Origin of the sequence: Bradyrhizobium sp. CCBAU 51745 (genome assembly GCF_028128715.1) — a bacterium.
Lineage (GTDB): Bacteria > Pseudomonadota > Alphaproteobacteria > Rhizobiales > Xanthobacteraceae > Bradyrhizobium > Bradyrhizobium manausense.
On record NZ_LBJP01000007.1, the window covers coordinates 1 to 57,671 of the forward strand.

At 63.7% G+C, this 57,671-nt stretch carries 48 protein-coding genes, 1 tRNA gene and 2 pseudogenes (1 of these 51 running past the window's edge); 24 read left to right on the forward strand and 27 right to left on the reverse strand.

Going from position 1 to position 57,671, the window contains the following annotated elements:
• Positions 1-73: 73 nt before the first annotated feature.
• Positions 74-2,644: a PAS domain S-box protein gene (locus XH98_RS07290; protein ID WP_271618241.1), complete on the reverse strand. Its 2,571-nt coding sequence runs from the start codon at positions 2,642-2,644 to the stop codon at positions 74-76.
• Between the two features lie 405 nt (positions 2,645-3,049).
• On the opposite strand from XH98_RS07290, the pseudogene XH98_RS07295 reads away from it, so the two are divergent.
• The 3 genes and pseudogenes from XH98_RS07295 to XH98_RS07305 all read left to right on the forward strand — a co-directional run bounded on the left by XH98_RS07295 (position 3,050) and on the right by XH98_RS07305 (position 6,179).
• Positions 3,050-3,545: pseudogene (locus tag XH98_RS07295) on the forward strand (hypothetical protein).
• A gap of 117 nt (positions 3,546-3,662) precedes the next feature.
• Positions 3,663-4,595 carry an alpha/beta hydrolase gene (locus XH98_RS07300; RefSeq protein WP_333931758.1) on the forward strand — a complete coding sequence of 311 codons (933 nt, stop codon included), beginning with the start codon at positions 3,663-3,665 and terminating at the stop codon, positions 4,593-4,595.
• A 348-nt stretch (positions 4,596-4,943) separates the two neighbouring features.
• A complete protein-coding gene (locus XH98_RS07305; protein ID WP_271600780.1) occupies positions 4,944-6,179 on the forward strand; it encodes an ABC transporter substrate-binding protein in 1,236 nt (411 codons plus the stop codon).
• A 156-nt stretch (positions 6,180-6,335) separates the two neighbouring features.
• On the opposite strand, the gene XH98_RS07310 is transcribed toward XH98_RS07305, so the two are convergent.
• Positions 6,336-7,898 carry an adenylate/guanylate cyclase domain-containing protein gene (locus XH98_RS07310; protein ID WP_271618242.1) on the reverse strand — a complete coding sequence of 521 codons (1,563 nt, stop codon included), beginning with the start codon at positions 7,896-7,898 and terminating at the stop codon, positions 6,336-6,338.
• 193 nt (positions 7,899-8,091) lie between these two features.
• Between XH98_RS07310 and XH98_RS07315 the strand changes: the two genes are divergently transcribed.
• Positions 8,092-9,183, forward strand: a complete 1,092-nt coding sequence (locus XH98_RS07315; protein ID WP_271618243.1) for an enolase C-terminal domain-like protein — start codon at positions 8,092-8,094, stop codon at positions 9,181-9,183.
• Positions 9,184-9,206: 23 nt separating this feature from the next.
• Here the strand turns inward: XH98_RS07315 and XH98_RS07320 are convergent, their stop codons facing one another.
• The 5 genes from XH98_RS07320 to XH98_RS07340 all read right to left on the reverse strand — a co-directional run bounded on the left by XH98_RS07320 (position 9,207) and on the right by XH98_RS07340 (position 11,696).
• Complete coding sequence (locus tag XH98_RS07320) at positions 9,207-9,452, reverse strand: hypothetical protein (RefSeq protein WP_271618244.1); 246 nt, start codon at positions 9,450-9,452, stop codon at positions 9,207-9,209.
• Entirely contained in the window at positions 9,449-9,937 is a 489-nt protein-coding gene (locus tag XH98_RS07325) for an L-2-amino-thiazoline-4-carboxylic acid hydrolase (RefSeq protein WP_271618245.1), read from the reverse strand. Before XH98_RS07325 ends, XH98_RS07320 begins: the two co-directional genes overlap by 4 nt.
• A 199-nt stretch (positions 9,938-10,136) precedes the next feature.
• Positions 10,137-10,361 carry a hypothetical protein gene (locus XH98_RS07330; protein ID WP_220002385.1) on the reverse strand — a complete coding sequence of 75 codons (225 nt, stop codon included), beginning with the start codon at positions 10,359-10,361 and terminating at the stop codon, positions 10,137-10,139.
• Between the two features lie 475 nt (positions 10,362-10,836).
• On the reverse strand, positions 10,837-11,259 hold the full coding sequence (locus tag XH98_RS07335; RefSeq protein WP_271600784.1) for a hypothetical protein: 423 nt from the start codon (positions 11,257-11,259) through the stop codon (positions 10,837-10,839).
• Positions 11,260-11,351: 92 nt separating this feature from the next.
• Positions 11,352-11,696 (reverse strand): DUF1236 domain-containing protein, encoded by a 345-nt coding sequence (locus XH98_RS07340; RefSeq protein WP_220002383.1) that lies wholly within the window; start codon positions 11,694-11,696, stop codon positions 11,352-11,354.
• Between the two features lie 156 nt (positions 11,697-11,852).
• Between XH98_RS07340 and XH98_RS07345 the strand changes: the two genes are divergently transcribed.
• Entirely contained in the window at positions 11,853-13,253 is a 1,401-nt protein-coding gene (locus XH98_RS07345; protein ID WP_271618246.1) for a TAXI family TRAP transporter solute-binding subunit, read from the forward strand.
• Between the two features lie 35 nt (positions 13,254-13,288).
• Here the strand turns inward: XH98_RS07345 and XH98_RS07350 are convergent, their stop codons facing one another.
• Together XH98_RS07350 and XH98_RS07355 are read right to left on the reverse strand one after the other, a co-directional pair.
• Positions 13,289-13,594, reverse strand: coding sequence for a hypothetical protein (locus tag XH98_RS07350; protein ID WP_271600786.1), 306 nt, complete (start codon positions 13,592-13,594; stop codon positions 13,289-13,291).
• 5 nt (positions 13,595-13,599) lie between these two features.
• Positions 13,600-14,784, reverse strand: a complete 1,185-nt coding sequence (locus XH98_RS07355) for a DNA topoisomerase IB (protein ID WP_442868558.1) — start codon at positions 14,782-14,784, stop codon at positions 13,600-13,602.
• A 293-nt stretch (positions 14,785-15,077) separates the two neighbouring features.
• On the opposite strand from XH98_RS07355, the gene XH98_RS07360 reads away from it, so the two are divergent.
• Both XH98_RS07360 and XH98_RS07365 read left to right on the forward strand, forming a co-directional pair.
• Entirely contained in the window at positions 15,078-15,593 is a 516-nt protein-coding gene (locus XH98_RS07360) for an inorganic diphosphatase (protein WP_271618247.1), read from the forward strand.
• Between the two features lie 284 nt (positions 15,594-15,877).
• The gene (locus XH98_RS07365) at positions 15,878-17,149 is read left to right on the forward strand and encodes a DUF892 family protein (protein ID WP_271600788.1); all 1,272 of its coding nucleotides are present in this window, start codon (positions 15,878-15,880) and stop codon (positions 17,147-17,149) included.
• 80 nt (positions 17,150-17,229) lie between these two features.
• Here the strand turns inward: XH98_RS07365 and XH98_RS07370 are convergent, their stop codons facing one another.
• A complete protein-coding gene (locus XH98_RS07370) occupies positions 17,230-17,847 on the reverse strand; it encodes a cell envelope biogenesis protein TolA (protein WP_271618555.1) in 618 nt (205 codons plus the stop codon).
• Between the two features lie 331 nt (positions 17,848-18,178).
• Here XH98_RS07370 and XH98_RS07375 point away from each other — a divergent pair, with 331 nt between their 5' ends.
• Complete coding sequence (locus XH98_RS07375) at positions 18,179-18,442, forward strand: DUF6894 family protein (protein WP_271618248.1); 264 nt, start codon at positions 18,179-18,181, stop codon at positions 18,440-18,442.
• 82 nt (positions 18,443-18,524) lie between these two features.
• On the opposite strand, the pseudogene XH98_RS07380 reads toward XH98_RS07375, so the two are convergent.
• Both XH98_RS07380 and XH98_RS07385 read right to left on the reverse strand, forming a co-directional pair.
• Positions 18,525-19,381 (reverse strand): annotated as a pseudogene (locus XH98_RS07380) (SDR family oxidoreductase).
• 74 nt (positions 19,382-19,455) lie between these two features.
• Positions 19,456-19,929, reverse strand: coding sequence for a metallophosphoesterase family protein (locus tag XH98_RS07385; protein ID WP_271600790.1), 474 nt, complete (start codon positions 19,927-19,929; stop codon positions 19,456-19,458).
• A 94-nt stretch (positions 19,930-20,023) separates the two neighbouring features.
• Here XH98_RS07385 and XH98_RS07390 point away from each other — a divergent pair, with 94 nt between their 5' ends.
• From XH98_RS07390 to XH98_RS07400, 3 genes are all read left to right on the forward strand, one after another.
• On the forward strand, positions 20,024-20,233 hold the full coding sequence (locus tag XH98_RS07390) for a hypothetical protein (protein ID WP_057752704.1): 210 nt from the start codon (positions 20,024-20,026) through the stop codon (positions 20,231-20,233).
• Between the two features lie 235 nt (positions 20,234-20,468).
• Positions 20,469-22,100 carry an alpha-amylase family glycosyl hydrolase gene (locus tag XH98_RS07395; protein ID WP_271618249.1) on the forward strand — a complete coding sequence of 544 codons (1,632 nt, stop codon included), beginning with the start codon at positions 20,469-20,471 and terminating at the stop codon, positions 22,098-22,100.
• A 7-nt stretch (positions 22,101-22,107) separates the two neighbouring features.
• Complete coding sequence (locus XH98_RS07400) at positions 22,108-22,992, forward strand: NAD(P)/FAD-dependent oxidoreductase (protein WP_271618250.1); 885 nt, start codon at positions 22,108-22,110, stop codon at positions 22,990-22,992.
• 463 nt (positions 22,993-23,455) lie between these two features.
• Here XH98_RS07400 and XH98_RS07405 read toward each other — a convergent pair.
• Positions 23,456-23,530 (reverse strand) — tRNA-Val (locus XH98_RS07405).
• Between the two features lie 77 nt (positions 23,531-23,607).
• A complete protein-coding gene (gene cpdR / locus XH98_RS07410; RefSeq protein ID WP_007597092.1) occupies positions 23,608-23,967 on the reverse strand; it encodes a cell cycle two-component system response regulator CpdR in 360 nt (119 codons plus the stop codon).
• Between the two features lie 328 nt (positions 23,968-24,295).
• Here cpdR and XH98_RS07415 point away from each other — a divergent pair, with 328 nt between their 5' ends.
• From XH98_RS07415 to XH98_RS07425, 3 genes are all read left to right on the forward strand, one after another.
• A complete protein-coding gene (locus XH98_RS07415) occupies positions 24,296-25,186 on the forward strand; it encodes an N-formylglutamate amidohydrolase (protein ID WP_271618251.1) in 891 nt (296 codons plus the stop codon).
• Positions 25,187-25,733: 547 nt separating this feature from the next.
• A complete protein-coding gene (hisN, locus tag XH98_RS07420; RefSeq protein WP_057752773.1) occupies positions 25,734-26,516 on the forward strand; it encodes a histidinol-phosphatase in 783 nt (260 codons plus the stop codon).
• Between the two features lie 17 nt (positions 26,517-26,533).
• Positions 26,534-27,499, forward strand: a complete 966-nt coding sequence (locus tag XH98_RS07425; RefSeq protein WP_271600794.1) for a Bug family tripartite tricarboxylate transporter substrate binding protein — start codon at positions 26,534-26,536, stop codon at positions 27,497-27,499.
• 120 nt (positions 27,500-27,619) lie between these two features.
• Here XH98_RS07425 and XH98_RS07430 read toward each other — a convergent pair whose 3' ends face one another.
• A complete protein-coding gene (locus XH98_RS07430) occupies positions 27,620-28,510 on the reverse strand; it encodes a LysR substrate-binding domain-containing protein (RefSeq protein WP_271618252.1) in 891 nt (296 codons plus the stop codon).
• A 96-nt stretch (positions 28,511-28,606) separates the two neighbouring features.
• Between XH98_RS07430 and XH98_RS07435 the strand changes: the two genes are divergently transcribed.
• The gene (locus tag XH98_RS07435; protein WP_271618253.1) at positions 28,607-29,359 is read left to right on the forward strand and encodes a sulfite exporter TauE/SafE family protein; all 753 of its coding nucleotides are present in this window, start codon (positions 28,607-28,609) and stop codon (positions 29,357-29,359) included.
• Positions 29,360-29,518: 159 nt separating this feature from the next.
• Here XH98_RS07435 and XH98_RS07440 read toward each other — a convergent pair whose 3' ends face one another.
• The gene (locus XH98_RS07440; protein WP_271600797.1) at positions 29,519-30,151 is read right to left on the reverse strand and encodes a LysE family translocator; all 633 of its coding nucleotides are present in this window, start codon (positions 30,149-30,151) and stop codon (positions 29,519-29,521) included.
• A 246-nt stretch (positions 30,152-30,397) separates the two neighbouring features.
• Between XH98_RS07440 and XH98_RS07445 the strand changes: the two genes are divergently transcribed.
• Complete coding sequence (locus XH98_RS07445; RefSeq protein WP_271618254.1) at positions 30,398-32,194, forward strand: adenylate/guanylate cyclase domain-containing protein; 1,797 nt, start codon at positions 30,398-30,400, stop codon at positions 32,192-32,194.
• 165 nt (positions 32,195-32,359) lie between these two features.
• Positions 32,360-35,167 carry a di-heme-cytochrome C peroxidase gene (locus XH98_RS07450; protein WP_271618255.1) on the forward strand — a complete coding sequence of 936 codons (2,808 nt, stop codon included), beginning with the start codon at positions 32,360-32,362 and terminating at the stop codon, positions 35,165-35,167.
• 174 nt (positions 35,168-35,341) lie between these two features.
• Here the strand turns inward: XH98_RS07450 and XH98_RS07455 are convergent, their stop codons facing one another.
• The gene (locus tag XH98_RS07455) at positions 35,342-36,289 is read right to left on the reverse strand and encodes an alpha/beta fold hydrolase (protein WP_271618256.1); all 948 of its coding nucleotides are present in this window, start codon (positions 36,287-36,289) and stop codon (positions 35,342-35,344) included.
• A gap of 231 nt (positions 36,290-36,520) precedes the next feature.
• On the opposite strand from XH98_RS07455, the gene XH98_RS07460 reads away from it, so the two are divergent.
• Both XH98_RS07460 and XH98_RS07465 read left to right on the forward strand, forming a co-directional pair.
• Positions 36,521-36,982, forward strand: coding sequence for an Hsp20 family protein (locus XH98_RS07460; protein WP_057752931.1), 462 nt, complete (start codon positions 36,521-36,523; stop codon positions 36,980-36,982).
• Positions 36,983-37,225: 243 nt separating this feature from the next.
• Positions 37,226-37,996, forward strand: a complete 771-nt coding sequence (locus XH98_RS07465; protein ID WP_271600800.1) for an alpha/beta fold hydrolase — start codon at positions 37,226-37,228, stop codon at positions 37,994-37,996.
• Positions 37,997-38,139: 143 nt separating this feature from the next.
• On the opposite strand, the gene XH98_RS07470 is transcribed toward XH98_RS07465, so the two are convergent.
• On the reverse strand, positions 38,140-38,874 hold the full coding sequence (locus XH98_RS07470; RefSeq protein ID WP_271598947.1) for a hypothetical protein: 735 nt from the start codon (positions 38,872-38,874) through the stop codon (positions 38,140-38,142).
• Positions 38,875-39,362: 488 nt separating this feature from the next.
• Here XH98_RS07470 and gltB point away from each other — a divergent pair, with 488 nt between their 5' ends.
• Positions 39,363-44,096, forward strand: coding sequence for a glutamate synthase large subunit (gene gltB / locus XH98_RS07475; RefSeq protein ID WP_271598948.1), 4,734 nt, complete (start codon positions 39,363-39,365; stop codon positions 44,094-44,096).
• A gap of 176 nt (positions 44,097-44,272) precedes the next feature.
• The gene (locus tag XH98_RS07480) at positions 44,273-45,724 is read left to right on the forward strand and encodes a glutamate synthase subunit beta (RefSeq protein WP_271598949.1); all 1,452 of its coding nucleotides are present in this window, start codon (positions 44,273-44,275) and stop codon (positions 45,722-45,724) included.
• A gap of 149 nt (positions 45,725-45,873) precedes the next feature.
• Here the strand turns inward: XH98_RS07480 and XH98_RS07485 are convergent, their stop codons facing one another.
• Positions 45,874-47,619: an outer membrane beta-barrel protein gene (locus tag XH98_RS07485; protein WP_271618257.1), complete on the reverse strand. Its 1,746-nt coding sequence runs from the start codon at positions 47,617-47,619 to the stop codon at positions 45,874-45,876.
• Between the two features lie 194 nt (positions 47,620-47,813).
• Here XH98_RS07485 and XH98_RS07490 point away from each other — a divergent pair, with 194 nt between their 5' ends.
• Positions 47,814-48,821, forward strand: a complete 1,008-nt coding sequence (locus XH98_RS07490; RefSeq protein ID WP_271598951.1) for a KpsF/GutQ family sugar-phosphate isomerase — start codon at positions 47,814-47,816, stop codon at positions 48,819-48,821.
• A gap of 128 nt (positions 48,822-48,949) precedes the next feature.
• Here the strand turns inward: XH98_RS07490 and XH98_RS07495 are convergent, their stop codons facing one another.
• Positions 48,950-49,501 (reverse strand): carboxymuconolactone decarboxylase family protein, encoded by a 552-nt coding sequence (locus XH98_RS07495; RefSeq protein WP_271618258.1) that lies wholly within the window; start codon positions 49,499-49,501, stop codon positions 48,950-48,952.
• 70 nt (positions 49,502-49,571) lie between these two features.
• On the opposite strand from XH98_RS07495, the gene XH98_RS07500 reads away from it, so the two are divergent.
• A complete protein-coding gene (locus XH98_RS07500) occupies positions 49,572-49,910 on the forward strand; it encodes a winged helix-turn-helix transcriptional regulator (protein ID WP_271598953.1) in 339 nt (112 codons plus the stop codon).
• Positions 49,911-50,019: 109 nt separating this feature from the next.
• On the opposite strand, the gene XH98_RS07505 is transcribed toward XH98_RS07500, so the two are convergent.
• From XH98_RS07505 to hemH, 4 genes are all read right to left on the reverse strand, one after another.
• Positions 50,020-50,463, reverse strand: a complete 444-nt coding sequence (locus XH98_RS07505) for an NfeD family protein (protein WP_271598954.1) — start codon at positions 50,461-50,463, stop codon at positions 50,020-50,022.
• Between the two features lie 25 nt (positions 50,464-50,488).
• On the reverse strand, positions 50,489-51,490 hold the full coding sequence (locus XH98_RS07510; RefSeq protein ID WP_057752809.1) for an SPFH domain-containing protein: 1,002 nt from the start codon (positions 51,488-51,490) through the stop codon (positions 50,489-50,491).
• A gap of 221 nt (positions 51,491-51,711) precedes the next feature.
• A complete protein-coding gene (locus XH98_RS07515; protein ID WP_271618259.1) occupies positions 51,712-52,680 on the reverse strand; it encodes an ABC transporter substrate-binding protein in 969 nt (322 codons plus the stop codon).
• 25 nt (positions 52,681-52,705) lie between these two features.
• Entirely contained in the window at positions 52,706-53,743 is a 1,038-nt protein-coding gene (gene hemH / locus XH98_RS07520) for a ferrochelatase (protein WP_271618260.1), read from the reverse strand.
• Between the two features lie 82 nt (positions 53,744-53,825).
• Between hemH and XH98_RS07525 the strand changes: the two genes are divergently transcribed.
• Positions 53,826-54,224: an MAPEG family protein gene (locus tag XH98_RS07525; protein WP_271598957.1), complete on the forward strand. Its 399-nt coding sequence runs from the start codon at positions 53,826-53,828 to the stop codon at positions 54,222-54,224.
• 199 nt (positions 54,225-54,423) lie between these two features.
• On the opposite strand, the gene XH98_RS07530 is transcribed toward XH98_RS07525, so the two are convergent.
• The 3 genes in view from XH98_RS07530 to XH98_RS07540 are tightly spaced (each overlapping or abutting the next) and all read right to left on the reverse strand, a layout consistent with a single transcriptional unit that may run on beyond the window.
• On the reverse strand, positions 54,424-55,521 hold the full coding sequence (locus XH98_RS07530; protein ID WP_271598958.1) for a nickel/cobalt transporter: 1,098 nt from the start codon (positions 55,519-55,521) through the stop codon (positions 54,424-54,426).
• On the reverse strand, positions 55,518-56,156 hold the full coding sequence (locus XH98_RS07535) for a DUF1007 family protein (RefSeq protein WP_271618556.1): 639 nt from the start codon (positions 56,154-56,156) through the stop codon (positions 55,518-55,520). The genes XH98_RS07530 and XH98_RS07535 overlap by 4 nt, the downstream gene beginning before the upstream one ends.
• Positions 56,156-57,671, reverse strand: partial view of a M3 family metallopeptidase gene (locus XH98_RS07540; RefSeq protein WP_271598959.1) — the 3' portion only. It continues 563 nt past the right edge of the window; only the last 1,516 of its 2,079 coding nucleotides appear in the window; its start codon lies beyond the right edge, outside the window — the gene reads right to left on this strand; the stop codon is at positions 56,156-56,158. The genes XH98_RS07535 and XH98_RS07540 overlap by 1 nt, the downstream gene beginning before the upstream one ends.

Here is a 57,671-nt window from a genome sequence, read left to right on the forward strand (position 1 = left end):
TTGCGGACCTCGTCAGACCGCCCAGGCAGATCCGCTAGGTGCCACAGGCGGGAGTCGAACTACGCAGATCACCCTAGGTTAGGGCCGTTAGAATCGCCTTCATCAGTCCGTTTTCATCATAAGGCTTCTGAAGTACTTGCGCTTCTCGAAACTGCTCTAAAGTCTCGCGATCTCCATAACCGGTGACGAGGATCACGGGCAAGTTGGGAGCGGTCGCGCAGATCGCTTTCGCGAGCTCGGCTCCCGTCATTTCCGGCATGGCGAAATCCGCAAGAACAAGCTCCATCTTCAGACCGTTTGCAATCAGCTCAAGGGCTTCTTGTCCACTCGCAGCGGGCACCGCCGCGTATCCGAGGGCCTCAAGTACTCTAACGGTTGACCTGAGAACTGCCCGATCATCATCAACGACTAGAATACAGGGCTTTAGCTCCACTGTTGATATTTGCTCGGCACCAGATTCTCTTTCGCGCACTCGTGGGACCACTTCGGCACAAGGTAAGAACACCGTCACTGAGGTGCCTTCGCCGACGTGCGTCTTAAGCGCGATGCCTCCACCGGACTGCTTGGCGAAACCAAAAACTTGCGCGAGTCCGAGACCCGATCCTTTTCCTGGTCCTTTCGTAGTGAAGAAAGGCTCGAAGACGCGGGGGAGCACATCGTCGGGGATGCCCATACCTGTATCTCGGATGGTCAGTCCCACATACCTCCCCGGAGCCGGCGCTGCCGGGCCGGAGAGCTCTTTATCGGTGATGGCATTGAAAGTCTCCAGGGTCAGAGTCCCCCCTGACCGCATGGCGTCTCTCGCGTTGATAACCAGATTGAGGATCACCGACTGAATTTGAGTTAGATCTACCAAGGCTGGGCAAAGGTCCGCGGCGAGGTTCGTGCGGAGTTGGATCGCTCCACGAAGCGAGGCATTGAGCAGGCCACCCATGTTCACGATGGTGCTGTTGAGATCGACCACTTGAGGCTCAAGCCGCTGTTGGCGCGAGAACGCGAGCAGTTGCGAGGTGAGATTCGCACCCCGTTCCGCCGCCTCGAGAATCAGTTCGATACCTTCCTGATCACCGGGATCATCCCGCAGATTGCGCGACAACATGCGCGCGTTAGTGAGCACGACGCTCAAAACATTGTTGAAGTCGTGCGCGACGCCTGACGTAATCTGTCCTATCGCGTCGAGGCGTTGCAGTTGCTGGGACTCGGCCTCGGCGATTTCCCGTTGCTCCATTTGAACATGTAGCTGCTGGTTGCTCTCCTGCAGTTCGCGCGTCCGCTCTTCAACGCGGCGCTCGAGCCTTCTTTCAATACGTTTGCGATCCGTGATCTCCAGGGCGACTCCGAAAAACGAAGCCGGCACGTCATTCTCGAAGTTGGTCTGACCGCGGGTCGCGATCCAGCGTTCCACGCCGTCCGTTTTTCCGATGACCCGGTACTCGATATTGTAGACTCCATCGCTCCGCGGATCGGTGCTCCGCTGGATAGCGGCCTCGGCACGCGCAAGATCGTCTGGATGAACGCAGGACCGCCACACTTCGTAATCGATGACCGCGCCCGCCGGCAGACCCCACATGGCCCTGACTGTATCATCCCATTGCAACTTGTTGGATTGTGAATTCCAGGCATAGCAGCCGAGCCTCACGAGCTCGACGGCCGCCTGCAGCCTCGACTGGCTTTCGCGCAGTGCCCGTTCTGCATTAATTCGCCCGGTGATGTTTTGCGCGATTTTTGACGCGCCGATGACCCTGCCCTCCGTATCCTCCAAGGGCGACACTGTGAGTGAAATATCTACTGGACTTCCGTCTTTGCGGCGGCGAACGGTTTCGTAAGGACCAATACTTTCGCCTCTGCGGAGGCGATCAAGAATTGCGGTTTCTTCGTTGTGGCGATCCGGGGGAATCAAAATCGTAATCGGCTTGCCGACGACTTCCTCGGCTAGATAGCCAAACATGCGCTGCGCGCCGCCGTTCCAACTCCTTATCGTGCCATCGAGATCCTTGCTGACGATTGCGTCGTGACTGGACTCGACGATGGAAGCGACTCGCTGCACCGCCTTCAGGTTGAGCCAGGTCTGATAGGCGGTTGCTGCGAAGACGCCCAAGCTGGTCATCACGCGCAAGTCTTCCGCATCGAAGCGGCGACTGACGTCATGCGCGACGACCCAGATTGTGCCGACTGCTTCAGCCTTGATGTAAAAGGGAATCAGGAGCGCTTCCTCAAGAACAGGCTTAACGGGCTCCCAATAGGGGAAATCGACTTCGGGATGTGAGCATATCATGGCGACGCCTTGGTCAAGGACCGTGCCGCATGGACCAAAGTTGCGCGGTGTTCCACCATTTAAGTGAGGAGCCCACTGCCCGGCGATTGCGCGCCAATGAAAATTACTCTTCCCGTCCCCTTCCTCCAGGAGGCTGAGCCCGGCGGAGTGCGCGCGACATAGACCTAACGCGGTATCGGCGAGCTTCTGCAAGATGCCTTCGGGCGAGCTCGCTAATTCCTGCACCAAAGCGATCAGAGCTTGGTTCTCTGCCGCGTAATCGGCCGGGCGCGACGGACGCCGTCGCAACTCCTCCGTCGAGAGCATGGAACGCATGGCACGGACGTTAGGTTTGAGCTTGCAGCCAGTAGCCGTGGTGTGCTGCTTCACCGAAGGCTTCGCTTGCTCGGCTTACACTTCAACAACCTAACTTGCGCGGGGGCACGAGCAGTAAGGTATATCGCGGGCGGTGCGTCTATCTTAACTTAAGATGATACATCTGTCATTTGCTATTGCGTCGAATGCGATTCGAGTGCGGAACAAGTCGATCGGAGCCTGCATCGGGATGCACACCAGATCCCTGCGGAAGCACCCGCCCACTGCACGTCTGCTGTGGGTCAAACGGCGAAGAACTCAGGTTGAACAAATTTAGTCCGCTTTGTCCCAGTGAGCGGACGTCGCGCACTCTCCCCGGACTGTAACCATAGCCCTCCCCCGGATGGGAAATCTGTCATAGTCTCCTTCCGTCCGGCAGCAAAGCCGCGACGGAAGAGGAGATCGCCAATGAAGATTGCAATGCCGGTCTATGCCGTCCTTGTCCTTGGCGCCGCCCAAATCGCCGTCGCCAACGCCGCCGTCGCCAAGGACGCCGGCGCTTCGCCCGCCAAGATCTCCGGCTCCACGGCGCTGGCCCTCGCCGGCGTGATCGCGCCGCTGTCGCCGACGCTGTCAGGCGCCGAGAAGAAGGCAGTGGCGATGCTGTTCGCCGCCAATGCCGACATTCCCTACAAGAAGCCCGTTGTCGTGACCGCGGACAAGATCGTCTGCCGCACCGGCAATGCCGACATCACGTTGCGCAATTGCGAGGACCTTCGGCAAGAAGGTCAGGACCGTGAACGGTCCCACCGCCAACGAGATCTTCGCGACCGAGGCGCTGGCCGGCATTCCGCCTGATGGCGCGGCGGGATCGAATTTCGAGAGCCTGAGCAAGCTGAGCTGCACCATCGATCCCAACGCCATCAGGCAGAAGGACGGCAGCGGGGCGGATTGCACGTTCCAGCCGGGGAATTGAACCGGGGGCGATGGTGCCGTGAAATCGCCGCAAGAAAGACCAACAAGATAAGGCGAATTGAAAAGACAGGCTAAAGCGACCCCCCAATATGGGGCGTGGAAGGCCGGCCCCCTGATGATGAAGAATTGTCTCGCATTTTTGCTCCTCCTGACCATGACCGCGGCCTCCGCACATGGTCCGCTCCCGGCGCGACCGGCCGCACCATCCGATCTGGTTCGGACCGGCCTCACCGATAGCGACACCACCGCCGGCGGCCTCGCGCGGCTGTGCGAGCAGGTCACCTTCTCGCGCGGCCTGCGCTATGGCGGCAGCGAGGCCAACGTGCTCGACGTCGCGACCAGCGACACCACCAAGGCGGAGACGCCGCGCCCCGTGCTGCTGATCGTCGCCGGTGACACCTTCACCGGCGACCGCGGCGCGCCGGAGCCGTCCCGCGACATGCAGGACGCCGCGATGTGCTTTGCGGCGCGCAACGGCATGATCGGGGTGCGCGTCAACTACCGCCTCGCGCCCGCCGCCACCTGGCCGATGGGCGCGACCGACGTGGCGGCGGCGCTGTCCTGGGTCCACGGCAATATCGACCTGTTCAACGGCGATGCCCGCGAGATCGTCGCGGTCGGCTACGGCGCCGGCGCCTTCCATGTCGCGAGCCTGCTCGCGCATCCCGAGCTCCAGGCCGACCGCGCCGATGTCGCCGCCGTGGTGCTGGTCTCAGGCATCTATCGCGCCGGCAAGGACGCCAGTGACAGCGAGAAGGCCTATTTCGGCAATGACGCCGCTCAATATGACAAGCGCTCGGTCTATCCCGGCGTCCTCAATGTCGACGAGCCGATCCTGCTGGCCTGGGCCGCCAACGATCCCGCCGATATCGTGGCGCAGGGCGAGACCCTGAAGAAGACGCTCTGCGGCGCCGGCCATTGCCCGCGCGCGACCCTGCTGCGCGGCCACGACGGCATCGCGGCGGCGTTCGGGCTGGATGGTTCCGGCGACAGTCTCGCCGAGCCGACCCTGCTGCTGGTGCATCAGCTCGAGGCGCGCGGGCTGCCGTAGGGTTTGCGGGCTGCCCAGCGTCTTGGTCGGGCTCTACGAACCCGGCCGCGACGGTCAGGCTCTCACCGTCACCCTGAGGTGGCCGCTTCCTCAGCGGCCCTCGAAGGGCGACGGCCCGGCTCTCTCCGCTCGGCAGCAGCGGGGCCGTTCATCCTTCGAGGCTCCGCCCGCGATGCGCTGCATCGCGGGCTTCGCACCTCAGGACGACGGTTCGCGAACAGCCCGTCAGCACGCCTGCCGCTTTCATCGTGCTCCCAGCCACACGATTGCCAAACGCTTGAGATAGATCAACGCACCCGGATGCAGGGTGAGCCGAGTTCGTTGGGGGCCAACGACAAGGTGTCGAGCATGCGCGTCACCGGCAGACTGCTGTTCGTTTTGATCGCGGCGCTCGCCTCGCTCGGGGCCATGTCGCAACAGCGTTCGGATCAACCCAATTCCGACCCCGGCTCCGACAAGGAAATCCGCATCGGCAACATCGTGCCCTATTCGGGGCCGCTCTCGGAATTCGGCGCGATCGGCAAGGCGGAAGCGGCCTATTTCGACATGATCAACGATCGCGGCGGCATCAACGGTCGCAAGATCCGCTTCATCAGCCGCGACGACAATTCCGATCCTGCCACCGCGCTGCAGCTGACGCGCGATCTCGTCGAGAAGGACGACGTGCATCTGATGTTCGGCTCGTTCGGCACGCCGGGCAATGTCGCCACGCGCTGGTACCTGAACGAGAAGAAGATCCCGCAACTGTTCGTCGCCTCCGGCGACGAGGAGCTGAGCCAGGCCAGGGCGTTTCCCTGGACCATGGGCTGGCAGCCGCCGTTCCGCTCGGAGGGGCGCATCTACGCCAACTACATCCAGGCCTATTATCCCCGCAAGAAGATCGTCGTACTCTGGCAGAACGACCAGTTCGGCCGCATGCTCTACAAGGGCATCCAGGAAGGTCTCGGCGATCTGAACCGACACGTCCTGGTCGACGTCGCCTTCGACATCAATGACGAGCATCTCGAAGGCCACGTCGCGATCCTCAAGCGCGCGGACGCCGACATCTTCGTGTTTCTCGGCGTGCCGTCGACGGCGGCCAAGGTGATCGGGCTCGCGGCGTCGCTGAAATGGCACCCTGTCTTCATCGTCAACGATGCCTCCGCCTCGATCGCCAACGCGATGGCGCCGGCGGGGCTGGAGAATTCGGCCGGCGTGATCTCGGCGGCGTTCCTGAAGGATCCCAGCGATCCCGCCTGGAAGGACGATCCGGCCATGAAGGACTGGTTCGCCTTCATGGACAGGTACCACAAGGACGAAAGCACCAATAACAGCGCCGCGCTCTATGGCTACGCGGCGGCGGAGGCGCTGACCAAGGTGCTGAAGCAATGCGGCGACGACCTCTCGCGCGACAACATCATGCGCCAGGCGGCGTCGCTGCGGGACTACCATCCCTCCGTCGCGCTGCCCAATATCAGGATGAACACGTCGCCGGAGAACTATCTGCCGATCAGGCAGATGCGCCTGGTGCAGTTCGACGGGCGGTCGTGGCAGCCGTTCGGGGCGGTGATCGAGACGGCGTTTACCGAAGGCGCGGCGCGGTGAGGTGAGTCGTGCGCAAACTTGGACCATCGCATCCGGATTAACAGGTGGTCGTCATGCCCGGGCTTGTCCCGGGCATCCACGTTCTTCGATCTGCAAGAGAAGGTCGTGGATGGCCGGGACAAGCCCGGCCATGACGCCGCGGAAGCTTTTGAGCCCTCACGCAGGCTTCAGCGACGCCAGCGCGCTTTCCAGCAGCGAGCGCACGCGTGCGGCATCGCCTGATTTCACCACGGCCGGATCGAGGTACAGCTCCAGCCCCGGCGCGCGTTCGGTGATGACGCCGCTCTTCTCGGCTGCCGCATCGCTCAGCGCATCGACCGCATAGGGAATGACCTCGCGGCTGATGCCCTTCATCGTGATCGCGGGCAGCGCATGGGCACGGACGATGTCGCTGACCAGCGCGAAGGTTTCGTAGCTCAGCACGATGCCGCCGGGCTCGGCAATTGACTGCAGGCGGGCGGCGAGGTTCGCCTCGGCACCGATGATGGTGTAGTCCATACGATCGCTGCTGCCGAAATTGCCGACATTGCAATAGCCGGAATTGATGCCCATGCGCGAGCGGAACGGCTGCTCGATGCCGGCGGCGCGCCATTTCGCATTGAGCTCGGTGAGGCGCTGCTGCATGCGCCAGGCCATCTGCAGGCAGGCCTGCGCGTCAGCGCGGTCGCCCTTGGTCTCGGGATCGCCGAAGAAGATCAGCATGGCGTCGCCGATGAACTTGTCGACGGTGCCGCCATGCTCATGCGCGATCGCCGACATCTCGGTGAAATATTCGTTGAGCAGCTGGGTCAGCAATTCCGGCTGCAGCCGCTCGGTGGTCGCGGTGAAATTCTGGATGTCAGAGAAGAAGATCGTGAGCTTCTTGCGCTCGGTATGGATGGTGACGTCCTTCTGGCCGGAGAAGATGCTCTTGTAGACCTGCGGCGGGATGTAACGCGAGATCTTCATCGACAGCGAGGCGAGGAAGTCGTTGGCGGATTCGAGCTCCCGGTTCATGCCCTTGATGCGGCTGGCCTGTCGGCGCTGGAGCGAGAGAAAGGAAAGCCCGCAGCCGGCCGCGATCAGGAAATAGGCCAGCAGGAACTTGAACGAGAAGATATTGGCGGCGATCGGCTGGGCGATGATCACCTCCTGGATGCCTCTGACATCGCCGACCTTCCAGTCTTTCTTCGGGCTCTCGGGGTGGCTGTTGTGGCAGCTTACGCAGGCCGGGCCCATGGTGACAGGCGCAATCAAGCGGACCTTGTCGGAGAACAGCGAGGTGTCGGTGTCGAGGATCTTCTGCTCGGGATCGGCGCGCAGCGCGGCGAGCGCATCCTTCTCGAACTTGTCGAGCTGATGCGGGGCGCGGTTCTGGAACGGGAAGTCGGAGACGAACCGGTAAGTGATGTTCTCCTGTTGCGCGCCGATGACGCGGCCAAGCTCCAGCGACAGCGTCGCCGGGATCGGGATCGCGCCGGGGACGGATTCGTAGTTGTGAACGACCTTGGTCGTGCCGTTGGGATTGGCCAGGATTCGCCCGACCACATTGGACGCATAATAGCTGCGCACGCTCGTGATGACTGAATTGAGATCTGCGGTCTGCCGGCGGAGCGCGGACTTGTTCAGTTCGGTCAGGTCCAGCCAGACCGCCAGCGGCAGGGCCAGCAGGAGAAAGGCAATCACGGCCCCGATCAGGATGCCGCTCTTGTGCTGCTCTTCGGCGATCGCTTGTTTCACTCTGTGGCTCCGTGATGTGCGTTTTTGCCGCAAGAACGGGATTTGCGGCGCGACATGCCGGCTTGCACAGAGCCAACAAACGCGGCGCGGCGCAACCCCATTTTATGGTGGGTCGCAGCAGGCGCCTTTTCGTTTCATGACGAATGTTTAAGATCAGGATCAACCTGCATTGATAAATCCGGAACCACCGCCCATGACCGAGACAATCCGCATCATCAGCTTCAATGCGCGCCCCGTGATCGTGCCGATGAACTTGCCGCTGCAGACCTCGACCGGCGCGGTTGCCAAGGCGCCGCTGGTGCTGATCGACTGCGAGACCGACCAGGGCGTAACAGGGCATGCCTATCTGTTTGCGATCACGCCGTCGGCCCTCAAGCCGCTGACCGCGATGGTCGCGGAGATGTCGGAGCTGCTCAAAGGCGACGAGCTGCTGCCGTTCGAGATCGAGCGCAAGCTGACCCAGCGTTTCACGCTGCTCGGCCTCGCCGGCCTGCAACGGCTGGCGCAATCCGGCATCGACATGGCGGCATGGGATGCGCTGGCGCGCGTCCGCGGCCTGCCGCTGGCCCGCCTGCTCGGCGGCGCGCCGAAGCCGGTGAAGGCCTATAATTCGAAGGGCCTCGGCATCATGCCTGCGGGCGCCGCGGTGGAGGAAGTCCACAAGCTGCTGGCCGAGGGCTTTCGCGCCGCAAAAATCCGCGTTGGGCGGCCGGAGGCGCGGGACGATCTCGCCGTGGTGCGCGCGGTGCGCAAGGCGGTCGGCGACGAGGTGACGCTGATGTGCGACTACAATCAGGCGCTGACGGTCACCGAGGCGATCCGCCGTGGCGAGATGCTCGACGACGAAGGCTTGAGCTGGATCGAGGAGCCGATCCGCCACGACGACTATGCGGGCTGCGCCCGCATCGCCGACGCGCTGCGCACGCCGGTGCAGATCGGCGAGAATTTCGACAGCGCGTTTGCGATGCAGGCGGCGCTAGCGGCGGAGGCCTGCGACTACGTGATGCCCGACGTGCAGCGCATCGGCGGCGTCACCGGCTGGCTCCGCGCCGCGTCACTGGCGCACGCTGCCGGCATCGAGATGTCGACGCATCTGTTCTCGGAGGTCAGCGCGCATCTGCTCTGCGTCACGCCGACGGCGCACTGGCTGGAATATGTCGACTGGGCCGACGCGGTGCTGGCGAACCGGCTGAGGATCAAGGACGGCTTTGCGCTGCCGGGCGAGGAGCCGGGGAACGGGATTGAATGGGACGAGGCGGCGGTGAGGAAATATCTGGTGGAGTGAGCAGGAGGGACTGACAGTCGCCGCTACCACGTCTCCGCGCCGGGGACTTTCTTGCGCACCGCCATGCGCTGAATCCAGATGCAGCGACGGACGGATCGATTGGAGCGGCCGACGGCAGAAATGCCCTCGCCGGCCTGAAGCAGCGGCGCCACGCTCGCGCGCAGGTCGCGGCAGCGCTGGAGCTCGGCCTGCCAGTCGATGATTGCGGCATTCGCGCTCGATGCCGTCAGCGCCGTCACCGCGACGGCAAGCCAAGTCGTCCGCATCATTCACCAGCCCTTCCCTTTGACACGTCCGCAATGCGCCGGTAGCGGAAGTCGCAATGATCGGCGCCCTGAATGATGGTCTGTGTGCGCGTCAGCTTGATGTCCGGACCGAAGCCGTCCGCGGTCGCAAAGTCGGCGGTGCAGACCATGAGGAAGCCGAGCTCCGGCTCACCCAGCGCCTTGTAGAACTCGGCATAGGCGCATCGCTTCACGTCGAAGGCGAACGCATCCCGCGTCTGTTCGATCACGTCGTAGCTGAGAGCATCGTCGCGCGCGTAAGTCGCGAAGGCGGAGCCGACGGCCTTGCCGAGATCGCTCTCGTTCTTGGCTTTCCAAAACGCCTCGCCGAAGCCGCGATAGAGTTCGCCAAGCGCCTTGCGTACGATGGCGTTGGCACGCGCCTCGCCGAGCTCGGCCTGGAGCGCCTTGACCAGCGGCACCAGCACCTGTGCCTGGATTTTGGCCTGTTCGATGACGGAAACGCTCATGGGCATGCTCGCGTCGCGGAGGGAAGGCGCGGCTCGAATGAAGCCAGCGAGAATTCAAACCAGCAGCCGCGAGACTATATCCCCGTATTGCGCTTCAAGGCAGGGCATGGCGCGAGCCGTCCTCGAGCCCGACGATGTGACTTTCCGAATAGGGGCGAATCTTCATCCGACGCGCCCCTGACACCCCGGCCGGCGGCCGCTACTTCTGGCCCGACGGCGCTTGGGCATTCGAATCGTTCGGGTTCTTTTGCTTGTTGGCCTCATGATGCCCGATCACGCATCCTGCGGCCGCGCCGAGCTTGCCGTGTCCTGCCATATGGCCGGCGACACCGCCGACGATGGCGCCCTTGATGCACCCCTTGGCCTCTGCCGGCGAAATCGATGCCAGGGTCAGCAGACACGCGGCGGCAAGGATCGGTTTCATGATCGTCTCCTCTCAGGTTGACCTCTGGGCCATCAATTCCCCCAGACGAGACACGTTCCGGAGAGCCGCAACGCCGGCGACCCATCCCGTCACGCAGCGTCGCGACCACGACCGCCGGGATGCGGCCCCGCAGCATGACGCAGACGACCGACTTCCTCGCTGCCACAGCGCGCGCAGCGGAAGGAAACCTCAGGCTGCGCAACCATGCTTCTCCGAGCGCTCACGGCCATCGGCCAGGCACCGCACCGGGGACACTTCACCAGCAGATCGTTCGTTTCCAGCATCGCGACGACTCCTCGACCCTGCCCATGATCCGACAACGGCGCGAAAATGGCGGCGTTCCGTATCTTCACGCAGGCCGGCCTTAGGTGTCCGGAATAGTCTCCGACCAGACGAGGCGAGCTTTCACCAAAACCGTTCCGCGCTGGGTCGCCGGGCGGCCTTTTCATTTTCAGCATCGCGCGCCAGCATTCCGTCACCACCATCCGCCGGCAAATGGGCCGGGCCGCTCGAAGGCGAGACGTCGGTCGGGTGTCCTTTTCTGTAGTTTTGCCCAGCGCTTCGGATGCGGACGGGGGCCTGAGGAGACGCGGGCGGGCGCCTCTTTCTTGACCTCGACGGCAGGCGCTGCAGGCATTGCGGCCAGGGCTTCCCGCACTTGCTGCTTGGGTTCTTCGGAGAGCGGATCGGCCTGCGCCATTGTCGGCAAATCGGCGCGCGGACGCGTGTCGAACACGATCTTCTCCGGGAGGCTCCTCGCCGAGGCGATCCGGATGATGCTCCTGTCCGGATCGGATGGGCCCGCGCGCTCGGCGGGGGCCGGCAGGTACCATTCAGCAGCGAAGAGCAGCGCCAGCAGCAGCCCGCCGACGAAAACGAAATAACGAATGATCGGCATGAACGGCCGCTCGCAAATGGGACATCAGGTATCGGCAGGGGCCGGATTGGAGTGGCGGGTCGCCTGGTTGGGCGACCCCGCCACTGGTGGGATTAGTCGATCTCCTGGACGACCGTGCGGGTCGACGGATCGACCAGCATCACGCGCTCGCCCGAATAGACATAGCGGTACTTGGTGAGCGAGGGACCCCAGTCGGCGGGCACCGCCTCGAGTTCGACTTCGCGCGGCACTGGCTGGCCGACGACGATCTTCTCGCGGGTCTCCACTGGACGAACCTTGTGCTCGGTGACGTAGGTGCGGATCTTCGTGCGATATTCGGGCTCGATCTGTACGGCGGCGGCATGTCCCGTGCCGGTGGTGGTGACGACGGTGGACTGCGCCATCGCGCCCGTCGAGATCATCACTGCCATCGCAGCGCTCAGCAGAAGCTTGTTCATCTTTCTCTCCTCGCCGCCATATGCGGCATGCGAGAACCCACGAATGATGCCAAGGTTCCCGCTCGTCCGCAGAGGTCCTTCGCATACGATGGAACATTCAGGTCGGGCGACGGTTCGCTCCAAGCTCCCAGGCGCTTGCTTACGGAGAGCCCGCTGATGCCGCCGTCCGATTCAGTCAGGAGAGCCCCCGATCGACGCCAGCGAAGGCTCCTGATCCTGTTGGCGTTAGGATTCGTCGTCTTCGGCACCGCTGCCGCGGCGCTCTTCTACGTCCTGCAGCCCGAGACTCTTCGGATCGCCGTCGGCCCCTCGGGCAGCGAAGACCACCAGGTGGTCCAAGCAATGGCGGAGGCCTTCGAAGAGGAAAGCAGGACGGTCAGACTATTCCCTATCGCCACCGCCGGAGCGGCCGAATCCCTTGCCCTCCTGGGTGCCGGCAAAACTGACCTGGCAATCGGTCGCGGCGACCTCGCCATGCCGGCTGATGCGCAGACACTGGCCGTCCTGCGCAAGAACTATGTCGTCATATGGTCGCAGTCTGGACGCGCTGGCAAGGGCTCCAAGAAGAAGGCCGCCGCGAAGATCGGAGAGATCGCCGATCTTGCGGGGCATAAGGTCGGCATCATCGGAAAGACCGACGCCAACGTCGCGGTCCTGCGGACAATTCTAGAAGGCTCAGGCGTGCAGCCCGACAAGGTTGCCACGGCTCAATTCGGGACCGACGAAATCGAAAAGCTCGCGCAGGACGCCACTCTCGACGCCTATCTTGCGGTCGGTCCGCTCGACAGCAAGATCACCGCCGCCGCGATCGCCGCGACTTCGCGGTCGCGCGGAGCTCCGAAGTTTCTTGCCGTCGAAGCGTCCGAGGCGATTGCCCTGCGGCATCCCCGCTACGAAGCCGAGGAGATCCCCGGCAGCGTCTTCAACGCGAACCCTGCCTGGCCCGAGGACAAGATCGACACCATCAGCGTCAACCATCTCATCCTGGCCCGAAAAGAACTGTCGGAAGCCAAGGCGGCGGCCTTCTACCGGCAGCTTTTCGCGGTGCGCGACACGATCACGCAACGTGTCGCCGGCGCGACGCACATCACGAAACCGGATACGGAGAAGGAAACGCAGCCCTCCGTGCACAGGGGCGCCGCGGCGGTCATCAACGGGACCGAGCGGACCTTTCTGGACAAGTACAGCGACTACTTCTGGTTCGCCCTGCTGCTCCTGTCCGGGATCGGTTCGGCCGCCGCATGGCTGCGTCGCTATCTGAACCGGGACGAGCGGGACGACAACACCGGCTATCGCAACCGTATTCTTGCCGTGGTGTCGGAGGTTCGCGGTGCCGAGTCCGAACAGGACCTGCTGGCATCGCAACGGGAGGTCGATGCGATCATCGGCGAGACCCTCAAGTGCTACGACGAGGGAGCCATCGAGCAGGAGGACATGGCCGCATTCGGCCTCGTCCTCGAGCTGTTCAATCATGCGGTCGCAGAAAGGCGGGCGGCGCTGCAGGGCGGCGCGATCGAGGCAAAGGCTCCCGGTCCAAGCCTTGCCTCTCGCCGATAGGCGCGCCGGCAGACCAGACCTTCATCGCTTCACGACTAAAGCTTTTCAATTTCGCTGGCGCGGATAAGGATCTCGTCCTGATCGAGCATCTCTTCGAGCTGTTTGCGGCGGTCCGCCCACCATGCACGATCGAGCTCTTCGGTCATAACCTCAAGGATGATGATCTCATCCCGGACGACCTGTGACCCTTCTTTGTTCTCGCCCGAGGCCGGCGCGCGTTTGAAAGCGGTGACTCCGCCAAAGCGTTCGGTCAGTTCGTGTTCCAGGGAGTGATAGAGCTTCGAATCAAACCGCTTGCCGTGGTTGTTGCTGAGAGGCAGGAAGATTTCGATCAAATGCATGAGGATCACGCCGCGAGCTTGGCGCTCTCCCCCGCCTTGCGCGTCGCCTTCAGCCGCTTCTTCAGGAACGCCAGGACCATCACTTCGTCCGCGCTCAATTTGCTATACTGACGCTTGAACCTCTCCGCGATCTTGTCCTCGATCATTTTTGCCAGGTCGCCAGACATATAGGCGCCCAGAATTTCCGGATGCACGTAGCATTTGCGGCAAATGGCTGGCGTGTTGCCAAGTTGTCTGGCGACTTTATCGATGGCGGCCACGACGTTCCGTTTTGCTTCAGCCTGAGAGTCATACTCCTTGAACTCGGCCAATGCGAGCGCAGCCAGCACGGTACCGGCCCAGGTTCGGAAATCCTTGGCCGTAAAATCCTGCCGGGTGATTTCCTTGATGTAGGCATTCACGTCGCCGGAATCGATCGTACGTGGTTCGCCGTTGTCGTCGAGATATTTGAAGAGCTCATGCCCCGGCAAGTCGGCGCAGTGCTTGACGATCGCCGCAATGCGCCTGTCCTCTACCGAAAGCTTCCATTGCTTGCCGGACTTCCCGGTAAACTCGAACTTCAAGGTCGAACCTTTGACCGCCACATGCCTGCGGCGCATGGTCGTCAGTCCGTAGGAGTTGTTTGTATTGGCATATTCGGCATTGCCGACACGAATGAGGGTCTTCTCGAGAAGGCTGACGACGGTCGCGAGAATCTTTTCCCGAGGCAAGCCTTCGCGCTTCATGTCGGCGGCGACACGGAACCGCAGTGCTGGAAGCGCAGCGGCGAACTGCATGATGTGCTCGTATTTGTTCTGATCACGCAATTCACGCCATTTGGCGTGATAGCGATATTGCTTGCGCCCGCGTGCATCATAGCCCGTGGCCTGGATATGGCCGTTGGCAGCGGGACAGATCCAGACCCGCTCATAGGCCGGCGGAATGCCAATCGACTTGATACGGCGGACGATGTCCTTGTTCGTGATGCGGGCGCCGCTCTGGTCGTAGTAGGAGAAGGTGGTGCCGGAGCGCTTGCGGGTGTAGCCCGGCTTTGCGTCACTGACGTATCGCAAGCCTTCTTCCGCGATGATCGCCGCCACTTCAGCGGTCCTCTCGGCAATTCTCTCGTCGACCTTCGTTTCGCGGAACATGGCAGCGTCATTTTTTGACAGCGCTTGTGAACGCACTTCGCTGCTGTCCCGATACGTCAAGAAGATCTACAGGATATTGTTCCTCTCCAACGTCAACCGGGCAGTCGCTGGGGGATCAGGCCGATCCCAGCGACTCGCGGTTACCATCGCGGGTACGTCGCCGCTCGCTGGAGCGGCATGTGGAAATACAAGCCTGGCGTGACGACCAGAGGATCAGTCGTGCGCAGGAACTATCATTGCCTGGCCCTCGTTCTGAAGAGTGCGCGAAGATCGCGCAGAGCGATGACGCGTGATCCCTCGGCGCCTACGGCGCGCGAAGATTGATACTGTAGGTGCAGCACAGGGTGCGTGAGATGAGCAACCTCCTCAAACTGCCGACATGGGCCGACGACGGACAAGTTTTCGCGGTTGTCGAGACGCCGCGCGGGAGCTCCTGCAAACTGGATTTCGATCCCGAGCTCGGAGTCTTTACGCTGGCAAAGCCACTGATGGCAGGGCTGAGCCATCCCTATGACTGGGGCTTCATTCCTTCCACCAAGGCTCCCGATGGCGATCCCCTCGACGTGCTGATCATCCATGATGCGAAGACATATCCCGGCGTCGTGCTCAAATGCAGGCCGGTCGGCGTTCTCGAAGTCGAGCAGAAGAGCGGGAGCAAGAGAGAGCGGAACGATCGCGTGTTCGCGGTGCCGGACCGATCGCCCCTCGAGACTGATCTCAAGGATATACGGCACCTCCCCTCGCGCGCGTGCGACGAGCTGGAGGAGTTCTTCCGCGCGACCAACGCGCTTGAGAACAAGGAGCTCAAATTTCTGGGATGGCGCGGGCCCAACCACGCGGCCAAGACCATCAAGCGGCTCTCCAAGTAGGATATGCCGACATCGCGGCCGGGTTGATCGGCTGGAATACGCCGTCAAGAGATGCCCGAGTGACCGTCATTCCGGGGCGCGCGCAGCGCGAGCCCGGAATCTATCGTGCTCAGATGACGTCGTGGCTGAGGGGATTCCGGGTTCTCGCTGCGCGCGCCCCGGAATGACAAGACGGGCGCGATGCAAAAGTTCATTGCGGTAAAAGGCGCCGCGGAGCTTGCGTTAGGAACTAACGTCGGTGCCCGCCGGTTCGTGGAGCGTCTCTCTCACGTCAAGGGCAATCCATGTACCACCACGTCAAGAAACTGATGTTCACCGTCCGCGTCGACGAGCCTGATCCCAGGTTCGGCAATATGCTTCTCGAGCAGTTCGGCGGCGCCAACGGCGAGCTTGCCGCCGCCATGCAATATTCGATACAGGGGCTCAACTGCGAAGATCCGGATCGCAAGGATCTTCTCATGGATATCGGCACCGAGGAACTCAGCCATCTCGAGGTGGTCGGCACTCTCGCCCGCATGCATCTGAAGCCGTCGAAATTCGATCGCCAAGCCGCCGAGGCGGACCCCCTGATTGCGATTGCAGGCGGCGGCGGCGTGAACCTGTTCAACTCCCAAGGCAACGCCTGGACCGCGGATTACCTCAAGATCACCGGCGAGCTCGACGTCGACCTGCGCAGCAACATCGCCGCCGAGGCGAGAGCCAAGATCGTCTACGAGCGGCTGATCAATTTCTCTGACGACGCGGGCACAAAAGACGCGCTTCAATTCCTGATGACCCGCGAGATCACGCATATGAAGGCGTTCGCGCTGGCTCTCGAAAGCATGGCCAAGCCGGCCTTCAGCATCGGCCGGATTGCCCCCACGCCCGGTCTCGTCGACCAGTTCTTCAACGATTCGACCGGAACCGGCGACCACGGCGAGATCGACACCCGCGGCCCCTGGAACGAGGGCGGCGAGTGGGTCTTTACGGAGTCCCCGGCTATCCAGGCCGGCGACCCTGGTCCGGCGACGGCGCTTGTCACCGAGAGTTCTCCGCCGGTCGACGAGGCCGGTCTCGGCGATCTCCTGATCAACGAGCTTCGCGACATCCTGCATGCCGAAAAGCAGCTGACAAAAGCCCTGCCGAAAATGGCGCAGGCGGCGCGTTTCGATCAGCTGCGCGAGCTGTTCGAGCAGCACCTGAACGAAACCGAGGCCCAGATCGAGCGCATCAATGAGTGCTTCGAGATGCTCGGCAAGACCGCGCGGGCCAAGGCCTGCAAGGGGATGATGGGTCTGATCGAGGAGGGGCAGGAAATCATCGCCGAAGGCGAAGAGAAGGAGGATGCCGCAGCCGATCTGGCGCTGATCGGAGCAGCCCAGCGGGTCGAGCATTACGAGATCGCCGGATACACCACCGCACGCAATCTCGCCCAGCAACTGCGCCATAGCGCCGTCGTCAGTCTGCTCTCGAAATCCCTTGCCGAAGAAGAGAATGCCGATCAGCTTCTCAACCAGGTAGCCCGCTCGCTGATGTCGGTGGCAAAGATGCCTGCGGCGGTCGAACAGACCGAATGAACCGGCCGTCCTCATTTGCGTGGCTGAAGGGTTTGTCAAAGACAAACCCTTCAGCTGGCCTTTGCTAGATCATCTGCTGGTCACTCGCTATTCCGCGCGCGGCGCAGCGCCGCCGTCAGCTTGGCCTTTTGCCCGGCCCACCGCTCATCCTCCGCAGCCGCCCGCGCGTTCACTGCGGCCCGCTCGGCTTCAATAGCTTCAAGCCTGGCTCCATGCTCCTGCTCGGCTTCTTCCAGCGCGGCCTGCGCTTTTGCGATAGCCCGCTCCTGGCGCTCCCTGACCTTCGCTCGGGCGGCTTCTTCGCGCCGGCTTTGCGCCTCGCGCCGCCGCTGCTCTTTCTCGTAGTTTGCAGCCGCTTGTCGCGCGGCCTTGCTGCTGACTTGGGACGGTTGCCGCCTGTGCGGCTTCGATTGCCGCGTCTCCGGCTGCCTGTGCGCACGATCCGCGGCCGCTTGCGAAGGTATGTCTGATTGTTCGGAAAATCGTCCGCTCGAGCCGGCCGCCCGTCTGAGGACGACTCCGGGCTTCGCCATGGTGGCGGCGACGACCTCGGGATCATCGGTTTCCTTGGCTAACCCCTGGTGAAAGAGGTTGCTTCCGGCGCCCCACGCCTCGAGCGCGGCCTTCATCGACGGCGCTGCGATCGCGAGATCGTGGAAGCCAAGGGACGTCTGATATGTCTTGAGCTTGCGCGCCATCCCCTCTGGATAGCGCCGATCTTCGCCGTCGGCTATCCCGTCTAGCGTCGCCGCCCGGTCAGCACGTCGATGACGAGCGCTGCCGCGAGTGACCGGAGGGGGGGCGGCCATGGTGATCTTCCGTAGCTGATCGGCAAGGTGCGCCGCCGACGCCTGCGAGGACGACCGAAATCGCGATGATTGCGCATTGCTGGTTCCCGATTCGGCTGCGGACATTGCCTTTGCTGTCTATGTCATCATGCTCTGAGGGGCTGCGTGGGGCGGCCGGGTCCGGCCATTGCGCGGCCGCATGCAGCCGGAACATTGCAGCGAGATCGGACGTTCTGGCGAGATGCCACGCTACTATTTCAACATTCACAACGGTCATCCCTTCGAGGATCTGGTCGGCGAGGATTTGCCCGACGAGGCCGCGGCATGGAAAAACGCGCTCCTGCTCAGCCGCGACATCGAAGATGTGCTCGCGCCCGGCGGTGTCTGGAAGCTGGAGGTTCTGAAGCCAGATAGAAGCCCGTTGTTTCGCATCGAGGTCAAGACGGAACGTCTCAAGGCAATGCCATCAACGTCTGGTCGGCAGGACGGCAGCGAACTCGGCTGATGTCATGACACCCGGTCTGCATCATGCATTCCGGCAGGCTGGGCGGGCGCAAGCCGTGAGCGTAGAGGCTAATGGACCGGTTTCAAATGAAGGGCTTTCCGCCGGTGACGGCCAGTGTCGCTCCCGAGGTGTAGCTCGACAGCGGATCGGCAAGCATGACGTAGGCTGTCGCGAGTTCGGCCGGCTGCCCTGCGCGCTGCATCGGCACTTGCTTGCCAAAATTCTTGACCGTTTCCTCCGGCATGGTCGATGGGATAAGCGGCGTCCAGATCGGGCCAGGCGCAACCGCATTGACCCGAATGCCCTTGGACGCCAACATCTGCGCGAGCCCGCCGGTAAAATTCTGAATGGCGCCCTTGGTCGTTGCGTAGGCGAGCAGGCTCGGATTCGGCATGTCGGAGTTGACCGAGGCCGTATTCACGATCGCAGCACCGGGCCGCATATGCGGCACGGCCGCCTTGGTCAAATAGAACATCGCATGGATGTTCACCTCGAACGTGCGCTGCCACTCGTCATCGCTGATATCGCCGATGTCCTTGAACGTGGCCTGATGGGCGGCGTTGTTGACCAGGATGTCCAGTCCGCCGAGCTCCTCGACGGCGCGCCGCACGATCGCGCGGCAATGGCCGGGGTCGCGGATGTCTCCTGCAATCAGGATGGCCTTCCGTCCCTCCCGCTCCACCAGCGCTTTGACTTCCGCGGCATCCTCATCCTCATTCAAATAGGCGATAGCGAGGTCTGCGCCTTCGCGGGCATATGCAATCGCGACCGCACGGCCGATGCCGCTGTCTCCGCCGGTAATGATGGCCTTTTTGCCGGCCAGGCGACCGGCGCCCTTATAACTCTCTTCGCCGTGGTCGGGCCGCGGGTTCATCGCGCGGGTCGCGCCAGGCATGGACTGATGCTGGGGGGATATGGCGGCTTCGGATATTCGGTCATGGAGCGCCTCCGAGATTCGCTGCGCTAACACAACCCGAGCGAAAGTGTTCCTAGCTTCCCATCAGGCGGCCGAGCTATCGAGAACATTCATCAAGGGTGCGTACGTTCACCCGAACTTCGCCATGCTCGTCGATGTCGATCGTTGCCAGCGTGATCGGCAGCTTGAATCGCCGCGGCCCGGCGCTTCCCGGGTTGAGATAGGTGATACCATCCGTGGTCCTGAGGCTTGCCCGATGCGAATGGCCAGAGATCACGGCGTCGACATCCGCGGGGGCGGGCCTGCTCTTCAGGTCGTTGATATCATGCAAGACATAGAAGGCTCGCCCGGCGAGATGAACGGTCGTCGTCTCGGGATAGAAGCGGGCCCAATCGCCGACATCGACATTGCCCCGGATCGCAGTGACAGGGGCAATCCGGCGTAGCCCTTCCATGACATGCTCGGCACCGATATCGCCGGCGTGAATGATGTGCGCGGTCCCGCGGAAGCATTGTTCCACTTCCGGCCGCAGCAGACCGTGGGTGTCCGAGATGATGCCGATCCTGAACATTGCCTCGCATCTCCCCATAACAGCTGCCTTGACCCGCGTTTAGGAACGACAATGCCGCGCTCGAATTGCCCGCCTATCTAACGGGAGCACAGACATGGGCAACACCGGCGTAGGAATGCTTCTTGGAGACCTCTCTGTCAAAACGGTTTGGTTGCTGTGTCTTGGCGTTTTGGTCCTTGGCGGAGCGATCTGGTACGGCGTCTGGCGCTCGGGGCATCTGCGCCGCAGCGAGCGCGCCCAGCTCGATCGGAACACCGAAGCAGCGCAACGCCGGGACGATCCGCAAAAGCCTGTCACACGATAGCTCACGCAATCGATTGATGGATCCGTCATATGCTCGAGGATTTGCGCGCAAGTTTGGGACTAAGTTGATGACGCCCAATCACTGACTCGCCGCCTCGTTCCAATGCGCGAATTTCCGGAAAAACGACAACTTACGACAGCATTAGCAACCTTCGTTCCCGCCACGACTTAGATGCCAACCAGGTCAGCCAGAAAACGAACATCGGCACGATTCCAGAGCCGAGGATGTGGAAGCCTTGAAAGCAGAACGAGACGATGACTGCTCGGCGCGTGACGGAAGCCCATGGTGGCAATCCGCGGTCATCTACGAAATTGCCCTGATCTCGTTCCAGGACTCCGATGCCGACGGCAAGGGCGATTTGACCGGCCTGATGTCCCGGATCGACTATCTGAAATGGCTGGGCGTCGATGCAATCTGGTTGACGCCGATCTACAAGAGTCCGTTCCGCGATCTCGGCTACGACATCTCCGACTACCGCGCGATCGACCCGGCCTTCGGCAGCCTTGATGAGTTCGACAAGCTTCTCGCCGCCCTGCATCAGGCCGGAATACGCCTTATCCTGGATCTCGTGCCCAATCACACCGCGGATGATCACGAATGGTTCGTGGAGAGCCGTAGTTCACCCAGCAGCGCGAAAGCAGATTGGTACATCTGGGCGGACGCCGCGGAGAACGGTGGTCCGCCCAACAACTGGCTCAGCCGTTTCGGCGGCAGCGCATGGGAGTGGTGTGAAGCGCGGCGGCAATACTATTATCATTCCTTTCTGGTTGAGCAGCCCGACCTCAACTGGCGCAACCCGCAGGTACGCTCCGCCATCGCCGATGTGATGCGCTTCTGGCTTGACCGAGGCGTCGACGGTTTCCGCGTCGACGCCAGTGCGGTTCTGATCAAGGACGCGCATCTGCGTGACAACCCAGCGAATCCCGATGCCCAAGGCAAGCCGCCACCGCAGCGACAAACACCTGTCTTCACGGACGACCGACCGGAGACGATGCAATGCATCGAATTCATCCGTAGCGTGATTGACGAATATCCCGAGCGGCTGTTGTGCGGCGAAGTTCAAGGCAAAACCGATCGCATCGGCCACTTCTACGGCACGGAGCGCCCGCGGCTGCATTTGCCGCTCAACTTCGCGCTGCTTGACGCGCCTTGGAATGCATTATCGTTGCAAGCCGCGATCGATGCCTATTTCAATGCCCTGCCCGACGGCGCCTGGCCAGTGTGGGTGATCGGCGGCCATGACAAGCCGCGGATCGCGAGCAAGATCGGCGAGGCGCAACTACGTGTCCTGGCAATGCTCCTGATGACCCTGAGAGGAACTCCCTTTTTCTACATGGGTGACGAGATCGGTCGTAAGCGCGTCCCTATTCCGCCCGATCAGGTTCAGGACCCATTCGAAAGGCTCGTTCCCGGCTACGGCCATTGCCGTGATCCCGAACGCGCTCCGATGCGATGGGACGATACAGCAAATGGTGGGTTCTCGGACGGACGCCCATGGCTGCCGCTCGATCCGGCGGGATCGACCAATGTGACAGCTCAGCAGAACGACGACAGTTCGATCCTGATGCTGTTTCGCACGCTGCTGAGGTTGCGGCGCGAGCATGCATGTCTTCGTGAAGGCGACTACCACCCGCTGCGCTCGCAGAACGACATTGTTGCGTTCGAACGGGTCTATGAAGGACACCACATGCTGATAGTACTCAACATCGCAGACGAACCACGGAAGTGGCCCAGCCAGGTTTCCGGCCGTGTCCTGCTATCAACCCATCTGGACCGGGCATCCGAGGCTTTAGCGGCGGCCTCAGTCCTGCTTCGAGGCAACGAGGGCGTGATTCTTTCCCGCAGCATCCCTGGGTCGTTCGTATGAGGATGCGATGTCCCTCGATTGCGTGATCGTCGGCGGCGGGCCCGCGGGACTGATGACTGCCATCTACCTGGCCCGCTTCCGCCGCAGCGTTTGCGTGATTGATGCCGGGGCAAGTCGGGCCGCCCTTATCCCCCGCAGCCACAATCTACCGGGTTTTGCCGGCGGGTTACCCGGAACGGAGCTTCTGGCGCGCATGACCGCCCAACTCGCGGAGCTAAAGGTGCCGCTGGTCCGAGCCGAGGTCACGTCGCTCGAAAAGGCACAGGATGGATTTCAGGTAACCTGGACCGGTGGAGCCGCCGATGCCGCGACCGTCGTGCTCGCTTGCGGGATAGTCGACATCCATCCGACATGTGAACAATGGCGCCTTGCGGTCGCTGAGGGACTGTTGCGGTATTGCCCCGTATGTGATGCCTATGAAGCGACGGGCCGTCGTGTCGCGGTGGTGGGGCCGCTGGACCAAGCGACGCCCAAGGCACTATTTCTGCGCGGCTTCTCTACCGACGTGACCGTGCTCGCGACCCGCATGAATGGGGACGATTTGGCATCCGTGCTTGCCGAAACCGATATTTCCCTCATCCATGCGCCAGACGTGAGCTTAAGACGCTCCGGTGACAAGCTAGAGGCCGTGCTTGCCGACGCGGCGGTCGAGTTCGATGTCATATACCCGGCCATGGGCGCCGAGGTTCGCTCGCAACTCGCACTATCGCTTGGCGCAGCGCATACCGATGGAGGCTATCTCACGGTCGACGATCACCAACGGACCTCGATCGCCGGTCTCTACGGTGTTGGAGATCTTGTCGTCGATCTGCACCAAATCTCTGTCGCCTTTGGCCACGCCGCAGTAGCGGCCTGCACCATTCATAACAGTCTACCTCGACGACTTGCCTAGCCGGCAAAATCAAGAGCGTCCGAGAACTTGTCTTTAGGAACTGATCTCCCGAGCGGGCATTCATTCTGCGGGCAGATCACGCATCTCCTCATAGCGGGGCAAGCCCGCTTCGCCTCCGTCGCGGGGTTTTCTCCGAGGAACTAGAACATGAGGGATGACCGCACAGGCAACGAGCCGTCGCCCCTCGTACTGTTCGGCGTGGCACTTATCCCGATATTTGCCGTGCTGGCATGGTTCGCGTTCGGATGAGTCTCGCCAGACGAGTGATTGATCACCGGCCCCACCGGAAAGCGAGGTTATGCTTCGGCATCCTTCTCCAGGGGTCTGGAAACCAAGCGACCGCCTTGGGGCGGCCGGCTTTATCTGGGCGGGCCGGCCCGCGCGAAAATGGGCCTTCGTGGAAATTTCGTGGAAACCACCCCTTCAGGCCTCGGGCGCCGAACGCCTAAATCATTGAAGAGGATGGTGGGCACGACAGGGATCGAACCTGTGACCCCTACCATGTCAAGGTAGTGCTCTCCCGCTGAGCTACGTGCCCTAATTAGTCCGGATAGGTCGGGTGGGGGTCCCTATAACGGCTCAGGGGAGCCGGCGCAAGGACGGAACGCGGCCGATTTAGGCCGCCAGCATCTTGTTCACTTCGCTCACCAATTCTCTGAGGTGAACGGGCTTCGACAGCACCTTGGCGTTCTTGGGGGCGTCCGAATCCGAGTTCAGGGCGACTGCGGCAAAGCCGGTGATGAACATGATCTTGATGTCGGGGTCGAGTTCCGAGGCCCGGCGGGCGAGCTCGATGCCGTCCATCTCCGGCATCACGATGTCGGTCAGCAGCATCTCGAACGGCTCTTCCCGCAAGCGCTGATAGGCGGCCATGCCGTTGTCATGGGACGAGACCTGAAAACCGGCGTTTTCCAGCGCCTTGACCAGGAAACGGCGCATGTCGTTGTCGTCTTCGGCGAGCAGGATTTTTGGCATGGGCGGAACGTCGATCCCCAGAGGATATGCAGAGGTTACTAAGCCCGACAGAGGGTAAATTTGGGGTGAAAATCTTAACCCTCTGGGCTCGCACTACGAGGGGTGTTGTGAACCGGAACGGGCGACGAATCAATTCCGGTGCGCCCACGCATCCACGCCTGCCCGCCCACACGGTTAAGACATGTTCCAGCGCGGATCACGCTTTTTCGCTTGGCAGAATGGTTGCGATTCCGGACAATGGCGACACATAAGAGCCGCTCGATCGGCCGAATCACCCGATCTGGACCCATGCTGGATCGTGCGGCGTGAAGGGACGAAGCCTGAGAAGATGACCCGGTTTGACGGCGCGGAGTCGCCAGCCTTCGAGATCGTGGAGCCCGCCGAGTGGCGCGCGCCTGTTATCTTCAACTCGCCCCATTCCGGCTCGACCTACCCGGACGAATTCCTGAACGCATCCCGGATCGACCTGCCGACGCTGCGGCGCTCGGAAGACTCCTTCATGGACGAGCTGATCGGCCATTTGAGCGCACGCGGCTTTCCGACCGTGCGGGTCAACTTTCCCCGCTCCTATGTCGACGTCAACAGAGAGCCCTATGAGCTCGATCCCCGCATGTTCACCGGCCGCCTGCCGAGCTTCGCCAACACTCGCTCGATGCGGGTCGCCGGCGGATTAGGCACGATTCCGCGCGTGGTCGGCGACGGCCAGGAGATCTATCGCGACCGCATCGCGGTCGACGACGCGCTGGCGCGGATCGAGACGCTGTACAAGCCCTACCACCGCGCGCTGCGCCGGCTGATCAACAAGGTGCACCAGATGTTCGGCACCGTGGTGCTGGTCGACTGCCACTCGATGCCCTCGGTCGGCGTCAGCAGGGACGAGCCGCGCCGACCCGACGTCGTGATCGGCGACCGCTACGGCACGAGCTGCACGCCGCTGCTGCCCGACCGCGTCGAGGAGACCATGACGGGGCTCGGCTATTCGATCGGCCGTAACAAGCCCTATGCCGGCGGGTTCATCACCGAGCACTACGGCAACCCTGCAAGCGGCCTGCATGCCGTGCAGCTCGAGTTCAACCGCGCGATCTACATGGATGAGCGCCGCCGCGAGCGCAGCCCGCGCTTTGCGCAAGTGGCGAGCGATTTCGGCGTTCTCGCCGAGGTGCTGGCGACCACGATCCCGTTCGGCGATCTCGGCCCGTTCCAGGCCGCGGCGGAATAGCCGCGCCGGCTCGAACGATCACCTTGCCTGCGATTGACGCGAAGGCGTTTGCGTTTGGCTCGGGATCGCGCGCCAAACTGAAAACAGACAGACAAGAAAAAAGGGCCGCTCGCGAATGACGCAAGCGGCCCAAGTCTAGGGAGGAAACGCCCAAGGAGGGCAGCGGTAACGCGAGAAGCGCTACCGCACCGCAACAATATGCGGCCGCGCCGCACAAAGTGCAAGGGCTTTTGAGCCGTTTCCCATGCAAAAACACATGGCTCAGTTGCTCCCAGAGAAACCCAGATTCAGTTTCTTTGATAAGGAAATTCAATGGGTTGATAGTCATTTGCATACGAACAAGGCATGTTCGGAACTAAGTTTTCAACTCAATGATCGATATTTGGCCAGCAGATGGCTCGCCAATCGTCTGACTATTTAGCTTGCTGGGCCAACCGGTCGCCGGACCCAAAATACCAGGGTGCAAATCAAGACAGCGCTGCACGCAAGCGGCGAATTGAGCTAGGCAGATGCGAGCTTCAGCCAACTTTCGTTTTGAGGATGCGCCGTGACGGTGATCGATTTCTCAGCCTTCATCGGACGGCTCGCCACTGCCTCCGGCGAGACCATCCTGCCGTTCTTCCGCACCTCGCTGTCGATCGACGACAAGAGCAAGACCAAGGATTTCGATCCGGTGACCGAGGCCGATCGCGCCGCCGAGGCGGTGATGCGACGGCTGATCAAGGCGAGCTTCCCCCAGCACGGCATCGTCGGCGAGGAATTCGGCAATGAGCGCGAGGACGCCGACTATGTCTGGGTGCTCGACCCTATCGACGGCACCAAGTCCTTCATCGGCGGCTTTCCGATCTGGGGCACGCTGATCGCGCTTCTGCACAAGGGCACGCCGGTTTACGGCATGATGCACCAGCCCTTCATCGGCGAGCGCTTTTCCGGCGACAACGGCTCGGCCAATTACAAAGGCCCCACCAGTGAACGCCGGCTGCAGGTCCGCCGCTGCGCCTCGCTGTCGGAGGCGACGACCTACACCACCTCTCCCTTGCTGATGAACGAGCGCGACCGCGCCATTTTCGGCCGCATCGAGCAGGGTGCGCGGCTGTCGCGTTATGGCGGCGATTGCTATTCCTATTGCATGCTGGCCGCCGGCCATGTCGATCTCGTGGTCGAGACCGAGCTGAAGCCTTATGACATCGCAGCGCTGATCCCGATCGTGACCGGCGCCGGCGGCGTCGTCACCACCTGGGAAGGCAAGCCGGCCCAAGGCGGCGGCCGCATCGTCGCGGCGGGCGATGCAAGAGTTCACGAAGAAGCACTGAAGTTGCTCAATGCGTAGGCGAGCGAGGGGCTTGCATGACAAATTGGCGTAAGCTCCTCCTCTCGATCCTGCTTCTGTTTCCGACCCTCGCCTCCGCCCAGAATTTTCCGGCGAAACCGATCAAGCTGATCGTGCCGTTCCCGGCCGGCGGCCCCAACGACATCATCGCCCGCGTGATCGGCCAGCGCATGTCGGAACTCTCAGGCCAGCCGGTGCTGATCGACAATCGCGGCGGCCAGGGCGGCGTGCTCGGGACCGATGCGGTGGCCAAGGCCGCGCCCGACGGCTACACCATCGCAATCACCAGCGCCGGCGCGCTCGCGATCAGCCCGAGCATGGAGAAGGTCGCCTACGACACGCTCACCGATCTTACGCCGATAACCCTGGTTGCGACCGTGCCGGAAATGCTCGTCGTCGCCAGCAACGTGCCGGCAAAGGACCTCGGCGAATTGATTGCGCTCGCGAAAGCGCAGCCCGGAAAACTCAACTTCGCCTCGACCGGACCCGGCAGCCTGCCACACCTCGCCGGCGAATTGTTCAAGCTGACGGCCAGGATCGACATCGTGCACGTGCCCTATCGCGGCGCCGCGCCGGCGGTGAACGATCTCTTGGGCCAGCAGGTGCAGATGACATTCCTCGATCTCCCGGCGCTGCTGCCGCAGGTCAAGGCCGGCGCGCTGCGGCCGATGGCGGTCGGCTCCGCCGAGCGCACACCCACGGCGCCGGAGGTGCCGACCACGAAGGAAGCCGGCTTTCCCGATCTGCGCATCGAGAACTGGTACGGAATGGTGGCGCCCAAGGGCACGCCGAAAGAGATCGTCGCCGCGCTGCATGACCTCGCGACCAAGGCGATGGCGGATCCCGCAGTGAAGGAGAAGCTCGCCCAGCAGGGCGCAACGCTTGTTGGCGACGAGCCGGAGCATTTTCGCGCCTTCATCGCGGATGAGACCAAGAAGTGGGCGAAGGTGATCAAGGACGCAGGCGTGGAGACGGCGAAGTAGGCCGCGCCGTTGCTACACCGTCATGGCCGGGCTTGTCCCGGCCATCCATGTCTTTCCAAGCCGCACTAAAAAACGTGGATGCCCGGGACAAGCCCGGGCATGACGATCTCTCGAGCCACCTCACACCGCCTCGCCCCTTAAATGCTCCACCAGCATCTTGGCCGGGCGCGGCAGCGCCTTGAAGCTGCGCGCGCAGATCACGAGCTTGCGGTTGGCGAAGGCGTCGCGCAGGCGGACTATGGCGAGCGGCATCAGCTTGGCACAGCGGCGGGCGGCGGCTTCGGGCACCACGGCGACGCCGACATCGGCCGAGACCAGCCGGCAGATCGCGTCGAAGTCACGCAGGCGCGCGCGGAAATGCGGGCGCATACCGAGCCGCGCGGCGTGCTTTGAAATGTGCATCTGCAGCGCGGTGGCACTGGTAAGGCCGACGAACTCGCAAGAGCCCGCCTCCTGGAAATCGATCTGGCGGCGGCCGGCGAACGGGCCGCGTTTCGACGTCACCAGCGTCAGGCGGTCCTCGCTGAACACGAAGCGCTCGATATGATCGGGCAGCGCGTGCTCCGCGGCAAAGCCGAGATCGGCAGCGCCGGCGGTGATCGCGGCCGCGATGTCGGTGCTCTCGCGCTCCTCGATGTCGATCGCGACATCACGATGCTCGCGCAGGAAGCCGGCGAGCGCCTTCGGCAGATGCTCCGAGAGACCTGAGGTGTTGGCGAGGAAGTGCACGCTGGCGCGCACGCCGCTGGCAAAGCCGGCGAGATCGCCGCGCATGGCGTCGACCTGGTGGATCACGAGCCTGGCATGATCGAGCAGGCTTTCGCCCGCCGCGGTCAGCTCCACGCCGCGCCGTCCGCGCTTGAGCAGCGCGACGCCGAGCGCGTCCTCGAGCCCTTTTATGCGCGCGCTGGCGGATGCTAGCGCCAGATGCGACCGTTCGGCGCCGCGAGTGATGCTGCGCTGGTCGGCGACCGCGATGAAGAGCTGGAGGTCGACGAGGTCGAAACGCACGGGTCCTTTCCTCCAAAATCAGCCTTCGCTCCTAGCGAAGGCTATCTCCATAACCTCCAGATTGTGCCCACGCGCCGCTTCGGTCAATGTGGCCCCATGATTGACCCACTCCTCATTCTCATCGCCGCCGTCTTCCTGGTTGCCGGATTCGTCAAGGGCGTCGTCGGGCTCGGCCTGCCGACGGTGTCGATGGGCCTGCTTGCGGTGAACATGGCGCCGAGTCGCGCGATCGCAATCGTGATCGTGCCCGCCATCGTCACCAACATCTGGCAGACCTTTGTCGGCCCGTATTTGCGCGACATCCTCAGGCGCCTGTGGCCGCTGATGATCGGCACCGTGATCGGATGCTGGCTCAACGCCGGCGCGCTGACCGGCCCCCATGCGCGCTACGGCACCGTGGTGCTCGGCGTCCTGCTGGTGATCTATGCCCTTATTGGCCTCAGCAAATTCAAGTTCCACATCGCCCCGCGGAACGAGAAATGGGTCGGCGGCGTGGTCGGCGTCGTCACCGGCGTGATCTCGGCCTCGACGGGTGTGCAGGTGATCCCCTCGATGCCGTTCATGCAGGCGATCGGGATGGAGAAGGACGAGCTGGTGCAGGCCCTCGGCGTGTTCTTCACCACCGCGACGCTGGCGCTCGCCTTCAACCTCACCGCGGGCGGATTGCTGACGCCAGCCAATGCCGTGCCGGGCACTGTGGCCATGACGATGGCCTTTGCCGGCATGTATGTCGGCCAGTCAGTGCGGCAGCGGATGCCGGCGGAGGCATTTCGCCGCTGGTTTTTGGTCGCGATGATCCTGCTCGGCGTTTACCTCGCCGGCAGCGCGCTGCTGAAGGAATTGGCGTAAGGCACAAATCCGTAGGGTGGGCAAAGCTTTCGCCGCAGCTCGAAGAGCGAAGGCGGAAGCGTGCCCACGCATTTTTCGCGATCGAGGGCGATGGTGGGCACGGCGCTGGCACGCCTTTGCCCACCCTACAGGGTCCGTGCTGGTCGTTGGCAGCGAAAGCTACCGCGTCTCCAGCATGGCGACGCGGATGCCGAGATAGATGAAGAGGCCGCCGAGTGCACGGTTGACCCAGGCGATCACACCCTCGGACCGCCGCAGCCGGTGAGCGGCCTTCGCCGCGAACGCCGCCAGCACCAGGCACCATAGCGTGCCCGTGAAGATGAAGATCAGGCCGAGCGTCAGGAAAGCGAGCGGCTTGTGCGGCGCGTCGGCTGCGACGAATTGAGGCAGGAAGGCCAGGAAGAACAGCGCGACCTTGGGATTGAGCGCGTTGGTGAAGACGCCCTGGAGGAAGACCCGCCGCAGCGAGCTGCGCTCCGCCTCGTCCTTGACCGCCAAAAGCCGCGGCCGCGACCACAGCATCTGAAGACCAGTCAGAACCAGATAGGCCGCGCCGACCAGCTTCAGCACCCCGAACGCGGTCGATGAGGCCATCAAAAGCGCGGAAAGGCCGATCGCCGCGCCCACGACATGGAAAAAGCAGCCGCAACTGATGCCGAAGGCGGCGGCCGCGCCGCCGCGCCAGCCCATCTGCATGCTGCGGCCGATCACATAGACCGTATCGGGCCCCGGCGTGATGTTGAGCAGCACGCCCGACAGGACAAAGAGCCAGATTTCGTGAATGCCCAGCATCAAAAGGTCCTCGCCGCCCGGCAGGTCCGTCCCAAGGGACTGGCCTTAGTCCGTTCGCACCCCGCCGTCCACCATCGGAAATGGTCAGGATTTGCATCAATTTGCAATGCGGATCATACTTTCGCTGGGCATCATCTGCTTTATCTGGGCATCATCTGCTCTATAAAGGCCCAGTTCTTGAAATGCGGGATTCGCGGGCTGCCGCCGCGCAAGTGGCTGGGCCCTTTCCCTTGGAGCTCCGAGGATATGGAAAGACGTCTGGCCGCCATCGTCTGCGCCGATGTCGCCGGCTATTCCCGGATGATGGGCAGTGACGAGGCCGGTACCCATGCCGCCTTCAAGGCCCATCGCAACGCGATCCATCCCATCATTCTCAACCACGGCGGCCGTGTCGTGAAAAACACCGGCGACGGCTTCCTGCTGGAATTCCCCTCCATCGTCGGCGCCACCGAGGCTGCGATCGCGATGCAGCTGCTGATGGCGGAGCGCAACCGTCATCTGCCTGCCGACCGCGCCATGCAGTTCCGGCTTGGCATCCACATGGGTGACGTCATCGCCGACGAGGACGAGGTGTTCGGCGACGACGTCAACATCGCCGTCCGCCTCGAATCGGTGGCGAGCCCCGGCGGGTTCGCGATCTCGGCCAAGGCCTACAGCGAGGCCAGCAAGCATCTCACCGTGCCGCTGGTCGATGGCGGCAACCACCGCTTCAAGAACATCAAGGATCCGGTCGGGGTCTGGACCTGGACGCCTGACGGCGCCGCCGCGCTCGCGCCGGAGCTGAAGGAAGGCTCGACGCTGTCGCAAGCCTACCGCACCGCCATCGTCGGCGTGCTGCCGTTTGCCAATCTCAGCGACTCCCAGGACGAATATTTCTCCGACGGCCTGACCGAGGACCTGATCCACGCGCTGTCGCTGCAGTCCTTCTACCGCGTGCTGAGCCGCAACTCGACGTTCGCCTTCAAAGGCAAGAACGCGAGCACCCGCGTGATCGCGCGCGAGATCGATGCCACCTATCTGATCCAGGGCTCGGTGCGGCGCGCCGGCGCCAAGATCCGCGTCACCGCCGAGCTGATCGCGCCGGAGACCGGCGAGCAGCTCTGGACCGGCCGCTACGACCGCGACATCGGCGACCTCTTCGCCATGCAGGACGAGATCACGACCAATCTGTCCGCAGCCATCGCCACCGAGATCGTCCGCGCCGAGGCCTCCGCGCCGGCGCGCCCGACCAACGACGTCACGGCCTGGGATCGCTTCCTGAAAGGGCTGTCGCATTACTACCGGCAGACCAAGGAAGACCTGGCCACCGCGGTCGCGCTATTCAGGGAAGCGATCGCGCTCGATCCCAAGCTGTCGATCGCGCATGCCTATCTCGCCACGATCCAGATCCAGAGCATCCAGTTCGGCTGGGTCAAGGGCACGCGCGAGATGTGGGCCGAGGCGATGAACCTCGCCGAAACCAGCGTGCGGCTCGACCCGCGCTCCTCGTTCGCGTTCTCGATCCTGTCCTGGGCGCATGCGATGGAGGGGCATCACGAGGCAGCGATGGACGCCGCCAAGCGCGCGGTCGCGCTCAACCCCTACGACATGGGCGCGCGCGGCGTGCTCGGCATCTGCCATTTCATGGTCGGCGAGCACCGCCAGGCGATCGAGCTGTTCTCGATGGCCGCCCAGCGCGACAACAGCGACCCGCGCTATCAATGGGCGGCGCTGAACGCCTTCAGCCATTATCTCCTCCGCCAGTATGACGCGACCCTGTCCTGGGCCCGCGAGCAGCTCTACATCAACCCGAACCATATGCAGGCTCTGGCGATCAGCGCCGCGGCGCTGGCGCAGATGGGCCGGACCGCTGATGCGAGCGAGGCGACAGGCGTATTGATGCGCAATTACCCGACGCTGAATGTCGACCGCCATTTGCGGAATTTTCACTGGAAGCGGCCCGAGGACGTCGCGCACTACCGCGACGGGCTCTTGAAGGCGGGCGTACCGGCCAGCAAGCTGACGCTGGTCCAGAGCGACGTCAGACGCGCCGCCGAATCCTGAGGCCGAGCTGCGATCGCGCCTCCGGCTTTTTTGACATGACAGTGAATTCGGCCACACTTCCCCACACGTTGAAGTAGTATAGGTTGCTGTCGGTTTGTTAGGACTTTTCCGCGCTGTATCGGCGCGTCCCTATTTCGCGATTCGCTGTTTTCAGGATCTTGGGCCATGAACGACCCCGTCTCGAAGCCCCCCTTCGACCCCTCGATTCAGGTCTCGCCGAACAATCCCTGCCCTTTCCTGCGTGGCCTCGTCGGCGAAGGCTTTGTCGACGGCGGCACCGTGCCGCTGCGGACGCTGTCGCAGACCATCGCAAATGCAAGCGGCGAGACCGGGCTGAAGAAGACCTCGGCCCGCATCCAGGTCCGCGGCGTCGCGCTGATCGCCAACGGCGCCTGTCACATCCTGCAAAGCCTCTTCTGGGGCGCGCAACTCAACCGCTTGCGCGGCGGCCCGCTCGACAAGCTCGGTGCCGGCTCGCGCATCCTCGGCGTCGACGGGACGGTCAACGAGGACCAGATCGCGCGGCTCGCCGGGTTCGGCAGCACCTATGCCGATCCCGCTGGCGGCAGCGAGACCGGCCTCAACGCCTCGCAGATCCGGACCTTCATGAACGACAATCTCAAGCGCGCCGGCAATCAGGCACGCTGGTACTACCCGCTCCTGATGAAGTTCGAATGGCCGATCCTGCTCAGGATCATGGGCAAGGGTCAGGGTGACGACCGCTATCTCAGCGTGGCCGAGGTAAGGACATTGTTCAACGAGCGCAAATTCCCTGAGAGGGTCACCCAGCGGATGGTCAGCCAGCCGGTCCGCCCGCCTTCACTGATCTTGCGTGCCGTCGGCGGCCTCGTTGCCGCTCTCCTCGTCTTTGGCATCGTGGCGCTGCGCTTTCCCGATCAATTCCAGCCGATGCTGCCCGGCATCCTCGGCAATCTGGTGGCGCCGCCATTACCCCGGCACGTCGAACCCCGCGCCGCGTACTGGCTCGAGCAAAACTGGGCGCTGGAGGACCGGCACTGGTTTCATCACGCCAGCCAGGGCACCGCGACCTTCCCGGTGCCCTATAGCTGGTTCATGGCGCTGGAGCAGCCGCGGCTGCATTTCTTCGCAAAGCCCGGCATGCTGCACGACAGCGGCCATCTGCAGCGCTTCGGCTTCATCCCGAGCCCGCAGACGCTCAACACCGATGAGGCGACGCTGCGCCGCTTCGGCTATGCCAATGTCTATGACAAGACCAAGCCGGCGCCGGCGCGGCTGTGGGATCCGCCGGTCAATTGGGGCAAGCAGGCCGAAAACGTCGACGGCCTGCCCGTCGGCTTTGCGCGCATGACCGGCGTGCCTGATCCTGCGACCGGCAAGATCGGCGAGGACCGGATCGGCCTCACCTGCGCCGCCTGCCACACCGGACAGATCCACTACAAGGGCATCGACATCCGCTTCGACGGCGGCCCGGCGATGACCGACCTCAGGAAGCTCGAGGTCACGACCGGCCTGTCGATCGCCTACACGCTCTATGTGCCGGGTCGCTTCAGGCGCTTTGCCGATCGCGTGCTCGGCCCCTCCGCCAGCGATGCGGACCGCGATGCGCTGAAGCAGAAGCTGAGCGCGATCGGCACCTTCCTGGTCGACTGGGAGAAGACCTACGCCAAAACCATCGAAGGCAAGACCAGGTTCAACGAGAAGACGAGGCGGGACGAGCCACAGCAGGACACCGAGGAAGGATATGGCCGCCTCGATGCGCTCAATCGCATCGGCAATCAGGTCTTCTCCCAGGACATGACGCTCAGCGGCCTCAGCGGCTTTGAGAAGAATCTGCACGCCAGGGACGCACCGGTGAGCTTCCCGCCGATCTGGACCGTGCCTTGGCTCAAATATGCCCAGTATGACGCCTCCATCGAGCAGCCGCTGATCCGCAACGCCGGCGAAGCACTGGGCGTGACCGCGCTGTTGAATCTCTCCGACGCCACGCCCAAGGACGCGCTGTTCCGCTCGTCGATCGACATCAAGAATCTGAACTGGATCGAGGATCTGCTGAAAGGATCGGCGCCCTATCCGAAGAAGCAGCTCTCCGGACTGACATCGCCGAAATGGCCCTCGGACATCTTCGGCGACGATGCCTGGAAGATCGATGGCGACCGAGTCAAACGCGGCCGCAAGCTCTATGCGGACATCTGCGTCGAATGCCATCTCGGTCCGGTCAACGATCCCGTGTTCGACACCGAATTTCCGCAACAGAGCATCTGGTCCTCGGACCGCTGGCAGAGCATCGGCGACGACAAATTCCTGAACGAGGTGCAGAAGAGCGCCAAAGGCATGGGGACCGATCCGTCTCAGGCCAGCGTGTTGGCAACCCGCACGGTTCAGGTGCCGGGCTTTCTCAAGCTCGATCCCACGCAGAATCTCAATGGCTGGTGGAACTGCAATCTGCCGGATGTCTCCTCGACCGACATGCCGTACGCGCTTGGCCTGATGGTGCTCGTCGACATCGTCAGCCGCAAGGCAATGGACGACGCCAAGATCGCCCCGAAGGTCCAGAATATCTGGTGGGGTGCGCGAAAGAATTGCCCCAATCCCGGTCCGCAGCCTGCCGAGAAGAACGAGCCGGGGCCGTGGTATCGCGCGCGACCGCTCAACGGCGTGTGGGCCACCGCGCCTTACCTGCACAACGGATCGGTGCCGTCGCTCTACTGGATGCTGAGCCCCGCAGCCGAACGTCCCAAGTCGTTCTGCATGGGCGGTGGCCGCGACTACGATCCGAAGCAGGTCGGCTTCGCCGTCACCGACGGCGAGAGCTGCAAGACCGGGCAGTCGCGCTTCTCGACGCGAGCTGCCGACGGCACCGACCTGGTCGGCAACAGCAATGCCGGCCACTCGTTCGATGGCACGCCGGGTCCCGGCAAGGACGGCACCATCGGCCGCGTGCTCAAGGAACAAGAGCGCTACGATCTGATCGAGTATCTGAAGACGCTGTGAGTGTCTCACCTCTCCCCGCTCTTGTCCGCCGAAGCTTCAGCGAAGGCGGCTGCGGGGAGAGGCAAAATGCCTCCACACCGTCATTGCGAGCGCAGCGAAGCATCCAGAGTCTCTCCGAGGAGGCAGTCTGGATTGCTTCGTCGCAAGGGCTCCTCGCAATGACGGAGAATACGGCTACTTGAACAGCGGCGTGCCCGGCACGAAGGCGTCGAACGCGGCCCAGAACTGGGAGCGGTAGCGGTCCTGCTCCTGGAGGATCTCGTGCTTGGATCCGGCGATCACCAGATGCGAGCCGGCGCGCAAATGGTAGGCGAACTCCTCGATCGCGGCGGTCGAGACCACGGCGTCATTGGAGGCCGCCAACATCAGGATCGGCTGGCGGATCTCGGAAGGGTAGTTGATGCCCTTGAAGGTGTGCATGGCGCGGAAGGCGGTATCGGCCCAGGCGACCGTCGGTGACGCCAGGCCCAGCGTCGGATCCTCCTCGAGGATCGCGGCATTGCGCGCATAGCGCACGGGATCGCTGGTCAGCGGATTGTTGATGAAAGGCGACAGCCCGGTGAGGTGATCGCTGCCGCCGGGAACGTAGGCGCCGCCGCGGCCCATCATCCGCATCGTCTTCAAAAGCATCCGCACCGGCAGTGAGGTAGCGCGACCGGGCAGGTCGATCATCGGCGCGGTCAGCACCATACGATCGAACCAGCGCTTGCCCGCATGCGCCAGCCGCAGCAGCACCGCGCCGCCCATGGAATGGGCCAGCGCGAAGAACGGCGGCGGACAGTCCGGCAGCACCACCTGCTGCACGAAGGCTTCGACGTCGATCTCGTAGTCGGAGAAGTTGCGCACATAGCCCTTGCGCGGATCGCGCAGACGCCGCGCGGAATGCCCCTGCCCGCGCCAGTCGATCATCGCCACCGCAAAACCGCGGTCGCGCAGATCGCGCACGGTCTCGAAATATTTCTCGATCTGCTCGCTGCGCCCGGTGAAGACGCAGACCGTGCCCTTGCGGTTCGCCGGCGGCGCCCAGCGCGCAAAGCGCAGCTCGACGCCATCCGAGGTCTTGATGGTGCCGCTGACGACGTCTTCGGGAACGGGGTTGGACGGAATCGAAACCAGCGTCATGATCGGGAGTGCGTGGGCGCCAAGTGCTGTCCTCAAGTGCTTGAGATCAAGGGGCGGGAGCGTCGAAAAGGCGCTGATTCCGCCCTCTTGAACGCCGTCTGGACCCACCCATATCATTTCAGTGCAGGCCGCTACCAGTGTTTCGGAACCGGAACATCAGGCTGCACACAGACTAAGCCCGGCCCGAATGGCGGGCGGGTTACCAACAGTCGCTCAATGGAGGACTTGACCATGCGTAGCTACGATCTCACCCCGTTCTATCGTTCCACCGTCGGCTTCGACCGCCTCTTCAACCTGCTCGACCAGGCAGGCACTGACGGCAGCCCCGGTTATCCCCCCTACAACATCGAGCGCACCGGCGAGAACGCCTACCGCATCAGCGTTGCGGTCTCGGGCTTCTCCAAGGATGAGCTCTCCATCGTCGCGAAGGAAAACACGCTGACGATCAAGGGCGAGAAAGTCGCCAACGAGAACTCGAAGTCCGAGGTGCTCTATCGCGGCATCGCCGCCCGCGCCTTCGAGCGCGCCTTCCAGCTTGCCGACTTCGTGCAGGTGAAGGACGCCTCGCTCGAGAACGGCCTGCTTCACGTCGACCTCGTGCGCGAGATCCCCGAAGCCAAGAAGCCGCGCCAGATCGCGATCAACACCGGCGCTGCCAAGGCGCAGGTGATCGAGAGCTCGGTCGCCGCGTAACGCGCACGTGCGATCTCCAAGTTGCGAAAACGCCCCGGTGCCCCCGGGGCGTTTTTTGCGCTTTACGCACAGCATCTCCTCAGCGTCGTCCTGGCGAAAAGCAGGACGACATCGATTGCTGGGCTGCCGTCTCCCATCTGATGACGGTATTGCACCGCATCACAGGCAGGTGAGCAGCGTAACACCCCCGCCTCTCGCTCCGTCCTTTGGACATCGCTACCCAAAACAAGACGGAGAATGATCATGACTTTCTGGCGCAGCCTTTTCGTCGCCGCGAGCCTGCTGGCGGCCCCCATCAGCCTTGCTCATGCGCAGACGCCACAGACCGTGAAAGCCAGCAACGTCGTGCTGGTGCACGGCGCCTGGGCCGACGGTTCGAGCTGGTCGGAGGTGATCCCGATCCTCCAGGCCGCCGGCCTTCACGTGACGGCCGTGCAGAATCCGCTGTCTTCGCTTGCGGACTCCGTCGAGGCCACCAGGCGTGTGCTGGCCGAGCAGGATGGCCCGACCGTGCTGGTTGCGCATTCCTGGGGCGGCACCGTGATCAGCCAGGTCGGCACCGATCCAAAGGTCACCGGCCTCGTCTACATCGCCGCGCGCGCCCCCGATGCCGCCGAGGACTTTGTCGCGCTGTCGAAGCAGTTTCCGACGGGACCGGCACGCGCCGGCATCGTCGAGCGCGACGGCTTCACGAAACTCTCGGAAGACGCCTTCCTGAAATATTTCGCCAATGGCGTGAAGCCGGAGCAAGCCAAGGAGCTCTTCGCCGTGCAATGGCCGACAGCCGCCTCGATCTTCGCCGGCCGCACCACGGAAGCCGCCTGGCACACGAAGCCGAGCTGGTATGCGGTGTCGAAGAACGACGGCACCATCAATCCCGATTTCGAACGCTTCCTCGCCAAGCGCATGAACGCCACCACGATCGAGCTCGACGCCGGCCACCTCTCGCTGGTGTCGCATCCGAAGGAGGTGGCAAATTTGATCCTGGAGGCGGCGGGGTACCCGCGGAGCTGAGCGGCGATGGCGGAAATGCAAAAGGCGCCTGAGTGCTCAGGCGCCTTTCGTTTTGCCAACCTCCCTCCACGATGTCGCCCCGGCCTAGTGCGCAATTGCGCACTAGGCCGGGACGACACCGATGGTGTGATGCGCAGCCTCGCCTAATCCAATCCTTGCACCGCCGGCATCTCCTGGGTCGGCAGGATCGTCGGAGCCGGCTTGGCCTGGCCCACGGTCGGCGCCGCCTCCGCGGGTTTTGCTTGCACGGTCGCGGTCTGCTGTGCGGGTTGGACCTGCGTCGCCTGCTCTGCAGGCTTGGCTGCCGCAACCGGCGTCTCGGCACGCTGCGGAGCCGCCTTCGGCAGCGGCACGGCGCGGCTGGCGACATGCGGGATCGAGGCAGGCGGGCGCGGCGGGCCGCCACGGACCATGGTCGGCGGCGGCAGTGCGCTTTGCGGCCGGTAAGGTGCCACCTGCGGCTCCTCATAGGCCGGCGCCATGCCATAGGCGTCAGCGGCCGGCATGAAGCGGATGATCCGGCCATCGCGGGCGTCGATCACGAGCCGGCCGTCGTCGCCGCGGCGGTCGATCACCGCGATGGTGTAGACCGCGCCGCGCAGGTGGGGGATGCCTGTTGGCGAGAAGCCGTTGTCGCGCAGCACGGCATAGACCTCCGTGGCCGGCAGCAGCGCCGGGCCCTCGCCGCGCTCCTCATAGCCATAGCCATAGCCGTAACGCGGTGGTGGCGCGGCCACCGGCGGCGCGTAGGGTCCGTCGAAATCCGAGACCGCGATATAGGCCCCGCCCGCGGCTCCCTTCGCCGATACCTGGGCCTCCGCGGCATTTGCCACCAGCGCCAGCGCGGCGGCGGCCACACATCCTGTGAAAAACTTCATGGTCGGCACGCTCCTGTCAGGCCCCCGAATGGTCAGCGCTCTTTCGCTTCTTGCGGCGTGGCGCGCCTTTCGAAGGGCTGAGGTGAAGCTTCATTGGGGATTTCGGCGCCGCTTGGGCCGGATCGGGGCGCGTTTGCTTCAAAACGGGGGCCGCGCAACTTTTGGAAAGCGATCGATTGACTTATGAGGAATCGGGACTTCCGCGCGCTTGTGTGATAGACAAAAATTTGGCAAGGTGATGTTTAGGACAGGAAGACTGTCTCAATTTTGCTTGCGGTCCCGGCACAGGGATTGCAACGAAAGTCGGTGCTTCCGAGCACCATAGGCAACAGGAAAAGCCGTTCTCGGGGACGAAGAACGCCTTGGCCTGAATTTAAGAAAATGCGGCTCGCAGCGGACGAGCGGTGACCCAGGCGGGTGCCGCGGAACGCCGAAGGTGCGCCGAAGATGGCGGTGAGGCAGCTTGCCGCATGGAGAGGATTGGAACAATGAACGGGTCGCAATTCGAGCGCGGAAACATCGTGGCAGAAGAGCTGTCGGCGACGGTCGCCTCGAAAACGACCGATCCGATTCAGGAGCACAATTCACGGCCCAAAGCCGAAGGCCTGTACGATCCGAGCCTGGAGAAGGACTCCTGCGGCGTCGGCTTCATCGCCAACATCAAGGGCAAGAAGTCGCACGAGATCGTCTCGGACGCGCTGAGCATCCTCTGCAACCTCGAGCACCGCGGCGCGGTCGGCGCCGACCCGCGCGCCGGTGACGGCGCCGGCATCCTGGTGCAGATCCCGCATGCCTTCTTCAGCCGCAAGGCCAAGGAGAACAAGTTCGAGCTGCCGGCGCCCGGTGAATACGCCATCGGTGCGCTGTTCATGCCGCGCGACACCGCCTGGCGCAACGTCATCAAGAGCATCATCGCCGACCAGATCAAGGCGGAAGGCCTGACCCTGCTCGGCTGGCGCGACGTGCCGACCGACAATTCCTCGCTCGGCGTCACCGTGAAGCCGACCGAGCCCGCCTGCATGCAGGTGTTCATCGGCCGCAACGGCGTCGCCAAGACCGAGGACGAGTTCGAGCGCCGGCTCTACATCCTGCGCAAGTCGATCTCGCAGGCGATCTACCAGCGCCGCGACCGCGGCCTCGCCGGCTATTACCCCTGCTCCATGTCCTGCCGCACCGTGATCTACAAGGGCATGTTCCTCGCCGACCAGCTCGGCAAGTACTATCCCGATTTGCACGAGAAGGATTTCGAGAGCGCGCTCGCGCTGGTTCACCAGCGCTTCTCGACCAACACCTTCCCGGCGTGGTCGCTGGCGCATCCCTATCGCATGATCGCGCATAACGGCGAGATCAACACGCTGCGCGGCAACACCAACTGGATGGCGGCGCGCCAGGCCTCGGTCAGCTCCGAGCTCTACGGCAAGGACATCAACCGGCTCTGGCCGATCTCTTACGAAGGCCAGTCGGACACCGCCTGCTTCGACAACGCGCTCGAATTCCTGGTGCAGGGCGGCTACTCGCTGCCGCATGCCGTCATGATGATGATCCCGGAGGCGTGGGCCGGCAATCCCTTGATGGATGAGAAGCGCCGCGCCTTCTACGAATATCACGCTGCCCTGATGGAGCCGTGGGACGGCCCCGCCGCGATCGCCTTCACCGACGGCCGCCAGATCGGCGCCACGCTCGACCGCAACGGCCTGCGGCCGGCGCGCTATCTCGTCACCAAGGACGACCGCATCGTGATGGCGTCCGAAATGGGCGTGCTGACGATCCCCGAGGACCAGATCATCACCAAGTGGCGCCTGCAGCCCGGCAAGATGCTGCTGGTCGACCTCGAGCAGGGTCGTCTCATTCCTGACGACGAGATCAAGGCCGAGCTCGCCAAGAGCCATCCCTACAAGGAGTGGCTGGAACGGACCCAGATCGTGCTGGAAGACCTGCCGAAGGTGCCGACCACAGGCGTGCGCTCGAACCTGTCGCTGCTCGATCGCCAGCAGGCGTTCGGCTACAGCCAGGAAGACATTTCCATCCTGATGACGCCGATGGCAGCCACCGGCGAGGAAGCCGCGGGCTCGATGGGCAACGACACGCCGATCTCGGCGCTGTCGGACAAGGCCAAGCCGCTATTCACCTATTTCAAGCAGAATTTTGCGCAGGTCACCAACCCGCCGATCGACCCGATCCGCGAGGAGCTGGTGATGAGCCTCGTCTCCATCATCGGACCGCGGCCGAACCTGTTCGATCTGCAGGGCCTTGCCACCACCAAGCGCCTGGAAGCGCGCCAGCCGATTCTGACCGACGCGGATCTCGAAAAGATCCGCTCGATCTCCGACGTGGCCGACACGCACTTCAAGTCGCGCACGCTGGATACCACCTTCCATGCCGGTCTCGGCGCGGCCGGGATGGACCAGGTGCTCGATGAGCTCTGCGCGCGCGCCGAGGCCGCCGTGCGCGAGGGCGTCAATATCATCATCCTGTCCGACCGCATGGTCGGCACGGACCGGGTTCCGATCCCGTCGCTGCTGGCCTGCGCCTCCGTGCATCATCATTTGATCCGCACGGGCCTGCGCACCTCGGTCGGTCTGGTCGTCGAATCCGGCGAGCCGCGCGAGGTGCATCACTTCGCGTGCCTTGCCGGCTACGGCGCCGAAGCGATCAATCCTTACCTCGCGTTCGAAACCATCATCGCGATGAAGGACCGCCTGCCCGGCTCGCTCGACGACTACGAGATCGTCAAGCGCTACATCAAGTCGATCGGCAAGGGCCTGCTGAAGGTGATGTCCAAGATGGGCATCTCGACCTACCAGTCCTATTGCGGCGCGCAGATTTTTGACGCGGTCGGCCTCAAGGCCGATTTCGTCGGAAAATTCTTCGCCGGCACGCATACCCGCGTCGAAGGCGTCGGCCTTGCCGAGATTGCCGAGGAAGCCGTGCGCCGTCATGCCGACGCCTTCGGCGAGGCGCTGGTCTACAAGAACGCGCTCGATGTCGGCGGCGAATACGCCTACCGCAGCCGCGGCGAGGACCATGCCTGGACCGCCGAGTCGGTCTCGCTGCTCCAGCACGCCGCGCGCGGCAATTCGCAGGAGCGCTATCGTGCCTTCGCCAAGATCCTGAACGAGCAGTCCGAGCGCCTGCTGACGCTGCGCGGCCTGTTCCGGATCAAGAACGCGGAGGAAGAGAAGCGCAAGCCGATCCCGATCGAGCAGGTCGAGCCGGCCAAGGACATCGTCAGGCGCTTCGCCACCGGTGCGATGAGCTTCGGCTCGATCTCGCGCGAGGCGCACACGACGCTCGCGATCGCCATGAACCGGATCGGCGGCAAGTCGAACACCGGTGAAGGCGGCGAGGAAGCCGACCGTTTCAAGCCGATGCCGAACGGCGATTCCATGCGTTCGGCGATCAAGCAGGTCGCCTCGGGCCGCTTCGGCGTCACCACGGAGTATCTCGTCAACTCCGACATGATGCAGATCAAGATGGCGCAGGGTGCCAAGCCCGGCGAAGGCGGCCAGCTGCCCGGCCACAAGGTCGACGCGACCATCGCCAAAGTGCGTCACTCGACCCCGGGCGTCGGCCTGATCTCGCCGCCGCCGCACCACGACATCTATTCGATCGAGGATCTGGCGCAGCTGATCTATGACCTCAAGAACGTCAACCCGACGGGTGACGTTTCGGTCAAGCTGGTCTCCGAGATCGGCGTCGGCACCGTGGCCGCAGGCGTTGCCAAGGCGCGCGCCGACCATGTCACCATCGCGGGCTTCGAGGGCGGCACCGGCGCATCGCCGCTGACCTCGATCAAGCACGCCGGCAGTCCCTGGGAAATCGGCCTTGCCGAAACCCACCAGACGCTGGTGCGCGAGCAGCTGCGCAGCCGCATCGTGGTCCAGGTCGACGGCGGCTTTCGCACCGGGCGTGACGTCGTGATCGGCGCGCTGCTCGGCGCGGACGAGTTCGGCTTCGCCACCGCGCCCTTGATCGCGGCCGGCTGCATCATGATGCGCAAGTGCCATCTCAACACCTGCCCGGTCGGCGTCGCGACGCAGGATCCCGTCCTGCGCAAGCGCTTCACCGGCCAGCCCGAGCACGTGATCAACTACTTCTTCTTCGTCGCGGAGGAAGTCCGCGAGATCATGGCCTCGCTCGGCTTCCGCACCTTCAACGAGATGGTCGGCCAGGTTCAGCTGCTCGACCAGACCAGGCTGGTGGCGCACTGGAAGGCCAAGGGCCTCGATTTCTCCAAGCTGTTCGTCAAGCAGAAGGAAGAGAAGGGCCAGAAGATCTATCACTCCGAGCGCCAGAACCATCATCTGGAGGCGGTGCTCGACCGCTCGCTGATCGCGCAGGCGCAGCCTTCGCTCGACCGCGGCGCGCCGGTCAGAATCGAGGCTGCGATCAACAGCACCAACCGCTCCGCGGGCGCGATGCTGTCGGGCGCGGTCGCCAAGATCTACGGCCATGCCGGCCTGCCGCATGACACCATCCATGTCAGCCTCAAGGGCACCGCCGGCCAGGCGTTCGGGGCGTGGCTCGCTCATGGCGTCACCTTCGAGCTCGAAGGCGAAGCCAACGACTATGTCGGCAAGGGCCTGTCGGGCGGCAAGATCATCGTCAAGCCGCCGAAGAACTCCGCCATCGTGCCGGAAGAGAGCATCATCGTCGGCAACACCGTGATGTACGGCGCGATCGAGGGTGAGTGCTACTTCCGCGGCGTCGCCGGCGAGCGCTTTGCCGTGCGCAACTCGGGCGCGGTCGCCGTGGTCGAAGGAGCCGGCGATCATTGCTGCGAATACATGACCGGCGGCATCGTGGTCGTGCTCGGCAAGACCGGGCGCAACTTTGCGGCGGGCATGTCCGGCGGCATCGCCTACGTGCTCGACGAGACCGGCGAGTTCGACAAGCTGTGCAATCTCAGCATGGTCGAGCTCGAGCCGGTGTTGTCCGAAGAGCTGATCAACGCCGGCACCTATCACCATGCCGGGGACCTCGAAGCACACGGCCGGGTCGACGTGTTCCAGAACCTGCTCGCCTCCGACGTCGAGAGGCTGCACGTCCTGATCACGCGCCATGCCAAGGCGACCGGCTCCGAGCGCGCGGCCGATATCCTTGCCAATTGGAAGGAATGGCTGCCGAAATTCCGCAAGGTGATGCCGGTCGAGTACCGGCGCGCGCTGCGCGAAATGGCGGCCAACGCGGACGCCGAGCCGAAAATCGCGATCGGGGCGTAAGGCATCACACCCCATCATTGCGAGCGCAGCGAAGCAATCCAGAAACTCTCCGCGGAAACAGACTGGATTGCTTCGTCGCTACAGTGCAAAATTGCCTAGCAATTTTGTCACGACCTCCTCGCAATGACGACGAGCAAGAAACAGAACGAATTTAAGCGGCAGGGACTTCGGGTTTAATGGGCAAGATCACGGGTTTTCTCGAAATCGAACGGCACGATCGCAAGTACACCCCGGTCGTCGAGCGCGTGAAGCATTACAAAGAATTCGTCGTTCCCTTGACCGAAAGGGAAACGCGCGACCAGGCCGCGCGCTGCATGAATTGCGGCATTCCCTATTGCCACGGCACCGGCTCGGTCGCGCCGGGCACGCCCGGCTGTCCGGTCAACAACCAGATCCCTGACTTCAACGACCTCGTCTATCAGGGCAACTGGGAAGAAGCCTCGCGCAACCTGCACTCGACCAACAATTTTCCGGAGTTCACCGGCCGCATTTGTCCTGCGCCGTGCGAAGCGTCCTGCACGCTCAACATCGACGACAACCCTGTCACCATCAAGACCATCGAATGCGCGATCGTCGACCGCGCCTGGGACAATGGCTGGCTGAAGCCTGAGATCGCTGCGGTCAAGACCGGCAAGAAGGTCGCGGTGATCGGCTCCGGCCCGGCCGGCATGGCCTGCGCCCAGCAGCTCGCGCGCGCCGGCCACGACGTGCATGTCTACGAGAAGTACGCCAAGGCCGGCGGGCTGCTGCGCTATGGCATCCCCGACTTCAAGATGGAGAAGGGCATCATCGACCGTCGCGTCAAGCAGATGGAAGCCGAAGGCGTCACCTTCCACTACAACAGCCATGTCGGCGCGGCCGGCAATGTCGATCCGCGCGAGATGCTCAACGAGTATGACGCGGTGGCGCTGACCGGCGGTGCCGAAGCTCCGCGCGATCTGCCGATTCCCGACCGCGAGCTCGACGGCATCCACTACGCGATGGACTTCCTGCCGCAGCAGAACCGCCGCGTCTCCGAGGAGCCGCTGAACGGCGTCAAGGAGATCTTGGCCGGCGGCAAGCATGTCGTCGTCATCGGCGGCGGCGACACCGGCAGCGACTGCATCGGCACCTCGCTGCGCCAGGGCGCGCTGTCGGTGACCCAGCTCGAGATCATGCCCGCCCCGCCCGAGCGCGAGAACAAGGCCCTGACCTGGCCGAACTGGCCGCTGAAGATGCGCACGTCCTCGAGCCAGGCCGAAGGCGCGATCCGCGAATACGCCGTGCTGACGCAGAAATTTTCCGGCGAGAACGGCAAGGTCAAGAAGCTGCACTGCGTCCGCGTCGACGACAAGTTCAAGCCGATCGAAGGCACCGAGTTCGAACTCGACGCCGAGCTGGTGCTGCTCGCGATGGGCTTCGTCCATCCCGTGCACGAGGGCCTCTTGAAGCAGCTCGCAGTCGATCTCGACCCGCGCGGCAACGTCAAGGCCAACACGCTCGACTACCAGACCTCGCGCCCGAACGTGTTCTCCGCCGGCGACATGCGCCGTGGGCAATCGCTGGTGGTGTGGGCGATCCGCGAAGGCCGGCTGTGTGCCAGGTCGATCGATACGTTCCTGATGGGGAAGACGGACCTGCCGCGGTAGGCTTTGTCATTCCGGGGCGCGCCACTTGGCGCGAGCCCGGAATCCATTGGACCTCAGAGTTGGTAGATGAATGGATTCCGGGCTCGCGCTTCGCGCGCCCCGGAATGACGAGCTGAGAGAGCTGCGCGCTCGCGCCTCATCGCGCGCCGCTAATTCTGCAGCCTCACGCCCAGCATCACCACCGTCCCCTGCGAGCTCGAGCCCGGCTGGTTCGAATCCAGGATGTCGTGGCGCAGCGTGCCCTTGATCCAGATGTTGCGGTTGAGCTTGTAGATCAAATTGCCTTCGAGCGAGTAGGTCTTGTCGTTGCGATTCTGGCCCTGGTAGTCGTAGGTGCCGTAGGTGAACTTGCCGATCGCGGTGAGCCAGCGGCGGAAATCGTGGTCGACTTCGGCGGCATAGGTGTGCACCAGCACGCCGGAGGAACCGGGGATGGTGGTTTCCGCGATCTGCGTGTCGGTGTTGAACTTCACCGTCGTCAGCCCGCTGGCGTTCCAGATCAGCGAGCCCGAGGTGAGGAAGCCCGAGAGCTGGCTCAGGCGCGGGTCGACATAGTTGCGCGCGGAATAGCCGACCGAGACTTCGCCGGTGAGGATACGCGAGAACTCGAAGGACGAGCCGATCTTGGCGTAGCCGCCGTTTGAATCGCGCAAGTAACCGTTGCGGTCGGCCGCCTGGTCGTGGACGCGGTTGTCGCCCTCGATCTCGACGAAGGGTTTCAGGCCCGGCTTGAGCTCGTAGGAGAAGCGGCCGACGCCGCCATACTGGTTGAAGTCGCGGTCGTCATTGCTGAAGGTCGAGCCGTCGGTGAGCTTTGAATCGGTGTAGGCGGTGCGATCGATCGTGGCGCCGGCGGCGACCTGGAAGCGATTGAAGGCCTGGTCGAAGCCGAAGGTGCCGCCATAGGTGGCGTAGACAGGATATTTCTGCAGGCCCGCCTGCACGTTCGGGCTGCCGGGATTGTCGGTGGCGAGCCGCAGCCGCAGCTGCGAGGTCAGCTTGAGATCGCGGTCGACGTCGTAGCGGCCGTCGACATGGCCGATGAAATCGGGGCGGTTGATCTCGACCGGCGAGGGCGAGGGAAGCCCGTCGATCGTCGCCGGCATATTGTTGGTGTAGCCGGAGAACGAGCCGCGCAAATCGGCGACCAGCGCGTGGCGCTCCCAGTCGGATATGACAAGAAGATCAGGCGCCACGACGTAAACAGGCGAGCCGACCGGCTTGCTGAGACGCGCGGGATTGGTGTCATAGCCGGTGGAGAGCTCGAGCCCGCCCTTGATCAGAAAACTGCCGGCGTAGTCGCCGACCGCGCCGAACGCATCGTCGTCGACCTTGAGGCGGCGGCGCAGCGGCTGGCCGGGCACGACACCGGCCATCGCCGGCGGCAGCGGCGTCTTGTGCGCGGTCTCCGACGGCGGCGGCGCAATGCGCGGCGGTCCCAGCGTGGAGACCGCCGGCGTTGCAGCTGGCACCGGCGAGCCGGGGCCGGCGGGCTTCTTCGGCTTCAGCTGGCCCGGATAGAGTTTTGGTTGCTGGCGCTTGCGATTGAGCGAGTCGTAGCCCGAGCTGCTCGCGCCGTTCGCGGCGGGCAGCCCGTAGCTGGGCACCTGACCGACGCGCGACGTCGCCGGCGCATCGCTTTTCTTGCGCGGATCGCCGTTGGGATCCGGCGGCTGCGGGACCGCGTCCGACGGCGCCTGCAAGACGCCCGCCGTGCGGCGCATCGGCAGCGCGTCAGGCGCCACGAAGCCGCCGCGGCTGGGATTGAAAAGATCGGGCGTGAGGCTCTGGGCCGCCACTGGTGAGCTTTCCAGCGCTGATAGCAGCAGGCACGGCAAGGCAGCGCGGAAAGCGCACGCGCTGCGGCTCCGGCCCCTGCCTGGAGGCGACCCCACGATAAAATAACTCCAACAAAATCAAATACTTCAACGACGGCTTTCCGCCGGTGCGGGGGAACCATCGTTAATGGAGTTAAAACAATTATGGTTAATGACCCGTTGCGGGCTTTGGTGCGCGCGTCGCCTGATCGGCCGGGGCGTGCTAAGGAGGCGGCCACTGGGCCGACGCCCCTCCTCCCTGGACCTTGTCTATGCCGAGTTCGAAACCGCTGATGACCTCCTCATCCGGCCCCACCCCTACATCCGTTGAATCCGCGCTCCGCACGCTGGAGACCGAGAGCGGCGGCATCAACGCGCTTGCGGCCGCGCTGCGCGGCCCGCTCGGCGAGCCGTTCGCGAAAGCGGTCGACCTGATCCGCAACGCCAAGGGCCGCGTCATCGTCACCGGTCTCGGCAAGTCCGGCCACATGGCCCGCAAGATCGCGGCGACCCTGGCCTCGACAGGCACACCGGCCTTCTTCGTCCACACCGCGGAAGCCGCCCATGGCGACCTCGGCATGATCACCGCCGACGACGTCATCATGGCGCTGTCCTGGTCCGGCGAGCAGCCGGAGATGAAGACGCTGGTGAACTATTCGGCGCGCTTTGCGATCCCGATGATCGCGGTGACGTCGAACGCAGCGTCCTCGCTCGGCCAGGCCGCCGACATCGTCATCGAGCTGCCGAAGGCGCGCGAGGCCTGCCCGCACAATCTGGCGCCGACCACCTCGACCATGATGCAGGTCGCGATCGGCGATGCCATCGCGATTGCGCTGCTCGAGGGCCGCGGCTTCACTGCGCTGGAATTCGCGCATTTCCATCCCGGCGGCAAGCTCGGCGCCATGCTGAAATTCGTCCGCGACTACATGCGCACCGGCGCCGAAATCCCGGTCAAGCCGCTCGGCACCAAAATGTCGGACGCGGTGATGGAGATGTCGGCCAAGGGCTTGGGCTGTGTCTGCATCGTCAATGACGCCAACGAGGCGATCGGCATCATCACCGACGGCGATCTGCGCCGCCACATGCGGCCGGACCTTTTGACCGCGTCGGTCGACGAGATCATGACCAGGCAGCCCAAGACCGTGCCGCCCTCGATGCTGGCGACGGAGATGATCGAGGTGCTGAACACGCGCAAGATCACGACGCTTGTGGTGACCGAGGCGGACAAGGTGGTCGGTATCGTGCATCTGCACGATCTGCTACGGGCGGGCGTGGCGTAAGGCTTCCGCTCTCTCCACTCGTCATTCCGGGGCGCGCCCCCTTGGGCGCGAGCCCGGAATCCATCATGCCGCGGGGTTTGTCGCTCTATGGATTCCGGGCTCGTGCTTCGCGCGCCCCGGAATGACAACTACCCCGGAAACCGCGCCGCCTTCTCTTCCAGCGGCAATCGCAGCCCGTTCGCCAGATACGAGACGGTACGATAAAAGCCGCACAGCAACATGATCTCCAGGATCTGCGCCTCGTCGTAATGCGCCGACAGTGCCGCGAACTCGGCGTCGGTGAACGTCGCGCTTGTGTGCAGCGCATCCACGGCGGCGATCAGGGCCCGCTCGGCAGGTGACCAGCAGGATGAGCTCGCATCGCCCTCGACCGTCGCACGGACCTCATCCTCGGTGAGTTTTGCCGGCGCGGCAAAGACCGCGACATGGACGCCCCATTCATATTCGCATCTGTTCAGCGCGCAGGTGCGGTCGATGACGATCTCGCGCTCTCGCAACGATAACGGGCCGGGATCGAGCAGGCCGCCGGCGCGAAACTTGTCCCAGGCGCGACCATGGCCCGCCATCACCCGAAACAACATCAGCGGCGGCGCGCCGCGCATGATGCGATCGAACTGCGCCTGGATCTCCGGTGGATAAGGCGGCGTGAGCGGGGCGATACGCGGAGCCGGGGATGACATGGACGTCCTGTTTGCTACAGATAATGTAGCATGACGCTACATTATCTGTAGCAAATCGCAAGAGGGTAGGATGGCGAAACAGACGGGCTCGGGGGACCGCCGCGTGCGCGGCTCGCGCACCGGGCGGCCGATCATGGTGCTGCTCGATCTGCTGGGGCGGCGCTGGGCTTTGCGGATCCTGTGGGAGTTGCGCGAAAAACCCCTCACCTCGCGTGCGTTGCGCACGGCCTGCGACGAGGCTTCGCCGACAGTGCTGCAGGCGCGGCTGACGGAACTGCGCGAGGCGGGGTTTGTCGAGCTCGGTGACGGCGGCGGTTATGGGTTGACGGCGCTCGGACGCGAGCTGGGCGAGATGGTCATGCCGCTGCACCGGTTTGCGGAGAGGTGGCGAAGCAAGAGCGGTGCCTGAGTCTGGCGCTCCATCCGCAAGCTCGTCATTGCGACCGCAGCAAAGCAATCCAGAGTCTTTCCGCGGAGACAGTCTGGATTGCTTCGCTTGCGCTCGCAATGACGGCGGCTCACGCCGCCGCCACCGTCAGGTTGGCACCATCCACCTGCACCACCTTCACCCGCGTGCCTGCCGGCGTATCCGGGCCTGCGACGCGCCACACCGTGTCGCCGATGCGGACGGTGCCGTTGCCGTCGATGATCGGCTTCTCCAGCGTGAACTCACGGCCGAGCAGCGCCTCGGTTCGCCTGTTGAGGAAGGGACTGGCACTGTCATCCGGCTTCGGCCGGGCGAGCCGGCGCCAGACCGGCACGGCGGCCGCTGCGAACACCGCGAACATCACCAGCTGGATCTGCCAGGAGATCACTGTAACGAACGAGATCAGGCCGACCAAAAGCGCGGCAAGCCCGAGCCAGAACAGGAACACGCCCGGCGCGACCACCTCCAACGCCATCAGGATGAAGCCGAAGATCAGCCAGTTCCAGGTGCCGAGCGATACGAACATGTCGGTCATGACACGACCTCTCTCAATGCTGCCTTCACGGCACCGCCGGTGGAGTCGGCGGCGTCGGACCTGACGGCGGCACCGAACCGCCGCGACGGGCCGCAGCGACCGCCGACGCAGCACTTTCTCCGAACGTTGCCTTGGCGATCTCGCCGATGCCGGCGAGCGAGCCGAGCATGCTGGTCGCCTCCATCGGCAGCATGATGATTTTCTGGTTCGGCGCCTCCGCGAACTGGCCGAACGCCTTGATGTATTTATCGGCGATAAAGTAGTTCAGCGCCGCGACGTCACCCTTGGCGATGGCCTCACTGACCATTTGCGTCGCCTTGGCCTCGGCCTCGGCGGACCGCTCACGCGCTTCGGCGTCGCGAAACGCCGCTTCCTTGCGGCCTTCGGCCTGGAGAATCTGGCCCTGCTTGGCGCCCTCGGCGCGCAGGATCTCGGACTGGCGCTGGCCTTCGGCGGCGAGAATGTCGGCGCGCTTGACGCGCTCGGCCTTCATCTGCCGGCCCATGGCCTCGACGAGGTCGGCGGGCGGCACGATGTCCTTGATCTCGATGCGGTTGACCTTGACGCCCCAGGGCGAGACCGCGGCGTCGACGACGCGCAAGAGGCGCTCGTTGATCTCGTCGCGATGCGACAGCACCTGGTCGAGATCCATCGAGCCCATCACCGAGCGGATGTTGGTCATGGTGAGCACCGTGATGGCCTGGTTAAGGTTGGCGACCTCGTAGCTGGCCTTCGCCGCGTCGAACACCTGATAGAAGGCGACGCCGTCCACCGTCACGGTGGCGTTGTCCTTGGTGATGACCTCCTGCTCGGGAATGTCTATCACCTGCTCCATCATGTTGATCTTGCGCCCGACACGATCGAAATAGGGCACGATCAGATTGAGCCCGGGGCTCAGCGTCTGCGTGTATTTGCCGAACCGCTCGATGGTCCAGTCATAGCCCTGTGGCACCGTCTTCACGCCGGCAATCAGCGTGATGATGACGAGCAACACCAGAACAATCGCAAAAATATCGAAACCGCTCATATCTCCTCCAAGGCGGGAAAGAAGCCGGGAAACAGGCCCTTCCCGCGCTGTCATTGGTCGGGATCGGCACCCTACCGGTTCAGCGGCCGCTTTTCACGTCGGCATCGGTGCCTTTCCGCACAAGACGCCAGATGCACGAACGGTCTCGATTATGTATTTTCGAAGGGCTCTTGAAAGCGCCACGGCGCAGACCTACCGGCAAAAATTAACAAATAGCGACGCTACTCGATGACCTCGTTCGCGATTGCGAGCAGGCCGGGGGGAAGCGTGACGCCAATCGCCCTGGCCGTTTTGAGATTGATCGCCAGCTCGAACTTGGTCGGATTCTGGACCGGGAGGTCGGCCGGCAAGGCACCCTTCAGAATGCGATCGATATAGCCCGCCGCGCGTCGGAGCTGCTCGGCACTGTCCGTGCTGTAGGACATCAGCCCGCCCTCATCGACAAAGGCGCGGATGCAAAACACAGCCGGGAGATGCGCCTGCTCAATCGCCGCCAGCAGCGGCGCGCGGTTCGCGATGGCGAAGAAGTCGGGCAGGACGAGGAAACCGCCATCCTTGCGCGCGGCCAGCGTGGCGATCGAAGCGACATCATGCACCGGCGCAGGCTCGATCGTCACATGCAGCGTCCGTGCGGCCTCCTCGAGCGTATGCAGCATCAGCGTCGCGAATGGCGCGGTGGCAGGATTGTAGACGACGAAGGCACGGGAGACCTTTGGCGTGACCTGCGTCAGCATCTCCAGCCATTTGCCGGCGAGCGGACCGTCGTAATCGGTGAATCCGGTGATGTTGCCGCCGGGATGGGCGAGGTTCTGGACAAGGCCCTGGCTGACCGGATCGGTGACCACCGCAAACACGATCGGGATCGTCGTGGTGCGCCGGCGCAGCTCCTCCACCGACGGCGTGCCGAGCGCGAGCAGGATGTCGGGCTTAAGCGCGATCAGCTCGTCGGCAAGCTGCGCGAGGCGCGTCCGATCGCCGGCGCTGCTGCGCCAGTCGATCCTGAGATTGTCCTCTCCCTTCCAGCCATGAGCGGCCAGCGCCTCGACGAGGTTGGCCTGACCGATCACCTCATCAGCTGATGTGACCGAGAGCACCCCGAGCCGGCGTTGCGCGGCCGGCTGCTGGGCCGGCGCGGAGGCCGGCCATGCCGCGATCGTTCCCAGAAGCGCCAGACAGTCGCGGCGGTTCATGAAACGCTCCCTGGAGCCAGGCATGTTAGATCCAGCCCTGCAGCTCGCGCAGCACCAGCGTTCGGATCACGTCCATTCCAGGATCGCTGTCGTTCAGGCAGGGGATCGCGGAAAACTGCTCGCCGCCATTGTGCCTGAAGATCTCGGCATTCTCCTGCGCGATCTCCTCCAGCGTCTCCAGGCAGTCGGCGGAGAAACCCGGCGTCACCACCGCGATACGGCGCACGCCTTCTTTCGCCAGCCGCTCCATCGTCTTGTCGGTGTAGGGCTGCAGCCACTCGTCATTGCCGAAGCGCGACTGGAAGGTCAGCAGCAGTTTTGTCTCATCCATACCGAGCCGGCGACGCAGCGCCTGCGTCGTCGCGATGCATTGCCTTTGATAGGGATCGCCCTTGTCGACATAGGCCTTCGGCATGCCGTGAAAGGACGCGACGATCAGCTCGGGCCTGAAGGACAAATTCGCCAGATGGGTCTCGATCGAGACGGCGAGCGCCTCGATATAGGCCTCGTCCTCGTAGTAAGGCGGCGTTACCCGCAATGTCGGCTGGCTGCGCAGGCTGGCGAGCACGCGGAACACTTCGTCGCAGACGGTCGCCGAGGTCGAAGCGGAATATTGCGGATAGAGCGGCACGGCGAGAATGCGCTCACATCCCTTTGCGATCAGCGCATCGATCCCCGCCTTGATCGAGGGATTGCCGTAGCGCATCGCCCAATCCACCACGACATGCGCGCGATCCGACAGCGCGGCGGCGAGCTTGCCCGCTTGCGACCGCGTGATGGTCTTCAGCGGCGACTCGTTCTTCTCGACGTTCCATATCTTCTGGTAGTCGAGCGCCTTGGTGCGGGGGCGGCTGCGCAGGATGATGCCGTTCAGCACGGCTTTCCAGATCAGGCCCTGGTCCTCGATGACGCGGGCGTCCGACAGGAATTCCTTCAGATACACCCTCACGCCGGCGGCGTCGGCCGTATCGGGCGTGCCGAGATTTATCAGCAGCACACCGACGCGGGGCTGGCTGGGTTGAACGGTCGGCTTCGCTGAAACGAGGGGGGCCAGGGTCGTCATGTCCAGTTGCGTCGCGCGTTGCTCCGAACTTGTCAAGATGAGCCCGGTTTCGCTAGGGTCCGCCACAAGCGGGGGAGGGAAGATGACGCTCGCGGAATGGTGCGTTCTCGGAGCGCTGCTGCTCTATCTCTTAACGATCGTCTCGATCAAATGGATCAGGTTTCGCGGCTTCGACAATTCCCGGCCGCGCGACCCCGCCTTTTACCAAGACGCCATCTCGCAGCGGGCGCTCGGCGCGCACCAGAACGGCATCGAGACCTTCCCGTTCTTCGCCTTCGCCGTCCTGCTCGCAGAATTTCGTGACTCCCCGCAGCGCCTGATCGACGAGCTCGCAGTGCTGTTCCTGATCGTGCGGGTCGCCTATGTGCTGACCTATCTCGGCAACCGGCCGACCCTCCGCTCCATCCTCTGGAGCGTCGGTTTTGCACTCAACCTGGCGATCTTCCTCATGCCGATGTTGAAGCGGTTTTTGCCGGGGTGAGTTGCACGGCTCCCCTAAACCGTCATCCCCGCGCAACGGCGAAGCCGTTGTCGCTGGAGGCGAGAGCCCCGCGGTGCAACGCACCGCGGGGTGAGCCTCGAAGGATGGACGGCCCCGATGCAGCCGGGCCGTCGCCCTTCGGGGGCCGCTGAAGAAGCGGCCACCTCAGGGTGACGGGATTAAGTGATCGCGGCTTGGCTCAAAAGCACGTCGTCCGCTCGGCCGCGATGTAGCCGAACAGCAGCCCCGCCCCGAACAGTAGCACCAGAGCCGCGGCGCCGAATTCGATGCCGCGCATGAACAGCGCGCCTCCACCGTCGCGGCCCGCGCTGAGGCGTCCGGCGATGTCCTTGGCCGAGACGGCGACCACGGCGATGGCCGCGACCGTGATCGCGGTGCCCAGCCCCATCAGGAAGGTCGCGGCAATACCGGCCCAGAACAAACCCTGGGCGAGTGCGAAGACCAGCACCAGGATCGCGCCCGAGCAGGGGCGGATGCCGACGGTCAGGATCGCGGCGAACCCGCGCCGCCAGCCGCCGGGACCGGCGAGCTCGCTCGGGGTCGGGCCATGGGAATGGCCGCAATGCTCTTCATGGACGTGGTCGTGCCCGTGGTGGTGAGGGGCGTGTGCGTGATCGTGGTGATGGTGATCATGGTCATGATGGTGATGGCCGTGATCATGATGGTCATGCGGCACGCCCGCCATGGCCGGCACCGGCTGCGTCACCTGGAGCGCGCGGATGAAGGTGCCGCCCTTGGTCCAGACCAGGCGCAGGCCGAACAGCGCGATCAAGGCGTAGCTTGCAATCTCGATCGCCCCTTCCGCCTTGCACATGGTCCTGGCAGTGGCGTTCAGGATCCAGGCCGAGATGCCGACGATCAGGATCGCCACCAGCGACTGCATCAGCGCTGAGGCGAACGACAGCGCGATGCCGCGCCGCGCGGTCTCGCGGTTGGCGACGAGATAGGAGGCGATCACCGCCTTGCCGTGGCCGGGGCCGGCAGCATGGAAGATGCCGTAGGCAAAGGAGATGAAGAGCAGCGTCCACAGCGCCGAGCCGTCGGATTTGGCAGCGCGGATGGTCGACGACATCTGGCGATAGAATTCCGACTGTTTTGCCAGCAGCCAGCCGATCAGGCCACTGGCCTCGGGCTGCGCCGCTGGCGACTGCTTCGGCGCGCCGAACGGATTTTGCGCCAGGACATGGTGAAGCGCGGCATCCGCCACGCCGACGGCGAGGAGAACGGCGGCGCAAGCGATGAGCCCGCGCGCAACGGACGAAAGTTTCGGCTTCACGGACAATCCACCGTGATCTTGTTGGCGAACATCATGCCGAAATTGGCATTCGGGCCGTCCATGAAAGTCTGCTCGTTGAGCTTCTGCGCGGTCGCGGTGCCGTCGCTCGGACGATCGAGTTTCATCTGGCAGCCTGATGGCGCGCCGACCAGCTTGACGGGATTATCCTTGGCCATCTGGAAATCGATGAAGAAGGAGCGGTCGAACACTTCCAGCACGAGCTGTTTGGGCTTGAGCGGCGTCTTCAGCGGCAGCGTGAAGTGCAGGGTCAGCACAGTGTCCTTGTAGTCCAGATAATAGTCGACCGGCTCGCCAAAGCGCTCCTTCTTGCCGTCGGCCTTGGCGAAGGTGAAGTAGGCGTATTCCTTCAGCGACTCGACATTGGTCTGCGCCAGCGGCCCGAGCTCCTCGCGCGTATAGGCGCCCTTCTTCTTGCTCTCGAGCCCTTGCACCGCATAGGCCGAGAACATGTCATCAAACGTCCAGGCGTGACGCACGCCGGTGATGCTGCCGTCCTCGGCGTAGAGCAGCTCGCTTGAAGCGGTGATCCAGACGTGCGGATGCGCGCTCGCCGGACCCGATGCAAGCAGCAGGCCGGCGGCGAGCAGCCATCCCAGCAGCACGCGCATGTCGATCAAGCCGCCTTGTCGTCGAGCAGGCCGCGGCGGCGGAGCAGCGCGTCGGGCTCAGGCGGGCGGCCGCGGAACGCCTCATAGGCCGCTTCCGGATCGACCGACCCGCCGCTCGAATAGATGTTGTCGTGGAGGCGCCTGGCCACCGCGGGATCGAAGATGTTGCCGGCTTCCTCGAACGCCCCGAAGGCATCGGCGTCCATGACCTCTGACCACATGTAGCTGTAATAGCCGGCAGCATAGTGGTCGCCCGTGAAGATGTGGCCGAACTGGGTCGGCCGGTGCCGCATCGAGATTTCCTCGGGCATGCCGATCTTCTCCAGCTCGCGTTTCTCGAAGGCGCGGACATCCTGCGCGGCGGCGGCGGGCTGGGAGTGGAACTCGAGATCGACCAGCGCCGAGGAGACGAATTCGACCGTGGCAAAGCCCTGGTTGAATTTTCGCGCGGCGAGGAAGCGCTTGAGCAAATCGTCCGGCAGCGGCTCGCCGGTCTGGTAGTGCCGGGCGAACTGCTGCAGCACCTCGGGCCGCTCCTGCCAATGCTCATAGAGCTGCGACGGCAGCTCGACGAAGTCAGTGAAGACCGACGTGCCCGACAGCGAGGGATAGGTCACGTTGGAGAGCATGCCGTGCAGGCCGTGGCCGAACTCGTGGAACAGGGTGCGGGCATCGTCGGGCGACAGCAGCGAGGGCTCGCCGCCTGTGCCCTTGGCAAAATTGCAGACATTGATGACGAGCGGCGCGATCTCGCCGTCGAGCTTCTGCTGGTCGCGCAGCGAGGTCATCCAGGCGCCGGAGCGCTTGGACGGCCGGGCGAAGTAGTCGCCGTAGAACAGCGCCTTGTGCTTGCCGTCGGGGCCCTTGACCTCCCAGACCCGGACGTCGGGATGCCAGACCGGGACGTCCTTGCGCTCCTCGAAGGTGATGCCGAACAGGCGCGTGGCGCAGTCGAAGGCTGCGGCGATCATGTGGTCGAGCGTCAGATAGGGCTTGATCGCGGCGTCGTCGAAATTGGCGCGCTGGAGGCGGAGCTTCTCGGCATAGAAACGCCAGTCCCAGGGCGCGAGCTTGAAATTGCCGCCCTCCTCCGTGATCAGCGCCTGCATCTCATCGCGGTCGGCGAGTGCCCGGGCGCGGGCCGGCTTCCAGACCCGCTCCAGGAGGCCGCGCACCGCGTCGGGCGTCTTGGCCATGGAATCCTCGAGCCGGTAGGCGGCGTAGGTCGGATAGCCCAGGAGCCTGGCGGTCTCCTCGCGCAGCTTCAGGATCTCGCCGATGGTCGCGTTGTTGTCGTTGGAATTGCCGTTGTCGCCGCGCGCGATAAAGGCCTTGTAGACCTTCTCGCGCAGGTCTCGCCGGCCTGAGCTCTTCAGGAACGTCTCGACCGAGGAGCGCGACAGCGTGACGATGGCCTTGCCTGCCATGCCGCGATCTTCCGCCGCCGCCTTGGCGCCGGCGATGAAGCTCTCGGGCAGGCCCTGGCGGTCGGCCTCCCCTAACTCCATGAACCAGTCCTGC

Excerpts from the sequence above, each read along its gene's own strand:
- XH98_RS07440 (WP_271600797.1), bottom strand. The coding sequence starts at position 30,151 with ATGCTGGGCATTCACGAAATCTGGCTCTTTGTCCTGTCGGGCGTGCTG.
- XH98_RS07370 (WP_271618555.1), bottom strand. The coding sequence starts at position 17,847 with ATGGCGCGCAAGCTCAAGACATATCAGACGTCCCTTGGCTTCCACGAT.
- XH98_RS07470 (WP_271598947.1), bottom strand. The coding sequence starts at position 38,874 with ATGAAGTTTTTCACAGGATGTGTGGCCGCCGCCGCGCTGGCGCTGGTG.
- XH98_RS07320 (WP_271618244.1), bottom strand. The coding sequence starts at position 9,452 with ATGATGCGGACGACTTGGCTTGCCGTCGCGGTGACGGCGCTGACGGCA.
- XH98_RS07365 (WP_271600788.1), top strand. The coding sequence starts at position 15,878 with ATGTACCACCACGTCAAGAAACTGATGTTCACCGTCCGCGTCGACGAG.
- XH98_RS07375 (WP_271618248.1), top strand. The coding sequence starts at position 18,179 with ATGCCACGCTACTATTTCAACATTCACAACGGTCATCCCTTCGAGGAT.
- XH98_RS07330 (WP_220002385.1), bottom strand. The coding sequence starts at position 10,361 with ATGAAACCGATCCTTGCCGCCGCGTGTCTGCTGACCCTGGCATCGATT.
- XH98_RS07335 (WP_271600784.1), bottom strand. The coding sequence starts at position 11,259 with ATGCCGATCATTCGTTATTTCGTTTTCGTCGGCGGGCTGCTGCTGGCG.
- XH98_RS07450 (WP_271618255.1), top strand. The coding sequence starts at position 32,360 with ATGAACGACCCCGTCTCGAAGCCCCCCTTCGACCCCTCGATTCAGGTC.
- XH98_RS07465 (WP_271600800.1), top strand. The coding sequence starts at position 37,226 with ATGACTTTCTGGCGCAGCCTTTTCGTCGCCGCGAGCCTGCTGGCGGCC.
- gltB (WP_271598948.1), top strand. The coding sequence starts at position 39,363 with ATGAACGGGTCGCAATTCGAGCGCGGAAACATCGTGGCAGAAGAGCTG.
- XH98_RS07455 (WP_271618256.1), bottom strand. The coding sequence starts at position 36,289 with ATGACGCTGGTTTCGATTCCGTCCAACCCCGTTCCCGAAGACGTCGTC.
- XH98_RS07480 (WP_271598949.1), top strand. The coding sequence starts at position 44,273 with ATGGGCAAGATCACGGGTTTTCTCGAAATCGAACGGCACGATCGCAAG.
- hemH (WP_271618260.1), bottom strand. The coding sequence starts at position 53,743 with ATGACGACCCTGGCCCCCCTCGTTTCAGCGAAGCCGACCGTTCAACCC.
- XH98_RS07340 (WP_220002383.1), bottom strand. The coding sequence starts at position 11,696 with ATGAACAAGCTTCTGCTGAGCGCTGCGATGGCAGTGATGATCTCGACG.
- XH98_RS07305 (WP_271600780.1), top strand. The coding sequence starts at position 4,944 with ATGCGCGTCACCGGCAGACTGCTGTTCGTTTTGATCGCGGCGCTCGCC.
- XH98_RS07350 (WP_271600786.1), bottom strand. The coding sequence starts at position 13,594 with ATGCATTTGATCGAAATCTTCCTGCCTCTCAGCAACAACCACGGCAAG.
- XH98_RS07495 (WP_271618258.1), bottom strand. The coding sequence starts at position 49,501 with ATGTCATCCCCGGCTCCGCGTATCGCCCCGCTCACGCCGCCTTATCCA.
- XH98_RS07400 (WP_271618250.1), top strand. The coding sequence starts at position 22,108 with ATGTCCCTCGATTGCGTGATCGTCGGCGGCGGGCCCGCGGGACTGATG.
- XH98_RS07360 (WP_271618247.1), top strand. The coding sequence starts at position 15,078 with ATGAGCAACCTCCTCAAACTGCCGACATGGGCCGACGACGGACAAGTT.
- XH98_RS07510 (WP_057752809.1), bottom strand. The coding sequence starts at position 51,490 with ATGAGCGGTTTCGATATTTTTGCGATTGTTCTGGTGTTGCTCGTCATC.
- XH98_RS07385 (WP_271600790.1), bottom strand. The coding sequence starts at position 19,929 with ATGTTCAGGATCGGCATCATCTCGGACACCCACGGTCTGCTGCGGCCG.
- XH98_RS07525 (WP_271598957.1), top strand. The coding sequence starts at position 53,826 with ATGACGCTCGCGGAATGGTGCGTTCTCGGAGCGCTGCTGCTCTATCTC.
- XH98_RS07460 (WP_057752931.1), top strand. The coding sequence starts at position 36,521 with ATGCGTAGCTACGATCTCACCCCGTTCTATCGTTCCACCGTCGGCTTC.
- XH98_RS07415 (WP_271618251.1), top strand. The coding sequence starts at position 24,296 with ATGACCCGGTTTGACGGCGCGGAGTCGCCAGCCTTCGAGATCGTGGAG.
- XH98_RS07390 (WP_057752704.1), top strand. The coding sequence starts at position 20,024 with ATGGGCAACACCGGCGTAGGAATGCTTCTTGGAGACCTCTCTGTCAAA.
- cpdR (WP_007597092.1), bottom strand. The coding sequence starts at position 23,967 with ATGCCAAAAATCCTGCTCGCCGAAGACGACAACGACATGCGCCGTTTC.
- XH98_RS07300 (WP_333931758.1), top strand. The coding sequence starts at position 3,663 with ATGAAGAATTGTCTCGCATTTTTGCTCCTCCTGACCATGACCGCGGCC.
- XH98_RS07445 (WP_271618254.1), top strand. The coding sequence starts at position 30,398 with ATGGAAAGACGTCTGGCCGCCATCGTCTGCGCCGATGTCGCCGGCTAT.
- XH98_RS07425 (WP_271600794.1), top strand. The coding sequence starts at position 26,534 with ATGACAAATTGGCGTAAGCTCCTCCTCTCGATCCTGCTTCTGTTTCCG.
- XH98_RS07505 (WP_271598954.1), bottom strand. The coding sequence starts at position 50,463 with ATGACCGACATGTTCGTATCGCTCGGCACCTGGAACTGGCTGATCTTC.
- XH98_RS07490 (WP_271598951.1), top strand. The coding sequence starts at position 47,814 with ATGCCGAGTTCGAAACCGCTGATGACCTCCTCATCCGGCCCCACCCCT.
- XH98_RS07515 (WP_271618259.1), bottom strand. The coding sequence starts at position 52,680 with ATGAACCGCCGCGACTGTCTGGCGCTTCTGGGAACGATCGCGGCATGG.
- XH98_RS07500 (WP_271598953.1), top strand. The coding sequence starts at position 49,572 with ATGGCGAAACAGACGGGCTCGGGGGACCGCCGCGTGCGCGGCTCGCGC.
- XH98_RS07325 (WP_271618245.1), bottom strand. The coding sequence starts at position 9,937 with ATGAGCGTTTCCGTCATCGAACAGGCCAAAATCCAGGCACAGGTGCTG.
- XH98_RS07315 (WP_271618243.1), top strand. The coding sequence starts at position 8,092 with ATGACCGAGACAATCCGCATCATCAGCTTCAATGCGCGCCCCGTGATC.
- XH98_RS07435 (WP_271618253.1), top strand. The coding sequence starts at position 28,607 with ATGATTGACCCACTCCTCATTCTCATCGCCGCCGTCTTCCTGGTTGCC.
- XH98_RS07345 (WP_271618246.1), top strand. The coding sequence starts at position 11,853 with ATGCCGCCGTCCGATTCAGTCAGGAGAGCCCCCGATCGACGCCAGCGA.